Origin of the sequence: Dyadobacter sandarakinus (assembly GCF_016894445.1) — a bacterium.
GTDB lineage: Bacteria > Bacteroidota > Bacteroidia > Cytophagales > Spirosomataceae > Dyadobacter > Dyadobacter sandarakinus.
In genome coordinates this window covers 3,405,996-3,463,666 of record NZ_CP056775.1, presented here as the reverse complement: position 1 = coordinate 3,463,666, position 57,671 = coordinate 3,405,996, and the positions used below count along the sequence as shown (strand labels likewise).

At 49.2% G+C, this 57,671-nt stretch carries 51 protein-coding genes and 1 riboswitch (2 of these 52 cut by a window edge); of the genes, 21 read left to right on the top strand and 30 right to left on the bottom strand.

All coding sequences use genetic code 11. The features are described from left to right. From HWI92_RS13965 to HWI92_RS13950, 4 genes are all read right to left on the bottom strand, one after another. A protein-coding gene (locus HWI92_RS13965; RefSeq protein WP_204656111.1) for a RagB/SusD family nutrient uptake outer membrane protein crosses the window boundary here: on the bottom strand, window positions 1-596 show its beginning. It extends 790 nt beyond the left edge of the window; the window shows 596 of its 1,386 coding nt (coding positions 1-596); its start codon is at window positions 594-596; the stop codon falls past the left edge of the window. Between the two features lie 27 nt (window positions 597-623). Then, on the bottom strand, window positions 624-3,716 hold the full coding sequence (locus HWI92_RS13960) for a SusC/RagA family TonB-linked outer membrane protein (RefSeq protein WP_204656109.1): 3,093 nt from the start codon (window positions 3,714-3,716) through the stop codon (window positions 624-626). Between the two features lie 194 nt (window positions 3,717-3,910). Beyond that, window positions 3,911-4,687, bottom strand: a complete 777-nt coding sequence (locus tag HWI92_RS13955; protein ID WP_204656107.1) for a glycosyltransferase family 2 protein — start codon at window positions 4,685-4,687, stop codon at window positions 3,911-3,913. Further along, on the bottom strand, window positions 4,684-5,931 hold the full coding sequence (locus tag HWI92_RS13950; RefSeq protein ID WP_204656105.1) for a glycosyltransferase family 4 protein: 1,248 nt from the start codon (window positions 5,929-5,931) through the stop codon (window positions 4,684-4,686). Before HWI92_RS13950 ends, HWI92_RS13955 begins: the two co-directional genes overlap by 4 nt. A gap of 104 nt (window positions 5,932-6,035) precedes the next feature. Between HWI92_RS13950 and HWI92_RS13945 the strand changes: the two genes are divergently transcribed. Continuing rightward, on the top strand, window positions 6,036-6,944 hold the full coding sequence (locus HWI92_RS13945) for a class I SAM-dependent methyltransferase (protein ID WP_204656103.1): 909 nt from the start codon (window positions 6,036-6,038) through the stop codon (window positions 6,942-6,944). Between the two features lie 3 nt (window positions 6,945-6,947). Here the strand turns inward: HWI92_RS13945 and HWI92_RS13940 are convergent, their stop codons facing one another. Continuing rightward, window positions 6,948-7,445, bottom strand: coding sequence for an ORF6N domain-containing protein (locus HWI92_RS13940; protein ID WP_204656101.1), 498 nt, complete (start codon window positions 7,443-7,445; stop codon window positions 6,948-6,950). 139 nt (window positions 7,446-7,584) lie between these two features. Here HWI92_RS13940 and HWI92_RS13935 point away from each other — a divergent pair, with 139 nt between their 5' ends. Beyond that, window positions 7,585-8,850, top strand: coding sequence for a nucleotide sugar dehydrogenase (locus tag HWI92_RS13935; RefSeq protein ID WP_204656099.1), 1,266 nt, complete (start codon window positions 7,585-7,587; stop codon window positions 8,848-8,850). Window positions 8,851-8,852: 2 nt separating this feature from the next. Here the strand turns inward: HWI92_RS13935 and HWI92_RS13930 are convergent, their stop codons facing one another. The 4 genes from HWI92_RS13930 to HWI92_RS13915 form a co-directional block, all read right to left on the bottom strand. After that, window positions 8,853-9,659 carry an FkbM family methyltransferase gene (locus tag HWI92_RS13930; protein WP_204656094.1) on the bottom strand — a complete coding sequence of 269 codons (807 nt, stop codon included), beginning with the start codon at window positions 9,657-9,659 and terminating at the stop codon, window positions 8,853-8,855. A 25-nt stretch (window positions 9,660-9,684) separates the two neighbouring features. Then, window positions 9,685-10,608 (bottom strand): glycosyltransferase, encoded by a 924-nt coding sequence (locus HWI92_RS13925; protein ID WP_204656093.1) that lies wholly within the window; start codon window positions 10,606-10,608, stop codon window positions 9,685-9,687. Next, window positions 10,592-11,206 (bottom strand): class I SAM-dependent methyltransferase, encoded by a 615-nt coding sequence (locus HWI92_RS13920; protein WP_204656092.1) that lies wholly within the window; start codon window positions 11,204-11,206, stop codon window positions 10,592-10,594. The genes HWI92_RS13925 and HWI92_RS13920 overlap by 17 nt, the downstream gene beginning before the upstream one ends. A 104-nt stretch (window positions 11,207-11,310) precedes the next feature. Continuing rightward, window positions 11,311-12,831: a lipopolysaccharide biosynthesis protein gene (locus HWI92_RS13915; RefSeq protein WP_204656091.1), complete on the bottom strand. Its 1,521-nt coding sequence runs from the start codon at window positions 12,829-12,831 to the stop codon at window positions 11,311-11,313. 120 nt (window positions 12,832-12,951) lie between these two features. Between HWI92_RS13915 and wecB the strand changes: the two genes are divergently transcribed. Together wecB and HWI92_RS13905 are read left to right on the top strand one after the other, a co-directional pair. Next, entirely contained in the window at window positions 12,952-14,049 is a 1,098-nt protein-coding gene (gene wecB, locus HWI92_RS13910; protein ID WP_204656090.1) for a non-hydrolyzing UDP-N-acetylglucosamine 2-epimerase, read from the top strand. A gap of 23 nt (window positions 14,050-14,072) precedes the next feature. Then, window positions 14,073-14,717 carry a class I SAM-dependent methyltransferase gene (locus tag HWI92_RS13905; protein ID WP_204656089.1) on the top strand — a complete coding sequence of 215 codons (645 nt, stop codon included), beginning with the start codon at window positions 14,073-14,075 and terminating at the stop codon, window positions 14,715-14,717. Here HWI92_RS13905 and HWI92_RS13900 read toward each other — a convergent pair whose 3' ends face one another. Continuing rightward, entirely contained in the window at window positions 14,718-15,707 is a 990-nt protein-coding gene (locus tag HWI92_RS13900) for a GNAT family N-acetyltransferase (RefSeq protein ID WP_204656088.1), read from the bottom strand. A 286-nt stretch (window positions 15,708-15,993) separates the two neighbouring features. Here HWI92_RS13900 and HWI92_RS13895 point away from each other — a divergent pair, with 286 nt between their 5' ends. From HWI92_RS13895 to HWI92_RS13885, 3 genes are all read left to right on the top strand, one after another. Next, window positions 15,994-16,614 carry a response regulator transcription factor gene (locus HWI92_RS13895; protein ID WP_204656087.1) on the top strand — a complete coding sequence of 207 codons (621 nt, stop codon included), beginning with the start codon at window positions 15,994-15,996 and terminating at the stop codon, window positions 16,612-16,614. Between the two features lie 117 nt (window positions 16,615-16,731). Continuing rightward, entirely contained in the window at window positions 16,732-17,262 is a 531-nt protein-coding gene (locus HWI92_RS13890; protein WP_204656086.1) for an RNA methyltransferase, read from the top strand. 114 nt (window positions 17,263-17,376) lie between these two features. Then, a complete protein-coding gene (locus HWI92_RS13885; RefSeq protein WP_204656085.1) occupies window positions 17,377-17,793 on the top strand; it encodes a histone H1/H5 family protein, HCT subfamily in 417 nt (138 codons plus the stop codon). A 49-nt stretch (window positions 17,794-17,842) separates the two neighbouring features. On the opposite strand, the gene pgeF is transcribed toward HWI92_RS13885, so the two are convergent. Further along, window positions 17,843-18,616 carry a peptidoglycan editing factor PgeF gene (pgeF, locus tag HWI92_RS13880; RefSeq protein WP_204656084.1) on the bottom strand — a complete coding sequence of 258 codons (774 nt, stop codon included), beginning with the start codon at window positions 18,614-18,616 and terminating at the stop codon, window positions 17,843-17,845. A gap of 166 nt (window positions 18,617-18,782) precedes the next feature. Here pgeF and HWI92_RS13875 point away from each other — a divergent pair, with 166 nt between their 5' ends. After that, window positions 18,783-19,772, top strand: a complete 990-nt coding sequence (locus HWI92_RS13875) for a glycosyltransferase family 2 protein (protein ID WP_204656083.1) — start codon at window positions 18,783-18,785, stop codon at window positions 19,770-19,772. A 40-nt stretch (window positions 19,773-19,812) separates the two neighbouring features. Here the strand turns inward: HWI92_RS13875 and HWI92_RS13870 are convergent, their stop codons facing one another. After that, window positions 19,813-20,328, bottom strand: a complete 516-nt coding sequence (locus tag HWI92_RS13870; RefSeq protein ID WP_204656082.1) for a DinB family protein — start codon at window positions 20,326-20,328, stop codon at window positions 19,813-19,815. A 148-nt stretch (window positions 20,329-20,476) separates the two neighbouring features. Here HWI92_RS13870 and HWI92_RS13865 point away from each other — a divergent pair, with 148 nt between their 5' ends. After that, window positions 20,477-21,706 (top strand): metallophosphoesterase family protein, encoded by a 1,230-nt coding sequence (locus HWI92_RS13865; RefSeq protein WP_204656081.1) that lies wholly within the window; start codon window positions 20,477-20,479, stop codon window positions 21,704-21,706. A gap of 31 nt (window positions 21,707-21,737) precedes the next feature. Here the strand turns inward: HWI92_RS13865 and HWI92_RS13860 are convergent, their stop codons facing one another. After that, window positions 21,738-21,929, bottom strand: coding sequence for a hypothetical protein (locus tag HWI92_RS13860; protein WP_204656080.1), 192 nt, complete (start codon window positions 21,927-21,929; stop codon window positions 21,738-21,740). 158 nt (window positions 21,930-22,087) lie between these two features. Between HWI92_RS13860 and HWI92_RS13855 the strand changes: the two genes are divergently transcribed. Then, complete coding sequence (locus tag HWI92_RS13855) at window positions 22,088-23,548, top strand: gluconokinase (protein WP_204656078.1); 1,461 nt, start codon at window positions 22,088-22,090, stop codon at window positions 23,546-23,548. A 52-nt stretch (window positions 23,549-23,600) separates the two neighbouring features. Here the strand turns inward: HWI92_RS13855 and HWI92_RS13850 are convergent, their stop codons facing one another. From HWI92_RS13850 to HWI92_RS13830, 5 genes are all read right to left on the bottom strand, one after another. After that, window positions 23,601-25,997, bottom strand: a complete 2,397-nt coding sequence (locus tag HWI92_RS13850; RefSeq protein ID WP_204656076.1) for a TonB-dependent receptor — start codon at window positions 25,995-25,997, stop codon at window positions 23,601-23,603. Window positions 25,998-26,193: 196 nt separating this feature from the next. Further along, the gene (locus HWI92_RS13845; RefSeq protein WP_204656074.1) at window positions 26,194-26,601 is read right to left on the bottom strand and encodes a c-type cytochrome; all 408 of its coding nucleotides are present in this window, start codon (window positions 26,599-26,601) and stop codon (window positions 26,194-26,196) included. Window positions 26,602-26,637: 36 nt separating this feature from the next. Then, window positions 26,638-27,813 (bottom strand): PQQ-dependent sugar dehydrogenase, encoded by a 1,176-nt coding sequence (locus tag HWI92_RS13840; protein WP_204656072.1) that lies wholly within the window; start codon window positions 27,811-27,813, stop codon window positions 26,638-26,640. A gap of 90 nt (window positions 27,814-27,903) precedes the next feature. Beyond that, window positions 27,904-28,917 carry an aldo/keto reductase gene (locus tag HWI92_RS13835; RefSeq protein ID WP_204656070.1) on the bottom strand — a complete coding sequence of 338 codons (1,014 nt, stop codon included), beginning with the start codon at window positions 28,915-28,917 and terminating at the stop codon, window positions 27,904-27,906. A gap of 111 nt (window positions 28,918-29,028) precedes the next feature. Further along, the gene (locus HWI92_RS13830) at window positions 29,029-31,317 is read right to left on the bottom strand and encodes a GH92 family glycosyl hydrolase (protein WP_204656067.1); all 2,289 of its coding nucleotides are present in this window, start codon (window positions 31,315-31,317) and stop codon (window positions 29,029-29,031) included. A 266-nt stretch (window positions 31,318-31,583) separates the two neighbouring features. Here HWI92_RS13830 and hslU point away from each other — a divergent pair, with 266 nt between their 5' ends. Then, the gene (gene hslU, locus HWI92_RS13825) at window positions 31,584-32,978 is read left to right on the top strand and encodes an ATP-dependent protease ATPase subunit HslU (protein WP_204656065.1); all 1,395 of its coding nucleotides are present in this window, start codon (window positions 31,584-31,586) and stop codon (window positions 32,976-32,978) included. A 47-nt stretch (window positions 32,979-33,025) separates the two neighbouring features. On the opposite strand, the gene HWI92_RS13820 is transcribed toward hslU, so the two are convergent. The 3 genes from HWI92_RS13820 to fmt are packed head-to-tail and all read right to left on the bottom strand — an operon-like array spanning window position 33,026 to window position 35,597. Beyond that, window positions 33,026-34,123, bottom strand: a complete 1,098-nt coding sequence (locus HWI92_RS13820) for an alpha/beta hydrolase-fold protein (RefSeq protein WP_204656063.1) — start codon at window positions 34,121-34,123, stop codon at window positions 33,026-33,028. A gap of 46 nt (window positions 34,124-34,169) precedes the next feature. Continuing rightward, entirely contained in the window at window positions 34,170-34,664 is a 495-nt protein-coding gene (locus HWI92_RS13815; protein ID WP_204656061.1) for a dihydrofolate reductase, read from the bottom strand. Window positions 34,665-34,676: 12 nt separating this feature from the next. Beyond that, entirely contained in the window at window positions 34,677-35,597 is a 921-nt protein-coding gene (fmt, locus tag HWI92_RS13810; RefSeq protein ID WP_262897672.1) for a methionyl-tRNA formyltransferase, read from the bottom strand. A 232-nt stretch (window positions 35,598-35,829) separates the two neighbouring features. Between fmt and greA the strand changes: the two genes are divergently transcribed. From greA to HWI92_RS13785, 5 genes are all read left to right on the top strand, one after another. Continuing rightward, on the top strand, window positions 35,830-36,312 hold the full coding sequence (gene greA / locus HWI92_RS13805) for a transcription elongation factor GreA (protein WP_204656057.1): 483 nt from the start codon (window positions 35,830-35,832) through the stop codon (window positions 36,310-36,312). A 67-nt stretch (window positions 36,313-36,379) separates the two neighbouring features. Next, complete coding sequence (locus HWI92_RS13800) at window positions 36,380-36,739, top strand: hypothetical protein (protein ID WP_310589474.1); 360 nt, start codon at window positions 36,380-36,382, stop codon at window positions 36,737-36,739. A gap of 35 nt (window positions 36,740-36,774) precedes the next feature. Continuing rightward, complete coding sequence (locus HWI92_RS13795) at window positions 36,775-37,845, top strand: M42 family metallopeptidase (RefSeq protein WP_204656055.1); 1,071 nt, start codon at window positions 36,775-36,777, stop codon at window positions 37,843-37,845. A gap of 903 nt (window positions 37,846-38,748) precedes the next feature. Further along, window positions 38,749-39,801 carry a PA0069 family radical SAM protein gene (locus HWI92_RS13790; RefSeq protein WP_204656053.1) on the top strand — a complete coding sequence of 351 codons (1,053 nt, stop codon included), beginning with the start codon at window positions 38,749-38,751 and terminating at the stop codon, window positions 39,799-39,801. Between the two features lie 103 nt (window positions 39,802-39,904). Beyond that, complete coding sequence (locus HWI92_RS13785) at window positions 39,905-41,167, top strand: exo-beta-N-acetylmuramidase NamZ family protein (RefSeq protein WP_204656051.1); 1,263 nt, start codon at window positions 39,905-39,907, stop codon at window positions 41,165-41,167. A 402-nt stretch (window positions 41,168-41,569) separates the two neighbouring features. Here the strand turns inward: HWI92_RS13785 and HWI92_RS13780 are convergent, their stop codons facing one another. The 3 genes from HWI92_RS13780 to HWI92_RS13770 form a co-directional block, all read right to left on the bottom strand. Further along, on the bottom strand, window positions 41,570-42,307 hold the full coding sequence (locus HWI92_RS13780) for a LytR/AlgR family response regulator transcription factor (RefSeq protein ID WP_229247938.1): 738 nt from the start codon (window positions 42,305-42,307) through the stop codon (window positions 41,570-41,572). A 338-nt stretch (window positions 42,308-42,645) separates the two neighbouring features. Then, window positions 42,646-43,950, bottom strand: a complete 1,305-nt coding sequence (gene eat, locus HWI92_RS13775; protein ID WP_204656049.1) for an ethanolamine permease — start codon at window positions 43,948-43,950, stop codon at window positions 42,646-42,648. A 105-nt stretch (window positions 43,951-44,055) separates the two neighbouring features. Beyond that, window positions 44,056-44,835 carry a phosphatidylinositol-specific phospholipase C/glycerophosphodiester phosphodiesterase family protein gene (locus HWI92_RS13770; protein WP_204656047.1) on the bottom strand — a complete coding sequence of 260 codons (780 nt, stop codon included), beginning with the start codon at window positions 44,833-44,835 and terminating at the stop codon, window positions 44,056-44,058. A gap of 171 nt (window positions 44,836-45,006) precedes the next feature. Between HWI92_RS13770 and HWI92_RS13765 the strand changes: the two genes are divergently transcribed. Continuing rightward, window positions 45,007-46,689, top strand: a complete 1,683-nt coding sequence (locus HWI92_RS13765; protein WP_204656044.1) for an amino acid permease — start codon at window positions 45,007-45,009, stop codon at window positions 46,687-46,689. 5 nt (window positions 46,690-46,694) lie between these two features. Here the strand turns inward: HWI92_RS13765 and HWI92_RS13760 are convergent, their stop codons facing one another. The 3 genes from HWI92_RS13760 to hxpB all read right to left on the bottom strand — a co-directional run bounded on the left by HWI92_RS13760 (window position 46,695) and on the right by hxpB (window position 49,283). Continuing rightward, a complete protein-coding gene (locus HWI92_RS13760; RefSeq protein WP_204656042.1) occupies window positions 46,695-47,138 on the bottom strand; it encodes a hypothetical protein in 444 nt (147 codons plus the stop codon). A 102-nt stretch (window positions 47,139-47,240) separates the two neighbouring features. Beyond that, window positions 47,241-48,554 (bottom strand): sensor histidine kinase, encoded by a 1,314-nt coding sequence (locus HWI92_RS13755; protein ID WP_229249390.1) that lies wholly within the window; start codon window positions 48,552-48,554, stop codon window positions 47,241-47,243. 54 nt (window positions 48,555-48,608) lie between these two features. Further along, window positions 48,609-49,283, bottom strand: a complete 675-nt coding sequence (hxpB, locus tag HWI92_RS13750) for a hexitol phosphatase HxpB (protein WP_204656038.1) — start codon at window positions 49,281-49,283, stop codon at window positions 48,609-48,611. Window positions 49,284-49,366: 83 nt separating this feature from the next. Next, window positions 49,367-49,459: riboswitch (TPP riboswitch) on the top strand. 91 nt (window positions 49,460-49,550) lie between these two features. Between hxpB and thiM the strand changes: the two genes are divergently transcribed. Genes thiM through tenA form a run of 4 tightly spaced genes read left to right on the top strand, consistent with a single transcriptional unit; the run spans window position 49,551 to window position 52,508 of the window. After that, entirely contained in the window at window positions 49,551-50,369 is an 819-nt protein-coding gene (gene thiM, locus HWI92_RS13745; protein WP_204656023.1) for a hydroxyethylthiazole kinase, read from the top strand. Then, window positions 50,359-51,009 carry a thiamine phosphate synthase gene (gene thiE, locus HWI92_RS13740; protein WP_204656021.1) on the top strand — a complete coding sequence of 217 codons (651 nt, stop codon included), beginning with the start codon at window positions 50,359-50,361 and terminating at the stop codon, window positions 51,007-51,009. Before thiM ends, thiE begins: the two co-directional genes overlap by 11 nt. A 27-nt stretch (window positions 51,010-51,036) precedes the next feature. Next, window positions 51,037-51,861 carry a bifunctional hydroxymethylpyrimidine kinase/phosphomethylpyrimidine kinase gene (gene thiD / locus HWI92_RS13735; RefSeq protein WP_229247936.1) on the top strand — a complete coding sequence of 275 codons (825 nt, stop codon included), beginning with the start codon at window positions 51,037-51,039 and terminating at the stop codon, window positions 51,859-51,861. After that, the gene (gene tenA / locus HWI92_RS13730) at window positions 51,858-52,508 is read left to right on the top strand and encodes a thiaminase II (protein ID WP_204656019.1); all 651 of its coding nucleotides are present in this window, start codon (window positions 51,858-51,860) and stop codon (window positions 52,506-52,508) included. The genes thiD and tenA overlap by 4 nt, the downstream gene beginning before the upstream one ends. Window positions 52,509-52,557: 49 nt before the next feature. Here the strand turns inward: tenA and HWI92_RS13725 are convergent, their stop codons facing one another. From HWI92_RS13725 to HWI92_RS13715, 3 genes are all read right to left on the bottom strand, one after another. Next, entirely contained in the window at window positions 52,558-54,963 is a 2,406-nt protein-coding gene (locus HWI92_RS13725; RefSeq protein ID WP_204656010.1) for an ABC transporter permease, read from the bottom strand. Window positions 54,964-55,145: 182 nt separating this feature from the next. Continuing rightward, entirely contained in the window at window positions 55,146-55,520 is a 375-nt protein-coding gene (locus HWI92_RS13720; protein ID WP_204656008.1) for a hypothetical protein, read from the bottom strand. 151 nt (window positions 55,521-55,671) lie between these two features. Next, on the bottom strand, window positions 55,672-57,671 hold the 3' portion of the coding sequence (locus tag HWI92_RS13715; RefSeq protein ID WP_204656006.1) for an ABC transporter permease. It continues 379 nt past the right edge of the window; only the last 2,000 of its 2,379 coding nucleotides appear in the window; its start codon lies off the right edge, out of view; it ends in the stop codon at window positions 55,672-55,674.

Genomic DNA, 57,671 nt, shown 5'->3' with positions numbered 1-57,671 from the left:
AGTACCTGCGCGTATACCTCTGCCACTGAGTTTCTTGGTACCTTGTCTGCATCCGTGATAATGCGTGTCGGTTTCAGTACCAGCGGAATGCCCGGGTTTGCTGCATTATCACCATCACCCCAGGTTTTGGCGTACAATCTTACCAGATCAAAAAACAGGGAGCCCCGGATAAACTTGGCCTCACCCTCTATGCGCTGGCGTTTGTCTTCATCAACAATATCGAGTGCAGACAATACATTGTTGCACCGGTTAATGGTGATATAGGAGTCCCGCCACGTTGCCAGGGCTGTTACATTGGCAGTGGTGATCTGTTTATTATTCATTTCCAGCAGGTTCTGGAAAGTGCCGCCGAAAAGCAGCTCGTCACTGTTGCCCAGCAGCTCGGACGAGTACTGGAATCCACCACCGTAAACATCGGAATCCTGCAAGCCGTCGTAGCAGCCGATCAGGGTAACCTCCACATCGCGGGAAGTGCTCAATGCAACACTTTCATCTATACTTTGCGTGGGTTTTACGTCAAGTTTACTGTCGCAGGCAGTTGTTAAAAGCAAGGCCGCGAAGAAGGCCGCATAGCTCTTATATATTTTCTTTTTCATAATCTTCAGGTTCAAAACAGGTTATTGTTACAAGCCGACATTAATACCAACCAGGATTGTGCGCGGCTGAGGAGCAGTGTAAAAATCGTTTCCAAGCGCAAACTTCGTATCCCGTTCACCCAGGTCATCGGTATTCACCTCAGGGTCCCATCCTTTGTACTTGGTAAACGTCGCCAGGTTCATCGCAGAAGCGTAAATGCGGATCCGCTCTGTTTTAATGCGTTTGAGCAGGCCGGCTGGCAGGTTATAACCCAGTGTCAGCGTGCGCAGGCGCACATAGGATCCATTATAGATGTACCGGGTAGAAGCCTGGTTGCCATTTCCCTGATAGAAGCGGGCCTCAGGAACATTGGTATTGGGGTTTTCGGATGTCCACGCATTCAGCTGGTCTACCGTCTGGTTGTCCTCATAAATACCGTTGGCAGATGCATACTGGCCTACGCCATAAAAGTTGATCTTGTTTCCTGCAACACCATTAAAAAATACATTCAGGTCGAAGCCTTTGTAAGAAAACGTGTTGGTAATACCGCCTACCAATTTCGGATTCGGGTTTCCGGCTACCACGCGGGTTGCGCTATTATATCCGTCATTGTTGACCGTCGTGCGGTCAGGGCCTTCTGCGCCGGGGGTATTTTTGTAAAACAGGGCATCTCCGTTTGCGGGATCCACACCTGCATATTCAACGGTGTAAAACACCCCGACCGCCTGGCCTTCCATAACCCGGCTCATATTTCTTATTCCTCCCTCGATAATCTGTCCCTGGATATCGGTAACCTTGTTTTTGTTATTCGCCAGGTTCAGAGATGTATTCCATTTAAATGCACCAATAAGGTTCTGTGTGTTCAGAACGAATTCCACACCTTTGTTTTCTAGTTTCCCTACGTTGGCAACCTGTATCGAAAAGCCGGAGGTAGCCGGTACGTTTACTTCCAGCAAAAGACCATTCGTCTTTTTTACGTAGTAGTCAATTTCTCCATTGATCCGGTTGTTGAAAAAACCAAAATCAACGCCAAAATCAGCCTGCCTGGTTGTTTCCCATTTCAGATCAGGGTTGGCAAGCTGTGACGGACGCTGTCCGGCTGCACCTGCATAACCTGCGTCACCCGAAAACAGTCCCAATTGTGGAAAGTCCCCAATCTCAGAGTTTCCGGTTGAACCGTAGCTGGCCCGTAGTTTAAGAAAGCTGAGGGTATTGTTGTTCTTCAGGAAGTTTTCCTCCGATAATACCCAGCCTCCGGAGACAGACGGGAAAAATCCGTATTTTGAATTTACCCCAAACCTGGACGAACCATCAATCCGGGCACTTGCAGATAGCAGGTATTTGTCCGAAAACTTGTAGTTGAGGCGCAGGAAATAGGACAGGAAGCGGAAATTGGTTTCAGTTGAGCTGCCATCCGATTTGGTGGCTGCACTGGCTATTTTAGTATAACTGTCGGAAGGGAACTGGGTACCCTGCACGAAATTAATTTTGGTTTGTGATTGCTGGTACGACATCCCCAGCGTGGCTCCAAGGGAATGAACACCAAAAGTTTTGTCGTAAGAAAAGAAGTTATTGGTGTTATAATTGGTCACAAACGTTCCGTAACTCTCACCCAGTCCGTTGCTGGCTGCGGCGATATTCCTGTTGTTCTGGCTTTGGTAATATCCTTCTTCATTTTGGTTTAACACATCCACACCCAGCTCACTGCGGAATTTGAGCTCAGGGCTGAAATTGATCTGGGCATAGCCGCTGGTCAGGTTCCGGAATGAGGTTGCAGTAAAATGAGCATAGTTGATCGAGATCATCGGGTTGAAATACAATGGCAGGTTCGGATCTCCCGGAGGCGTACCGATAGGCAGTCCTGTTTCGGGATCCGTAAACGGTGTAAGCGGAGTGATTGCGGCCATTTGCAGCGGGTTTGAGAAGGCATTGTCACCCGGCAAACGTTTGTTTACCGTTCTTGAAAGACCCATGGACAATCCCAGCTGAAGCCATTTATAAGCCTGATGATCGAGGTTCATGCGTCCCGATACACGATCCAGCTCGTTTCCGATCAGTGTTCCTTTCTGACCCAGATATTGTCCCGATAAGAAGAACCTGGTTTTGTCATTTCCCCCGTTCATCTGAAAGTCCAGCTGCTGCATGGGCGCCTTCCGGAAAGCCTGATCCTGCCATGCATAGTTCTTTTGATTGGGCGTATTGGCAGTACCCAGACTGTAATAGTCCAGGTTACTCAGCATGTAGGAGGTTGACGATTCCGGATCCGAAGGATCAATACCGTCCAGGCGATCACTGTTGGCAGCCGCCATGGTGTAAAACTTCACATATTGATCAGCATTCAGGAAGTCGACGCGGCGGGTAGCTTCCGCGGATCCCAGCTGGTAGTTGACACTCACATTGGTTTTTCCTGCTTTGCCACGTTTGGTCGTGATCAGTACAACCCCATTGGCAGCGCGTGAGCCGTAAATCGCTCCCGCCGATGCATCTTTCAGGATTTCAATGGATTCAATATCATTGGAGTTGATGTCGTTGAGGGGGTTTGTTCCGCCACCATCACTGTTGCTTTGGTTAGCTGTGGTAATGGGCATTCCGTCCACTACATAGAGGGGCTGGCTGCTTGCACTGATTGATGAGTTCCCGCGGATACGCACATTGATCGCCTGTCCGAGCTTGCCCGTACCGCTGTTTACGTACACCCCGGCTGCACGGCCCTGCAGGGCTGCATCAACACTGGCAACAGGCATATTCTGGATTTCAGTGCCTTTTACCTGAGCGATGTTACCGGTAAGGTCTCGCTTGATCTGTGAGCCGAATCCTGTGACGACCACCTCATTCAGGCTGCGTGTGTCGCTGGTCAGTTTTACATTAATCACCGACTGGTTTCCTACGGTGACCTCTTGCGTGGACATACCGACGAAACTAAAAACCAGTACCGCGCCGGAAGAGGGAACGCTAATGGCGTAATTACCCTCGGCATCCGTTTGCGTGCCCGTCGATGATCCTTTCAGTTGTACCGAAGCACCAGGCAATACAGATACATCATCGTCGGCCGTAACCTTTCCGGAAATTTGTGTTTGCCCATAGACGGACAACCATGTACTTAGCAAGAGAGACAATGCTAAGAGCAGAAATTTTTTCATAAAGTTAGTTTTGGTTATTTCAAGGAAACGTAAAACAAATTTAGCCTTGTTATCACAAATACCAAAGAATGTAAGTCCTTTATGGATTAGTGCCTATTTTGTTAAATAGGATTAATCAGGGAAAAAGCATTTTGAAATGATTAGCTGATGCCATTGTAAATGCCTTGAATGAAGCAAACGGTACTTTACAGTATTTACCAGTATTTTCCATTTTTCCTGGTAAAAATAAAGCCGCGCCAGAAGATCCGGAGATGGTTGAAGAGGGAGGGCACCAGACCGAAATGTTTCGTGAGCACTTTGAACCGGTCTGTAAGCGAGCGGCGGTGATTTTGAATGGAAGCGCCGCCCATCAGGTAGCAGCACAGGGTAAACGGGAGATAGTGCACCGAAGTGGCACGTTTGAGGCATGTAATTTCCCAATCAATGTCTGCACTCAGATTGGTAATGTCGTAAGTAGGAGCCAGGCTGGTTTTTACAATAAATGCCTGATGACACACTTTCATACCCAGGGCAAAGTCCTGCCAGCGCAATTGTTTGGGCAAACTGTGGGGTGTAAACCGGCTTCTCAACCCAAACTCACTGCCATCTTCCCTTACGAGCATGGCATCGCTGTAAAAAATGTCTGCGTCGGTTTCAAAAGCGGCGTAAAGATCAGGGAGAACCATGTCGGCGGCAATTTCGTCTCCTGCATTTAAAAACCAGATGTATTTTCCTTTTGCAGCAGCCAGACCTTTATTCATAGCATCATAAATACCCTTATCAGGCTCGGATAGGATGCCCGAAACGATGTTACGGTACCTGCCGGCAATAGCAAGTGTAGCGTCCCGGGAATTACCATCGATAACCAGGTACTCCGGCCGCAATCCTCCTTCCAGCCGGTTTACGGCCTTGCTGACGCTTTCCAGGGTTCTTTCAATGTATTTTTCAGCGTTGTAGGTAATTGTGACAATGGTAAGCAAGGGCTCTGTCATGGCAGCATGGATTCGTAAAGTTGATGGTACCGGCGTGTCACAACTTCCTCTGCATAGTGGCTTAGTACCTTCTCCCGCGCGTGGTGTGACAGCCTTCCCTGTTCATTGTGTGCCAGTACCCAGCTGATACCTTCGGCCAGTCCGGGAGAACTGCCTGCCTCAGCCACATAACCATTCAGCTGATGGTCGATCATTTCGGGAATGCCGCCGGTCCTGAATCCTATCGCCGGAGTGCCGCAGGCCATTGCTTCCATAATGGTGTTGGGTAAATTGTCTTCCAGCGAAGGGACCGCAATCACATCAGCAGCATTGTAAGCATCAACCATCTGTGCGGTATCCGTAATTTTGCCAAGGTAATGCACCTTCGCGGCCAGGTCGGCAAGTGCTGCATTCTTTGTTTTACCAAACATTATCACTTCAAGGTCGGGGTACTGCATGTGCAGGGGTTCAATCGCTTCCCTAAAAAAAGAAAAGCCTTTTCTCGGGTCCTGGGTGTTGGCACCGGCAAAAAGTATGAGCTTTTTGCCGTCAGGCAGTTGCAGACGCTGTCTGGCACTAGCCTGGTCGCCGGGTTTGAACACTTGCGTATCAATGCAGTTGGGAATGCTTAATGAATGTAAAGGCGCGGTCAGGGCTGCGCTTTTTACCGTATGATCAAGCCAGTTGCTGGGCGACACGAGCGCAATGCGCGGGATGCCGTACAAGCTTTGTTTTTTTTCAAATTGTGTAAATGAAATATCATAGGGCCCCGCAGTGGACAGATAGGGACAATGCCGGCAATGCGTCAGAAAATGGTCACATCCGCGATTATAGTGGCAGCCACCGGTTGCAGCCCACATATCATGCATCGTCCACACGACAGGTTTACCCAGCCTAAACAGCTTTTCCAGTGAGCGCATGGAAAGAAACCCGAAGTTGAACCAATGCAGATGGAGGATATCGGCAGCCTGCACCAGCGGGTGGCTGCTGATGTCCGCACCGATCCGGGCGGGCGAAAATGCAAACCGTACGGACCTGTCTTTTTCATGGGGGAGAAAATGCAGCCGCTCGCCCGCAAAACGTGCAAAAACGAGCTGCTTTTTCCAGGTAGTATCAGCCAGGGCAGTCACACCATTTTCAGGATGCCGGGTGTCCGGCACAAGCATGGCCGACTGCACGCCTGCTTTCAGCAATGCACGGTGCAGCCTGGTGGCTGCGATTCCCGCGCCTCCTTCGAGGTGAAAAGTACTGAGGTGAAGAATCATTGCAAAGGAGATAGTAAAGCCGGCACCGGCAAAATTAAGTACTTAGCCGGTTAAAAATTTGTTCCTTCAAGGTATCTTTATCCCAAAATTATCCCCGGCGTATAATGTCAACAGAGAAGCGCAGCCACGAGGCGCATTCGGAATGGTATGAAATACAGTATGCAACCTCCGAAGCCAAAGACAAGGCGATAGCGCGCTGGGAGTATGACAGGCAGCATCATACCATCAATGACTGGATTCATCAGCGCCAGCTGCAGCTTGCCAATCCGTTTACGCAGGAGCCGAAATCGTGGCTGACCATTGGGGACGGTTATGGTTTCGATGCCAACCATTTTTTCAGAAAAGGACTGGATGTTACTGCCACGGATATATCGGAGACATTCCTTCCGCTGGCTGCCTCACGTGGATTTATTGATAAATATTCTGTTGAAAATGTTGAAAAGCTGAGTTTTCAGGATGATAGCTTCGATTATGTTTTCTGCAAGGAAGCCTACCATCATTTTCCCCGCCCATACCTTGGCGTGTACGAGATGATCCGCGTTGCCAGGGAAGCCATCATACTTGTCGAGCCGCACGATCCGATCTCCAAAATGCCTTTTTTACTTGCATTAAGGAACATTTTCGACCGGATCGATACGGGCCTGTTGCAGAAGTACTGGAAAAACCGCTACTCGTTTGAGGAAGTCGGTAATTACGTTTTTAAGCTTTCCGAGCGTGAAATGGACAAGCTGGCTAACGGAATGGGACTTCCGATGGTTGCCTTTAAAGGGATCAATAACAACTATTACCATCCGGCGTCAAGCCTGGAAAAAGCGGATGACAGTTCTCCCGCATTCCGGAAAATTAAGCGTAAACTTGCTATGCACGATTTTCTGTGTAAAACCTCACTGATGCCTTACCAGGTATTATGTGCGGTTATTTTCAAGAAAGTACCTTCTCCAAGTGTGATCAGGGCTATGCATGAGGCCGGCTTTCAGGTACATGTTTTTCCGCCCAATCCGTATGCGCGTTAACTGCTAGTCATCCGGCTTGAAGCCGATCTGCTTCCGGGCGGGGCGGGGTGGATCAAGCAGGTAGTCCAATGCCTGGTAAATGTCGCTGAACTTGGCATTCATTTCTGTTTCAAGGCCATTGATCCGCTCTTTCAGCTCCGCGTAATCCTGAACATACTGGCGCATCAGCACAAATGCCCGCATGATCATGATGTTGACCTGCAATGCTTTCTGGCTTTTCAGCACACTGGACAGCATGGCTACACCCTGCTCGGTGAATGCAAAGGGTGTTGCGCCACCAAGGAAGCTTTTTGAGGGTATCACATTTTGTGATACCATGCCGGCAATTTCTTCCGCAGTGAGCTCAAACATAAAATCGGGTGGGAAGCGGTCCTGATTACGCCTCACAGCTTGTTTCAGCAGGCGGGTTTCTACTTCGTAAAGCGCGGCAAGTTCAAAGTCCAGCATAACCCGGCACCCTCGTAGTGAAATTACCTTTTTTTGAATGGTCGTCAGTTCCATGTTTAGGGGATTGTGTATGAAAATGGTGTACTTATCCTCAGGACGGGCATTTTTGCAAAAAGTCACACATCTTTTTTACATTTTTTGGAAGTCATAATCTTCCCTAGCTTTATGCCGCATTCAAATTGAACCACGCTATATGCTTCCCGGATCAGAGAAAAACATTGCGGTAATCGGACTAGGTTATGTAGGCCTTCCACTGGCAGTTGCATTTGGTAAAAAGTATCCCGTAACAGGTTTTGACATCAATTCCAGGCGCATTACCGAACTGAAAGCCGGCTTGGACCGGACACGCGAAGTAGGCGAAAAGGATCTCAGGGAGAGCATTCATCTTCGCTTTTGTGACAGTGCGGGTGCGCTGCGCAACTGTAATGTGTTCATTGTGACCGTACCCACTCCAATCGACAGTTACAAAAAGCCTGACCTTACCCAGCTGCTGCATGCCAGCCGGCAGGTCGGTCAGGCATTGAAGCGGGGCGATGTGGTGATATATGAATCCACGGTGTATCCGGGCTGTACTGAGGAGGATTGCGTGCCGGTGCTGGAAAAGGAGAGCGGTTTGCGGTACAATGTGGATTTCTTTTGCGGTTACTCGCCCGAGCGCATTAATCCCGGCGATAAGGTAAATACGCTGACAAAGATCAGGAAGGTTACTTCCGGTTCCACACCTGCGGCTGCTGCCTGGATTGATGACCTTTATGCCGGAATTATTGAAGCAGGCACGCATCGGGCATCGAGTATCAAAGTTGCGGAAGCTTCCAAGGCCATCGAGAATGCCCAGCGGGACCTCAATATTTCATTCGTAAATGAACTTGCCCTGATTTTTGACAGGATGAACATTGATACGACCGAAGTACTGCAGGCAGCCGCGACGAAATGGAACTTTCTGAATTATAAGCCCGGACTGGTGGGCGGGCATTGCATTGGTGTAGACCCATATTACCTGGCTTACAAGGCCGAATCTCTGGGGTATTATTCGCAGGTAATTCTCTCCGGAAGGCGGGTGAATGATACAATGGGCGTGTTTGTAGCCAACAAGCTGGTAAAACTGATGATCCGGAAAGGACATAAAATTGAAGGGAGCCGGGTACTGATCCTCGGATTGACGTTCAAGGAAAACTGTCCTGACATACGCAATACACGGGTGATCGACGTAGTCAAAGAGCTGAAAGATTTTGGCATGCAGGTGGAGGTATACGACCCTTGGGCATCTGCCGAGCTGGTTTTTACCGAGTATGGCATTCAGTTACTGCAAAAGCCCGGAGGTCAGTACGAGGCGATTGTATTAGCGGTAGCCCATGATGTGTTTGGGACGATCGAGTTCCGGGATTTTACCAAGACGAATTCAGTGATCTATGATCTCAAATCCGTCCTGCCGCGGGAGCTGGTGGATGCGCGCCTTTGAGCCTACTCCCGCCAGCAGGAAATGTTGAGTTGCAGGTCCATTACATCATTGTTTTTGTATTGATGATTTACAAAAGGTCTGGTGCGATGCTGGTTTGTATCAATGTAGTAGCGGAAGCCATTTTCTTCGATAATCTGCATGATATTGGCCAGTCCCTGCTGGTTGCCGATGTAGGAGTGAAATTCTACAAACAGATTTTTAACCCTGCCCAGCTCTGTCCTGCAATCTTCCAGTACGTCGGTTTCTGCTCCTTCAATATCGATTTTGAGAAAATCAATGGACGCCTCCCGGGTCAGATAGTCCTTTAAACGAACCGAAGAAATTTTCTTTTTTTCAGCCAATGAAAAAATGGATGAAGAATCTGCCGTCTCGCTCCCGAACCAGACGCCCTCATTATCTTTCCAGACTGCCTTGTCAACAATGCTAACACCCTGTACCTGATTGTTTTTCAGATTGGCAGTCAGCATAGCCGCAATAGCAGGTTCGGCCTCAAAGGCAGTAATGCGAGCATTAGGAAAAAGTTTTTTAAAATAAATAACACTCATGCCGACATTGGCACCGCAGTCGTATATGACCGGAGATGGGGTATCTGCTTTAAAAAAGTAAAATTCGTCTACAAAAATCTCCTTGTACTGCCAGAGAAAAGACATCAGATCCGGAACCGAGATCCGGTATCCGGCAAATTGTACATTCGACCGTACATGCCGCTGCTTGTCGCCATAGCGGGTCAGTAATCTGACAAACTCCCGCGCCTCACGGGTTTTTAATGCATGAAACGGTTCTTTAAGGAGGTATTTCAGCCAGTACATAAGTTCAGGATTGTCACAAAAAGCGTCACAAACCGTATTTGATCCGGTTTTTGATCTTCAAATATAGGGGAAGCCGGTAGTATTTACGGAATTCACGGATTACCGCGCTATCGGGCTGCAGATTAGTTGGCATGATCACAGGTCCAGCATTGAGGTCAGCGTCGTAGTACCCGGTTTTGAAGGTAAAATTAGTACCGCTGCCGTCAGTCCCGATGTTCCGGATTTTGGACCTGACAGGATATAGTCCCAATGCGTGGTTGATGAACTGGCTGTAAGTCCAGCGTATCGCCCAGGAGTCGATAATACCTTTCTGCTGTTTTGCGAGCATCGGCCAGAGATCGTCACCTCCTTCCACAAAACGCGTGCGGAATGCGCGGTCAGTTTTCAGTTTTTCAAATGCCTGCACCGACCAGTCTGCTTTTGCCCAGCGGTCGGCCCAGGTAGCCCAGCCCCACGAGCTTGCACGCGGCGCGAGGTACACATCGTGTGGGTAGCCTGCCGGAATTGCGACCGGCGGTGCATATGCAGTTACCGAGAAAATGTTGCTTCTGCGGGCGTAGATGGATAGTGCCTGATTCATATATTCCAGGAAATCAGGTGTTGTCAGCATATCGTCTTCAAGCACGATCACAGCATTGTGGCAGGCCAGCGTGTCGGTTACACCCTGAATTACGGAGCCCGACAAGCCCAGGTTTTGGCTTGCTGCATGAACCCGGATGCTTTTGAAACCCGTGATAGTAGCCAGGAAATTCCGTACTTTCTGTACATCGGCTTCGTCTGCCTGTGACCGGGTGCCATCACTGAATATGATCAGGTCGGTTTCCGCAGCCAGGTAGTTTGCCCGCAGCGAAAGAATGGTCTGTTGCAGGTGGTGCGGCCGGTTGTAGCAAAATAAAACGACCGGCGCCAAAGTATCTGATGCGGATGCAGGATCAGCTTTTAACGGCATCGATGATTAATGAGGTATAGCCCAGTTCGCCACCGTGGTTGCGGCTGTCGTGGTCAGCAGATCGCCGGACCATTCCATCACTGGCCGACCAGGGGTTTTTATGAAAAATGCCATTTTCATCATAATATTCGAGCAACCTGACGGTAAAGCCAATCTGCTGAAGATTACGGGACATAAGCTGATAGTTGTACAACAACTTGTGGTCGTGCGCACCTTCGCCGGTACCTCCGGGCTTTACATAGTCAATGTAAGCCGGATTGGAGCTGAAACCGTCGGGCACGGCTACACGCAGAAAACCGCCGGGTTTAAGAAAATCATAGCAATTTTTGAATGCAGCCTTCCCTTCATCTTCCGTAAGGTGTTCCCAAACGTGTTCCGCCAGAATCCGGTCGATGGAGTTTACGGTGAAATACCGCTCCCAATCACTGCGTATCAGCAGGTTGAGGGTTTCAATGTCAGAGTGGATCCATCCCTTATAAAGTGAGTACATGGATCCTACCACCATATTCACGGGTTCGGCCGGATTGTAGGTAACCAGCTGATACCGGCTGAAAGGCTCTTTCAGGAGTCCTGCGATGATTTTTTGCTTTAACGACATTTGGAAAGAAAATGAACGCAGCGGCAGATGCTGCGTTTTCTTGTTTGGTCAAAGATAAGAAATCTTGCCATGATAGAGAGTCCGCCCTGAGCTTTCGCCCGCAGCTACCTATTCCGGCGTAATGTGCGCATGACAAGCTGGCGACCACCCTGAAAGCCTGCTGAGATGTCTTCCGATACATTCCATAACAATATCCCACCCAGGAACACAATGGTAATCAGAACGGAACGTACCAGCATTATGGCCATGATTGAAAGCAGATCGCCCTTGCTCCCGGAGGGAACCAGCCAGGCTGCGAGGTAAGCAGCGGCAGCCAGGAGTATTACTTTCAGTGTAGCTGTGGTAAATGGCTGGATGCCCATTTTTTTACGTATAAAAAAAAGCTTGACGACATTATAGGTGACGGTAGACAAAAGTGCAGCAGCGGCAGCTCCATTGTAACCGTACATCGGAATCAGAAGCTGGCTGCTGAGAAGGATCAGGATGGTGAAGAAAAGTATAAAAACGATGTCGTACCTGTAAAAACGCGAGTTGGTCAGGATTTCAGAGTTCAGCCCGGTCATCATATCAACGATCCTGGATACACCGACCATCAGCACCACCCATTTTCCCTGTGAGTAAATTTCCGATTTGGGAATGAGCCCGAAAATTGCGTCGATATTGGCCCATATACCCAGAAAAAGGAAGGTGCCGATGATGAAAAGGTTAAGGGATGATTTTTTATAAATGGAATCAATGCTCGGGATGTCATTGCGGACGTACGCCTCGGAAATAATCGGGGCGCTGATCATGACAATACTGTTTCTGGGAATTGAAATTACCAGTGCAATCCGCGAAGCAATGTCGAAAACGGCGGTACTTCCAAGTCCGCCTTCAAAGGCTGGGAGCAGTACTTTTTCAATGTGCGGAAGCAATGCGGCACTTGCCCCGCCGAGCAGCACCCAGAGTCCGTAGCGGTACATTTCTTTGAATGCAGGATGCCTTATGAATCCGAAATCGAGCCTGCTGTAAAGCCGTCCCTGAAAGTACAGATACACGAGCATGGCGGCAATGGCCAGTACGTAGCTTACTACCGTCAGGTTAACCATGGTGTCAAAAGTTATCACATTGAACCCGAACAGAATTACCAGCAGACTATTGGCCAGCCGCAGGCCCACTTCCCGGATCAGCGATGGTACAGCAATACGCAAATGAATGCGCGAGTACGATTCCAATGCCAGCAAATACACCATGCCGACCGTCAGCGGAATAAATACATAATAGTACCGGACGAGCAGCGGCGAGTGGTCAAGGTAAAATTTGAGATAAAGCGGCTTAAACAGCAGGTACAATGCCACAAATGCAGCCAGACCGACCAGCGGAGTGATGAGAATGAATGTGAAAAGCTGCCGCCGCGACTCATAATCCTGGAACCGGCTGTGGAACCGGACTGCTACCGAAGGTACTCCCAGCAGCGCAAATGACATGTAAATGACCGGGAAAGTAAGGAGGGTAGAGGCGTATAAACCAAGTTGCTCCTGCGTGAGAAATTTATTATAAAGGATCAGAATATTGAAAATCCCAATCACTACGCCGACGTAAGAAACGATCGAACTCTTAAATCCCTGCCGTACAATAATCCCCATCGAGGTGTCACCTTTTACGGGGGCGAAATAAGATAAAAAGGTTTAGATAGCCTAACGGTAATTCTTTTGGGACGTTCCGGTTTGCATTTCATACATTCCGGCGCAACCAACAGGCACACTATGAAGGTAATAAACGTGGTAGGTGCGCGGCCTAACTTTATGAAGGTCGCGCCGCTTCACCGGGCATTTTCCCGCTTTCCCGAAATACATTCAATTGTTGTGCATACCGGGCAGCATTCCGATGCGTGCATGTCTGACGTGTTTCTGGAACAATTGAAAATGCCTCCTCCCGATTATTTGCTCCGGTTAAGCGCGGCATCGGCTACATGCCAGTTTTCAGAAATAATGACGGGTTTTGAGAAAATCCTGCAGAAAGAAAAGCCTGACCTGGTGCTGGTAGCGGGAGATGTAAATTCGACCCTTGCCTGCGCGCTGGCAGCATCCAAGGCGGATATACCGGTAGCCCACGTGGAAGCGGGCCTGCGCAGCGGCGACCGGAGCATGCCTGAGGAAATTAACCGGATCCTGACAGACGCCCTGTCCGCACACCTGTTTGTGACCGAGCCCTCGGCTGTACAAAACCTGCTCCTCGAAAACGTGCCGATGCAGAAAATCCATCTGGTCGGTAATGTGATGATCGATTCGCTGATCGGGATTACAGGGAGCTGGTGCCCTGAAAGTGCAACCAATATTTCAGAGCAAAGCAGGTACATTCTCTGGACCATGCATCGACCCTCCAATGTAGATACCGAGGTGATGCTGACGAAAATGCTGGCAATGATCACGCATCTTGCCAGACGATGGACAGTCCTATTTCCGGTGCATCCCCGCACTATGAAAAATCTCTGCACTTTTGGTCTGGCAGATCAGTTGTGCAGCATCAGGAACGTGCAGGTACTGCCGCCGCAGGGTTATATGGAGTTTCTGAAACTGATGACTGGTGCAATGGTGGTGGTGACAGACTCGGGCGGCGTACAGGAGGAGACCACATTTTTGCAGATTCCCTGCATTACATTAAGAGAATCCACGGAGCGCCCGGTGACGGTAGAACGTGGCAGTAACCTGCTGTTGTACCCTTTTGACGAAAAACGCATTGAAGACAATATCGCGGCTATTCAGCAAGGTTTATGGAAGAAAGGGAGCATCCCGGAGTACTGGGATGGCCGGACTGCTGAAAGGATCGTTTCGATATTGAAGGCACAATACCTTAATTTGTAGCGATAAATGAAACGCACCCGCGGATGATCAAGCAAATTAAGGGCTCACTATGGAGCATTCTGAACAAAGTAGGCGTAGGGGGAAGCCTGCAACTCGTCATGAGCGGAGCGCTCAAACAGTATGGCTGGTTTAAAAGCTACAATCTGAAACAATCTGTGGATGCACAGGGCCAGCCGATTCCCTGGTACACGTATCCTTTCATCCGCTTTCTCGAACCACGGCTCAGTCCTGACCTGAATGTGTTTGAATATGGTTCGGGTAACTCTACACAATGGTATGCTGCTCGCGTAAAGCATATTACGGCAGTTGAGCACGATTCGGCTTGGGTAACGATTGTGAGGAAAAAGCTGCCTTCCAATGCCGAGCTGCGTGAGGAAGTATTGGGTGACTCATATATCCAGGCAGTAGCAGCCGCCGGGAAGAAGTACGATATCATTATCGTAGACGGACGAAAGAGGGTGAAATGCGCTTGCTATGCAGCCGACTTTCTTTCCGAAAAAGGTGTCCTGATTCTGGATAATGCCGAAAGAGAATGGTACCAGCCCGCCAAGGATTACCTGCGGGACAAGGGTTTTCGCCGCCTCGATTTTATTGGCATGACACCCATCGTCGGTATTGAAACCTGCACAAGCGTATTCTACCGTGATCAGAATTGCCTCGGTATATAGTTATAGGTGCAGCGTGTAGGTAAGTTTTTCACTGACTACGCCGCCCAAATGCTCCTTAAATCGTCCCAGGGATGGTTTATACCGTCCGTTTTCGTCCAGTGAAATGCCGAGATCCAGCATGTTAATACCTTGTTTTTTACAAAAGTCGTGTATTGTTTTCGTAAGAAGCACCACCGGGCTGTAATGCCGGAAAGCCGGATCGTAGTCGGAAAGAAAGTTGTACAGAATGTGCTGATCAACCTGCACGGTCAGGGCTGCGGCTGCCAGTTTTCCGTCGTACATTAATCCGAAAGTCATAATGTCCTGCGGAAATTTGCCGGCCAGGTGCTCAACCTGCGCACCCGAGATCGACATCGGATATCCTTTCTGCTGCCGGCAGGCATGTATAAAGTTGTAAACCAGGCTCACAGGCAGGCTGCCCGGGGCAGGTATCTCAAAGCCAGTGACCCGGCATTTGCGCAGCCGTCTTTTTTCCGAGTTATGCAAAAGATCTTCGAAGGGATCTGCAACATTGATATGCCGGTTGCTATGCTGTTGTTCGACAATAAAGCCGGCTGAAAGGTAGGAGGAATGCAGGAGGGAATGTAGACCGGGCTGGTAGCAGGCAGGAGCAGTTTTGACAACCAGTTGCATGCCTTTTTTATGTCTGAGCCAGCATTTTATCGAGTTCAGGAACCAGGTTATTTCCTGGGCGCTGCAATGTTCACTGCATTGCACCCCGCCGAAAGGAGCCCTGCCGGGACTATGTAAAATACCGTTTTCATGTTCAAAGCAATGAAGACATGCACTTGCGGCTTCCTCACTTTCCCGGATCAGGTAAAACGAAATACAGGACTTTTCCGATTGCGTTTGGAGATGATCGGACCTGAGGTAGAGGAAAGGTGTAAATGCCAGCCGCAGAGGCACGTCCGGCGATTCGGAGACAAAAACACGTGCGCCGGGCTCAAACGGACAAAATTCAGGGATAGGTGTGATAATTACCGTTTTCAATATTTTGAAAAATTGCCCGCTTCGCACAGGTAATTGTACCGAAAATATAGCAAATCTTAGACGCTTGGTAATTTACAGGATACTAATTTGATATTTTTTATGTTTAATACAGTGCTGATTAGTACTTTTGTTTATTAATCAAACAGTTCGGGTACTTAGTGCAGAACTTATTCTGGTGGGAATGCGACGGCCACTAATAAAATTGTAAATCCGTAACTGTTAAGCAGATCGTTTAATTAAATTTGACACCGGGATATTTTCGTACTTAAAGGACCAAACCCATTGCATGAAACACATACTTATTGCCGAAGACCACGCTGTGGTGCGTATCGGTACCAAACACCTCCTCAAATCAATGATTCCGGATTCTTATGTATCCGACGTCGAGGATTTCGACAAGGTCCTTCAGGAACTGGACGAACGACCTTATGATTTACTGATTCTTGATATTAACATTCCGGGCGGTAATACTACCAAAATGGTGGAGACTATCCGGTCGAAATCTCCGGGGATCAGAATTCTGATGTTTTCCAGCTACGACGAACAGTTGTATGGCCTGATGTACCTGCAAGCCGGGGCCGATGGGTATCTGTCAAAAGATGCTCCGGAGGAAGAGTTTAAAACTGCGGTTTTAAGCGTCCTGAGCAATAAAAAGTATATGAGCGAAGATATGCAGCAAATGAATATCAACCGCCTCATTAACCCGAAAGAATATCTGCCGGATCCGATTGTGAGCCTGTCTCCGCGGGAAACCGATGTGATGAATCTTTTGAAGGAAGGTTTGGGTACTGCAAAAATTGCCGAAAAGCTGAACTTGCAGCTTTCGACTGTCAGCACTTACAAAGCCCGCATTTTTGAAAAGCTGGGTGTTAAAAACATTGTAGAGCTGATCACAAAGATCAAGTAGCCGGTTTCCGGCCCGACGTGATGCCCCTGTCCACAACCTGGTCAGGGGCTTTTTTGTGTGCTCCACCGAAACATTTGATCGAAAATCGTAGGTTTGGCGGCAGTATCGGTTTTGCGTATGAGAAAATTAGTGATGGAAGAACTTGGCCGTCTTACGGTCGGCGCGTTCAGGGATGCGGCAAAATTCCCGTTTGTAATTGTGTTGGATAACATCAGGAGTTTGAATAATGTAGGTTCATTCTTCAGGACGGCCGATGCTTTCCGGGCTGAAAAGATCGTGCTGTGCGGCTACACGCCGGCACCGCCGCACCGCGACATTTCCAAAAGTGCCCTGGGAGCCGAACTTTCGGTCGCGTGGGAGAAAGAAGCCACCACGCTCGATGCAGTAACTAAGTTGAAAGCCGCGGGCTACCATATCTGGTGTGTGGAGCAGGCGGAGGGAAGTACCTTGCTGCAGCATTTCGACCCGGTACCAGAAGCGAGGTATGCATTTGTATTCGGCAATGAAGTAGAGGGAGTTGCGGACGAAATCATGGAACTGGCCGAAGGAAGCGTCGAAATTCCCCAGTTTGGCACCAAACATTCGTTCAATGTATCCGTGTCAGCAGGGATTGTACTATGGGAATTCGTGAAGAAAAATTTAACATAAATATAACAGTAAAAATTAGGTAATTAAGGGTTAATTAACGGTTATTGCGGATTATCGCCTCAGTGCGGCCCGCGGGAGACCGCTCCATTTTTCATTGTATCTATCATTTACGTTATGAAATCTGCCACTAAAAAATTAACGACAGAAATTGCGGAAACCCTTGCCGGAAAAATCAGTGCGGTTTCTGCCGGTTCAAAAAAGATCAAGAAATCCATTGAAAAAGCTGCCGCAAAGCTGGCTAAGAAAGTTGCCAAGTTTGAAAAAGAGACATTAAAGAAAAAGGAGAAAGACGAGAAAAGCGCTGCTAAAAAGGTGAAGGTTAAGTCGAAAGACAAGAAGATCAAGCCCAGCAAGAAAGTAGCGGCTTTGGTTGAGGCTGCTTCTGCAAAAGTGCCGGTTGCGCCCCCTCTGAAACCAACCGTCGGAAAGCAGGCCAGTACCCGCCGACCGGGTAGAGTGCCCAAGGCTGCTTCCAAAGCATTGGCGCCAGCGGTTGACAATGCAGGATCTGAGCTGGAAAAAGCTGACTAAAAGAGAAATGCATGAACCAAGAAATCAACTCCAAAAGGGTTGGTTTTTTTTATGTACCTGCAATACCTATCGTAGCAAGCATTCTGCCGGTAAGGCCTTTTTCAAGGCGGTGTGAAAAGTAATCTTCATTGTTGAGCACCGTTGAAAATGCCGAAACTTCAACATTTTCCGGTCTTACGCCGGCTTCCAACAGGTCTTCGCGGTTGGCTTTTTTCAGATCAATAAAAAACTTACTGCGTTCGCTGTCCCAGCGCTTAAAGCTGCTATCAAAATGCATCGCCACATCCTCATTCACCTCGAAAGAGCATTCATCAATGCACGTACCTACATAGGCGAGGCAGGTATCAGGTTGTACTCCGTACTCGCTTTCAAACAGCACAAGTGTTTTGCGGACAATGTGCGCCACGGTTCCCCGCCAACCGGCATGAATTGCAGCCACGGTTTTTTTGACAGGATCATAAATCAGGATCGGGGTACAATCAGCTACGGTAACTGCTATTTGCACACCGGGTGTATGCGTAATCAGGGCATCATAGCCTTCGAACCTTCCCGGAGTAGTTACCGGTAATATCCGGTCGCCGTGCACCTGGTGTGACTTTGCAACCTGTTCCGGTTTTACACCCAGAGCAGCAAAAAAACGGCGGTTGTTTTCAGCTACATGAGCCGGGTCGTCCTGTGTGGAGCCCCCAAGGTTCAGTGAATGATAGGGCGCCGGGCTCACGCCTCCGTGCCGGGTGCTTTCTGCTGCAATCAGGCTGGCCTGGCCCTGGAAAATAGCAGGGCAACGATACATGGGCGTTGTCAGGCTGTCGGTTGTTGGCATGCTTTAATCTGTTATTTTTTGCTAAAATGCATCAATGCGCGGTGTAATGCTAAACCGTGCACCGGATTTATTTGCAGAAGGAAGTGGTTATACCTGGGTGAATGGTGCAGCAAAGAGATAATCCGTAATTTTATGCTGCACAACAATTTTACCAATTCCAGTGCTCATGATCAAAGTAAGCGTGTGTGTGGTGACCTACAATCATGAAAAGTTTGTAGGGCAGATGCTCGACTCCATTTTAATGCAGGAAACGACTTTTCCATTTGAGATTATTGTCGGCGATGATTGCTCCCGGGATAATACGCGGGCGGTTCTGAAAAGTTACCAGGAACGTTTTCCCGATAAGATCCGGCTGCTGCTGCATGCTAAAAACCTTGGTTTAAATGGGAAGTTCAATGCACTGGCCACTTTTGCAGCTGCCAGGGGCGAGTACATCGCCCAGTTTGACGGAGATGACTATCTCATCTCACCGCATAAGCTTCAGAAGCAGGTAGCGCTCATGGATGCTCATCCTGAATATTCCGCCTGCTTTCACAATGCAAAGGTGATTTTTGATGACAATGCAGCGCCGCCGTACCTGGTCAATACGCTCACAAAGCGCGAGTATACTGTAGATGATCTGATCGGTGAGGATGAGCTTTGTTTTATAGCGACGTCAAGCCTGATGTTCAGGCGCGAGGATTTTGAGAAACACCCTGATCCGGAGTGGACCAACCTTTCAACCAGCGGGGATATTCCCAGAAATATCATGCTCGCAACCCGCGGCCCGATCGGGTATATTGATGAAGTAATGTCGGTGTACAGGAAAAACCGGGCGGGTGCCAGCTTTGCCGACAATCACTACGGAGCAGATTTCCTGTTTAACCGGATACAGATGTATGCCAACATCAACAAAGAGCTGCAGTACAAGTACGATGACCGGCTGCAAAAAAATATTGCGACTTACTATTATAAATTGCTGTTTTCCAGAGAATATGGAAACTCCTACTGGCCGAGGGTGAAATATGCACTCAAGTACCTGTCCATGGCTGACCCTGCTCCGGAAAAAAAGAAAGAGGTGATCCGTGACTTTGTGCTACCTCCGGTTGTAATGCGGGTTTATAGTTTTTTTGCCCTGGGTTTATATAACCTGAAAGCCCGGGAAAAAGCCTCTTAAAACAATAAAACCGGATCAGCTGACCCGGTTTTATTGTTTTTCAGAACAACTTTTCCTGCGGTGGTTTTACACCTTTTAACCGGAGGTAAACCGTCGCCTGCCCGCGGTGGTGCGTTTGATGCTCAAAGGCTTTTTCGTAGGCAGTGCCCGCTTTCATATCCATATTAAAAACTTTCACGCTCTTCGCCAGATCGGCATCGCCCATACCTTTCAGCGACGCAATCACAAAATCATAGCTGTCGAGTACCGCCTTGGAAACGGCTGCTTTGGACTGGTCAGCCATTTTTTCAGCGGGAGTTGTCATAGGGTTCTGCTTGCCGGACGCAGCTGAAATAAATGCGAAATTGGCATCGGCAATGTGGTCCATCTGCTGGGCAAATGACCTGATTTCCGGCGTGGGCTTAAATGCATAGCCGTCGTCAGGCATTGCATCCAGATATTCTTTGGTGTAGGTTTTTGCTCTTTCCCATTCAGCAACCTGTTTTTCAACCATCGTCTGAGCCAATGCAGCCTGAACACCGATCAGCATCATGCAGAAAATAGACATTTTTTTCATTCGATTTTTTGTTTTGGTGGTTTTTACTTGGATGAAAGGTAGTTGTAACCTGCACGATTGTCAATATCTCCCAACATTTATATGGAAAGATTTATATTGTTTGCAGATATCATCAAAGCCGTTGTTCCATTGATTACAAATTTTAAAAATGGCCGAGTCAGCAGAGGAAAGAAGTAAAAAATACCTGGATCTGGGCCATAGCGAAGCAGAAAATCATGCTAAAACCCAACTTGAACTTTACGAGAAGCATGTAAGGGATACCAGTTCGGTTACGAACGTGATCTCCGAATTTTTTTCTACCAATCTCATCGGCTTTGCCTGGCACTATCTGAAGAGCCGGTTCGGACCGAGGCATCCGTACCAGGCCTATCCTAGAAATGGTGATTTAGGGATTTACCAGTTGCAATCATCCATACCCTCCCGGCAGGAAATTACACTGGCATTGTTGTCGGACTGGGGGAGTGATACTGCAGAGTCTGACGCTGTAGCGCATCTGGTAGCGCGCTATGCACCCGACTACACCGTGCATATGGGTGACATTTATTTTGTAGGAAGCCCGCAGGAGGTCGAAGAAAACTTTACGGCGCCCCATGCGTCCTGGTATTACGGGGCATCGGGCAGCCTGGCGCTATCGGGTAATCATGAGATGTATTCCAATGGAAATGCATTTTTCAAACACCTGCTGCCTGCGATGTATGCGCTCGACGGTACGGTAAAAAAAACGCAGCAGGCCGGATTTTTCTGTCTTGAAAACGAGCATTGGAGGATTATCGGGCTGGACACCGGCTATACCTCGGTAGGAAGGCCTTTTCAGGAAATTCTTTTTCCACCCGATTGTCATTTGCGGAAAGAGCAGGTGGCCTGGCTGCGCGACGTTGTCAAGCTTGGCGATCCGGCAGATACACGCGGATTGCTATTCCTGAGCCACCATCCTTACTTTTCAGCATTCCGGGAAGATTATGCCAAGCCGGGCAGCCAGCTGAAAGAGCTACTCGGAGAGGCCGAAAGGCCGGTAGTATGGCTGTGGGGTCACGATCACCGCATGGTCGTTTACCAGCAAAACAAAAACGGCGACGGCGTGACCGCATTTGGCCGCTGTATCGGACATGGAGGTTTGCCGGTAGAGGTACAAATGCCTGATCCCGGCGAATCCGGCAAGATCGCTTATTACGACCAGCGCGTACGAAAGGTTATCAAAAGACACCAGCTGGGATACAATGGATTTGTGATGGTAAAGCTCAATGGTCCGGAGCTGGTTGCCGAGTACCGCGACCTGGAAGATACCTGCGTGTATGCAGAAAGCTGGTCCGTAGAAAAGAAAAACGGCCGGCTCGATTGGAAGCTGCTGCATGTGCTTCCTGAGCTGGCCGTCAGATAAAGGCAGGCAGGCTGCCCTGGTATGTGTTACATTAGTGATGGTGCCCGTCGCTGTGGCTGCTATCCTTATAGAAACCCGCAAATGCAATGATCAGGCCGATTGTGCCCACTATGAAAGTAAACAGGTCTCCAAAAATGGCCAAAATGAAAAAGAACAGGAGAAAAATCCCGACATAAACCGCAGTGGAAAGCGGCCCTGATTCTGTTGGAGTTGTTTCTGACATATTGTGCTCGTATTAAATCAAAAGTTTGTTTTTGCGAAAATAAATAAAAGCCGCCAAGGTAACAGCCTTTGTACCCAATTTTTAAACCCTGAATCCATACATTTGTTTTTCATGTACATGCAGGTCTGCCAGTCCGCATTCCTTTAAAGCGATGTGAAATGCCCTATATTATTGGTTGTGATATCGGCACAACAAATGCAAAATCCGTAGCCTTTGACTCTGTATCGGGTCAGATCCTGGCTGCTCACAGCGAATCCTATGATATGCAGCATCCGCACCCCGACTGGAGTGAGGAGGACCCCGACCAGATTTTTGAAGCCGCCTGTAAGACGCTCCTGGATGTAACCAATGCTTGCAAAGACAAAGGTGAGCTGCTGGGTATCAGTTTCAGTGCCGCCATGCACGGCGTGATGGCGGTCGATCAGCAGGGCAAAAAGCTTGCTGACCTGGTGATCTGGGCCGACAACCGCAGCTCAGATATTGCAGTCAAGCTGCGGAAATCTGCAGTGGGGAAAAAGATTTACGAAAACAACGGCACTCCGGTACATGCCATGGCACCGGTATGTAAGTTACTGTGGTTCAAAAAGTACGAGCCTCGGATCTATAAAAAAGCAGCCCGCTTTCTGAGCATCAAGGAATATGTAATTTTCAGACTCACGGGAAAATATGTAGTGGACTATTCCATTGCGTCGGCCACGGGCCTTTTCAATATCCGCGAACTGAAATGGGATGAATATACCCTGCAGAAGCTCGGACTTACGCCCGATAAACTTTCGGAGGCTGTATCTCCTTATCACATTGAAAAGGTAAATGCCAAAAATCCGGCCGGACTGCCCGAAGGCACCTCGCTCATTATGGGTGCCAGTGACGGCTGCCTGGCTAACCTTGGTAGCGGCGCAATCAGAAACGGGACAATGGCGGTTACGATCGGTACGAGTGCGGCCGTCCGGATTTCCTCGGCCGAAGCGTATTCGGACCGCCTTATGCAGACATTCTGCTACGTACTGGACGAAAATACCTTTATAGTAGGTGGTCCGTCCAACAATGGTGCTGTGATTTTTGAGTGGCTGATGACCACCTTTTTTCCGGGAGAAGAGTATGATGCAGTCTTTAAAGAGGCAGCGAAGATAGCGCCGGGAGCCGACGGACTTTTGTTTTATCCTTACCTGCTGGGCGAGCGCGCGCCGCTTTGGAGCTCCACGGTTCGCGGCGGATTTTCAGGGCTGGATATCCAGCATACCCGTGCCCATTTTGCGAGAGCTGTCATGGAAGGCATCCTGTTTAATCTTTACAGCATTATTAAAATATTGCAGGACAGGCAGGAGATAGACACGATCTATGCCAATGGTGGTTTTGCAAGAAGCCCCGAGTGGGTGCAGATGCTGGCTGATGTAAGCGGGAAGAAAGTAAGGCTGAATGAGACCGTAGAAACCGGTGCTGTTGGAGCAGCAATGATGGGCCTGCGCGCATTGCAGGTTCATCAGAAGTTTTCCGACATGCAGAACTTCACTACCGTGGGGCAGGAGTTTGACCCGGATGAAAATGCGCATGCTGTTTATAAAAAGCTGAGCGCAAAATTTAATAAAGGTGCTCAGGCCATGGTTGCGCAAGGTATCTGATCAGCATAAAAAAGGTCCCTGTAAATACATTTACAGGGACCTTTTTTTATAATTAAAACTTGTATGAAATACTCAGGCGGTAGTTCCGTGGCGGTTCGGCCTGCCAGTAGTAGGATGTGATCGGGTTTCCTGTATCGGTAACAAAGTTGTATGTTCCGCCGCTGTACAGGTACTTATCCAGAATGTTGAAAACATTGAGGGTCAGGCGGATCTTGTCTTTTTCCCAAAATACACCTCCATCCAGTTTGAAATAGTCGGGCAGGTTGTAAGTATCATCCTTGTCGCTCCATGTAGAGGTAGCGCGATCGCCCAGGTAAGTGAAGCCGCCCGAAATCCCGGCGCCTTTCAAGCCACCCTTCTGCACTTTGTAGCTCAGCCAGCCATTCGCAGTATGCTTTGCAAAACCCGGGATCGGGTCGCCTACGGTAGCCACAGTGACACCTTCGGTTACTTTGGTAACTTCTGAGTTCGTGTAGGCATAATTGGCAGTAAGGTTCAGGCCCGGTAGCAGCGAGCCGCGCACATCAAACTCAACTCCCTGCGCTCTTTTCTGACCCAGTTCCACACTGAATCCCGAGTTTGGCCGGGTTGGATCTCCTGTAAGTTCATTGTTTTTAAGAATGCGGTAAAATGCAAGGGTTGTGTTCCAGCGGCCTTCTGCCCAATCTCTCTTGAAGCCGAATTCGGTATTGTTTCCTGTCACCGGCTGTACTTTCCTGCCGCTGCTCAGACGTCCCGATTGCGGAAGGAATGCCTGGTCGTACAAGGCGTAAACAGAGGTATTTTTGTCAAGGGAGATGCTCAGGCCGAGGCGCGGTGTAAAATGGTCTGCCTTGTCGGGTGCCGCACCCCATTGGGCCTGGCTCAGGTGGGTATAACGTCCTGCGATGGTCAGCCTGATTTTGTTGTCCAGAAAACCAAGCTCATCCTGCACGTACAGACCCGTATACTTCTGATCCATCAAACCTCCGGCACCTACGGCGCGGGCTTCCAGGTTCAGTGACCGGTCAAAAACGGGATAACCATTGTTAGGTACGCCATAAACCGGGTTCTTAGGATTAAAAAGACCACCCAGGGTGTCCAGCGCACGCGATTGAGACCAGTCTGCAAAGTACTCTTTTGTACCCACATCAATACCTCCCAGCAGCCGGTGTACCACGCCTCCCGTGTTTACTTTACCATTCACAAATACCTGACCCAAAGTCATTTCGCTTTTTGCATCCCAAAGTCCCACGCCGCGCTGCATGGTCGCATCGTGGTTAACAAGCCACGGCCACTGGCTGCTGCCAGCCATTTTGTAGTTCAGGTAGGCAAGCTGGGCAGTGATTTTCCAGTCCTGGTTGAGTTCATGCTGAAGATTAACAAAAATGCTGTGGTCTGTGATTTTCGTAGGTTTGAGGCCCGGAGGTGTTGAGGTAAAATTTCTTGGCAAGGTAGCATATCCCTCCGGCGAGAAAACGTAGTACGACCCTACGTCAGTCATTTTTGCATATTGCAAGGCATATTCCGCAGTCAGCTTGGTTTTTTCGTCGATCTGGTAGGTAATCACCGGAGCGATGCTGTAACGGTTATTATATTCGTTTGGCCGGAACGAACCTTTATTCTGGGCTGCAAGGTTCAGGCGATACAGAAACTTGCCATCCTTGCTAAGCTTTCCGTCGAGGTCCAGCGTAGCGCGGTATAAGTCGAAGCTGCCCATGGTAAAGCTGGCTTCTCCTTTGTTTTCGCCGGTAGGCTTTTTGGTAACTACATTATAAAGTCCGCTCGGATCTCCGTTTGCCAGCATAAAACCGGCCGGACCTTTTACAAATTCAATATGGTCCACAAAGCTCATGTCCTCGGTAAGTGGCCCCCAGAAGGAATTTACAACATTGAAACCATTGCGGAATGCCTGGATCTGCGAACCGCGCATGGTAATGTTGGCATACATATCGCCCCAGTGTTCAACCCGCGTGGCACCGCTTACATTACGCACCAGTCCGTCGCTCATGCTGATCACCTGCTGGTCGGCCAGCACCTTGCCCGTAACCACCTGTACATTCTGAGGCGTTTCAAGGATCGGGGTCATTAATTTAAGGCTGGGGGATACCTGGTCGGATTTATATTGATTGGCACCTTTTACAATTACTTCCTGCAGTTCGTTGGCACTTTCGGTCAGTGTAAATGATATTTCCGCCGTTTCTCCGGCCACTACCTCTACTTCACGCTCCTGAGTGGCAACCCCCACGAAGCTCACGAGCAAAATGTGGGAACCTGCTTTTACTTTTTCAATGGAAAACCGGCCACGCTCATCCGAAACCGCACCTTTGGAGCTTCCCTTGATTCCGACAGACACCTGTTCGGCAGGCTGTCCGTCCGAGCTCAGGATCTGACCCGTTATTTTACCCGTTTGCGCAAACGCCGCCGTCACCGAGCACACAAGCAGGAGAAGGATTAAAATTTTTTTCATACAATTTGAAATTGGACTAAATAGTTGAATGGTCGGCAAATATCCTATGCGGACTCATGCTTTACAAATATTTATTTAGATTTATTTCAAATAAGATTAAAGTTGATGTACCACGGAGGTTTTGTTCGAAGATGTTCAACAAAAAAGCAGAACTACCTTTCGGCCAGTCCTGCTTTTTTACGAAATGCGGTAAATCTTATTTCTTCTCCTTAACCTCTTCGACCATTTTTTTGGTGATCATTTTCTTTTCGGAAGAGTTGCCCCAGGAGTTCATAATGTAGTTCAGCACATCAGCAACCTCCGCATCGTCCAGGCCCGGATTGGGCATCATGTTATCGTAATCCACTTTGTTAACCGTGATTTTACCCATGAGCCCGAATTTCACCGCCCGGATCGCGTTTTCCGGCGTCTGCATCAGGTAGTCTGATTTTGCGAGGGGAGGAAAAGTGGCTGTGACGCCTTCACCGGTACCCATGTGGCAGGTAATGCAGTTTTCGGAGTACACCATTTTGCCCCGCTCAATACTCTTGGCAAGCTCATCGTCCTGACGCGGAATGGCAAGTGAGCCAAATGCCAGCATTGAAAATAATGTCAGTAGTTTCATATCATCTGATCAGCTGTAAAGCCAGGTTCCGGTTCCTCAGCTTTTTGGGCTCAGGCGAACCACCTTGCCCGAATTTTCCAGTACTACATACACATTCCCGTCCCAGCCCTGGCGCACATCCCGTACCCGGCCCAGTTTTTCAAAAATGATCTCCCTGGCTATTACTTTATTGCCTTTTACGGTCAGGTGCTGCAGATACATGAATTTCAGTGAGCCTACCAGCAGGTCACCATTCCAGTCCTTGAATTTCGGATTGGAAACAAACGTCATTCCGCAAGGTGCGATAGACGGCCGCCAGTACACCACAGGCTGTTCGAGGCCGGCGCGGGCAGTGTCTTTGGAAATAATACTGTTGTCATAGTCGATACCAAATGTGATCAGCGGCCAGCCATAGTTTTTGCCCGGCTCAATGATGTTCAGCTCATCGCCGCCCTGCGGGCCGTGCTCATGTTCCCAGATCACGCCGGTGGAAGGATTGATCACCATTCCCTGCGGATTACGATGGCCGTATGTCCAGATTTCCGGCCGGGCACCCTCGGTTTTTACAAAAGGATTGTCTTTCGGAATTTTGCCGTCTTCAAACAGGCGCACAACCTTACCCTGGTCGCGGCTCAGGTTCTGCGAGTTTTCTTTCTGGCCGCGCTCGCCCAGTGAAAGGAAAACGTACCCTTTTTTATCAAAAACAATACGTCCGCCAAAGTGTACATTGGCCTTCACATTAGGAATTGCCTTAAATATCTGCTGAATTTCTACCAGTGCATGGTCTTTCAGCTTGGCGCGGATGAGGGCTGTGTTGGCACCATCATCATCCCCTTCTTCACCTGCTGCTTTCGGGGAAGAAAAGCTGATGTAGATCCATCCGTTCTTTTTATAGTCAGGGTGAAGGGCAATGTCGAGCAAGCCTCCCTGTCCTTTGTTATACACCGCGGGAACACCCGAAATTTCCTGGGCATCCAGCTTGCCGTCTTTCACGAGGCGGAGCTTGCCGCCGCGCTCGGTGACGAGCAGGTCACCATTGGGCAGCAGGGCAGAGGCCCAGGGAGTGGTAAGTCCGGTAGCCACGGTATCCACCTGAATGTCTGCGGCCGAAAACTTCTTTTCGTCTTTGGAGCCGGCACCACTGTTGCTCATGAGTGCCGCAGCGGACACCAGCATCATTCCGCCCAGTGCGACAGGAAGGTATTTTTTTAGTAATGGAATGTTTTTGTTCATAGGTTAAAGGTGAATGATTGCTGTATTTAAAGGAATAAAAACCATTTCAAAGGTAACAAAAGAAAGGTAGCCGCCGGGCTACCTTTTCCTTTATTTCACCAGTTCCAGTGCATTCAGATGCTGGGTGATCAGGTCTATTTCACCCTGGTCGAGAACGATGTCCGCAGCTGCGGCGTTTTGCCGCGCCTGCTCCGCATTACGGGCGCCGGCCAGGGCAATGGTAATGCCCGGCTGCTCGATGGTCCATTTCAGCACGAGCTGTCCGAGTGTGACATGCTTGTCATCCGCAATTGGTTTGATCTTGCTGAGAAACTCATTCACCCTTGTCAGATTTTCATCTTTAAAAAAGTACAAAGATGCCCTGTGATCGTCTTCGGCAAACTGGTGCCCGGGCTTCATTTTGCCCGTCAGCAACCCTCTTTCCATCGGACTATATGCCAGGATCGCTTTTTCATGCTCAATGCAATAGGGTACCAGCTCAGCTTCTATATCCCTTTTGACCATGCTGTAAGGTACCTGGTCGGATACCAGGTGAATGTGCTGTGAAGCTTCGCGCATCAATGCAGTGTCGTAATTGCATACCCCTGCATAACGTACCTTTCCTTCCTTAATCAGCTGCGAAACGGCTTCCATCGTTTCCTCAATCGGGGTTGTATGGTCCGGCCAGTGAATCTGGTAAAGATCAATATAGTCGGTGCCGAGGCGTTTAAGGCTGTTTTCACATTCAAGGATCACGCTGTCGCGCCCTGCATATTTATATACATCAATGGGCTCGCCTGCATTGTTCTTGCTATGCATGGCGAGGTCGCCCTTGGCCAGGTCCCAGCGCATACCGTATTTTGTGAGGATCTGAACCTTGTCCCGGGGAAGGTCTTTGATAGCCTCACCCACAATTTCCTCACTCAATCCCTGTCCGTAAATCGGAGCAGTATCAATGGACGTGACGCCTGCGTCATAGGACTCGCGGATCGCTTTCACTGCTTCTGACCTTTCAGTACCTCCCCACATCCAGCCACCTGCTGCCCAGGCTCCGAACGTGATCACTGATAATTTCAGATCCGGTTTTTCAGGATGGTCCGAGCTGCTTACTTTTCTGTATTCCATGATTTATATACTTTATGCTGTGCCTTAATGCATGTGGTTATGATCGCATCGCTTTTAAATAAACATGCCAGTCAATTTTCAAGCAAAAAGGATACAGCTGCTGCATACAGATTACTTACCGTTGCTTAGCGAAAAAGGCGCAGATTCCGGTTTTGTACCCCAGGTTTTGGACGGCTTGCTGCCCAGGTTAAACTGCACGGTTCCGCCTTTTTGAATATCTGCATGTTCCAGGAATGTAAAATCGTAGGGCTTACCATTGAGGGTTGCACCCTGGATATACAGGTTGCTTTCGCTTGCTGCCGGTGCCTGTACCGTAAACTTCTTGCCATCTTCCAGGGTAATGGTCGCTTTTTTGAAAAGGGGCGAGCCGATCACGTACTGAGTAGTGCCCGGCGTAACCGGGTAAAATCCGAGGGAAGAAAACACGTACCAGGCTGAGGTCTGTCCGTTGTCTTCGTCCCCGCAGTATCCGTCGGGAGTAGGCTGGTACATGCGCTGCATTACCTGGCGGGCCCAGTATTGTGCTTTGTAGGGAGCACCTCCATGGTTGTACAGGTAAATCATGTGCTGAATAGGCTGGTTGCCATGCGCATAGTTGCCCATGTTCATAATCTGCATTTCACGTATTTCATGGATAGGGAACCCATAGTAGCTGTCGTCGAAAATAGGAGGGAGTGTGAACACCGTATCGAGTTTTTGTACAAAAGCCTCACGACCGCCCATCAGGCCCATGAGGCCCTTTACGTCCTGGAAAACAGACCAGGTATAATGGATACTGTTTCCTTCGGTAAATGCGTCACCCCATTTGAATGGATTAAATGGTTTTTGAAACTGTCCGTCCTTGTTTTTTCCGCGCATCCATTTGGTTTCAGGGTCAAAAACATTTTTGTAGTTCTGGCTGCGTTTCAGGTAAATGTCAACTTCCGACTGCGGTTTTTTCAAAGCCTTGCCCAGCTGGGAAATACAAAAGTCTGCATATGCGTATTCCAGCGTGCGGGCAGCATTTTCATTCACTTTTACATCATAGGGAACATAGCCCAGCTCATTGTAGTATTCATGACCGAACCGCCCGACCGAGCTTACCGGTCCTGCATTCTCCGTGTTTTTGATCACGGCCTCATACAGCTTGTTGATATCGTACCCGCGAATTCCTTTCACGTAAGAGTCTGCAATGAGCGAGGCCGAGTTGGATCCGATCATACAGTCGCGGTGGCCCGGGCTGGCCCACTCGGGCAGGTAGCCACTCTCGTCGTATGCATTGGCAAGACCTTCCATGATGTGGGCATTCATGGTAGGGTACATGAGGGTGAAAAACGGGAACACCGCGCGGAAAGTATCCCAGAAACCATTGTCCGTAAACATATAGCCTGGCAGCACCTGTCCGTTGTACGGGCTGTAATGCACTACTTTATTGGCTTTGTCAAATTCATAGAACTTGCGAGGGAAGAGCAATACGCGGTACAGGCAGGAGTAGAATGTCCGCACCTGGTCAATGTTGTCGCCTTCCACCTGAATGCGTGAAAGCTCCTGCTCCCAGGTTTTGCGGCCTTTTTCCATGGTTGCATCAAAGGTATCCTTGCCGAGCTCACGGTCAAGGTTGAGCTGTGCCTGCTCCGGGCTGATAAATGAGGATGCCACTTTGATGCCGACCTGCTCACCCCGCCTGGTTTTGAAACCTACGACGGCCCCTACGTGATTGGCCTGAAGTTCAAGCGTATCCTTTGCAAGCTGCTTGCCGCGGAAAGCGGAAGAAAACGTAAATGCCTTGTCGAAAACAAGCACAAAGTAGTTTTTGAAATTGGCAGGCACACCGCCGCTGTTCTTGGTGGTATACCCGATGATCTTGCGCTCGGCCGGGATTACCTTTACATACGAACCTTTGTCAAATGCATCCACGAGAATATAGGAAGTATCCGCTGCCGGAAAGGTGATACGGAACTGGGCGGCACGCTCGGTGGGAGCGATTTCCGTAGTGACGTCGTAATCGGCCAGGTATACTTTGTAGTAATGGGGTTTGGCAGTTTCCGCTTTGTGTGAAAACCAGCTGGCACGGCTCTCCTCGTCAATTTTGAGCTTGCCTGTCATCGGGAAAATAGAAAACTGCCCGTAATCGTTGATCCAGGGGCTGGGCTGGTGGGTTTGTTTGAAGCCGCGTATCTTTTCGGCATCATACATATAGCTCCATCCGTCGCCCATCTTGCCGGTTTGCGGCATCCAGAAATTCATACCCCACGGCATCGCAATCGCCGGATAGGTGTTGCCCGCGGAAAGGCTGAATTTGGACTGGGTACCCATCAATGGGTTGACAAAATCTACGAGGTTCGTTTTTACGGTAGTTTGCGCAAAAAGAAAAACGGGGGAAAGCAGCAGGGTTAAAAGGGTGTACAGGATTTTTTTCATCTGAACAAATCTTTGATATGGATTGCAGGCAGGGTGCCATGCGCGACAAATGTAATGTACAGGCGGTTAACTAGAATTACCGTGCAGGAAAGATTTGCCAGCCTGACAGCTTGTACTGCCAATTTGTATCGGCATGGTTCTTTATCATATCTGAAACCGGCAAAAACCGCTTTAAGAAAAAAGTATTATATTAATTCGTAATCCTGCGCTACAAAGCGGTTTACGTTTGTATGAGTTCTATTAAGCTACGTATCGAATAATTAACAATGACAGAACACCTGAATCGTCTCACCCCACGCCAGATCGTGTTTGAGCTGGACCAGTATATTATCGGCCAGCACGATGCGAAACGCAATGTTGCCATCGCGCTGCGTAACCGGTGGAGGCGAATGAACAGTCCTGAGGATATCCAGCGGGAGATCATTCCCAACAACATACTGATGATCGGGGCGACTGGCGTAGGTAAAACGGAAATTGCGCGCCGGCTGGCCAAAATCGCTGATGCACCCTTTGTGAAAGTGGAAGCCTCCAAGTTTACAGAGGTTGGCTATGTGGGCCGTGACGTGGAAAGCATGGTGCGCGACCTCGTGGAGCAGGCAGTAGGGATGGTGCGGACCCAGAAAAAAGAAGAAGTGAAGATCAAGGCTGAGCAGGCCGTTGAAGATATTATCCTGGATGCACTGATCCCGCCCGTGCATCATGGCGGTACAGCCAAAGTAAAGGCCGACAATGGTGTGACGGACGGAATTCCGGAGGATGATGCCGAGCTCAATCAGAGAACGCGCGAACGCTTCCGTGAAAAGATCAGGAACGGAGAACTGGACGCACGCAAGATCGATATTGAAGTACAGCAAAACCAGGCACCCAGCGTAGGAATGATCGGCGGGACTGTTGATGATGTTTCCATGATGAACATTCAGGAGATGATCGGCAACATGATGCCAAAAAGGGGCAAAAAGCGGAAGGTCACTGTGGAAGAGGCCCGCAAGCTGTTGCTCGACGAAGAAGCTTCCAAGCTGATCGACATGGACGAAGTAAAGCTGGAAGCCATCAAGAAAGCTGAAAATCTGGGGATTATCTTTATTGATGAGATTGATAAAGTAGCATCCAGCAAGTCCAATGCAGGCGGCCCGGATGTAAGCCGGGAGGGTGTACAGCGCGACCTGCTGCCGATCGTGGAGGGCAGTGCTGTGACTACCAAGCATGGCGTAATCCATACCGACCATATTTTGTTTGTAGCGGCAGGCGCATTTCATGTGTCCAAACCCTCTGATCTGATTCCCGAGCTGCAAGGTCGTTTCCCGATCCGGGTGGAGCTGAACAGTCTGACGGAGGGGGATTTTTACCAAATCCTGAAAACACCTAAAAATGCGCTCACCAAGCAGTATGAGGCAATGATGGAGTCGGAGGGAGTTTCCCTGCAGTTTGAAGACGGAGCTTTGCGGGAAATTGCCAAAATTGCATTTGAAGTCAACAGCGAGGTCGAAAACATTGGTGCCCGGCGCCTGCAGACAGTCATGAGCTCACTGCTGAATGACTTCATGTTTGATATTCCCGACATGATCGGAGCCGACTCGCAGATCATCATCACTGCGGATATGGTGATAGAAAAACTATCTTCCCTGGTCAAAAACCGCGATCTGAGTCAGTATATTTTGTAATGTTACAAAGCATGTAAATAAAAAAAGGCGGTAGAACCCGCCTTTTTTTATCCCTCAAAATACAGCCACTTCAATGCTTTTGGAAATTCCTTCTGCCATTGTTCCTCGGTATGTTCTCCGGCCGGATCAATCGACGTGTGGATTTTGACGCGGCTGTAACCGAATCCTTGGTTTTTCAGCGTTTGCTGCAGTTGCTCAAAGTTGGGGAGCATATTAGGCCCTTCTTTTCCGCCGGCATACATATAAATGCGCGTTTCAAAGGGTTCAAAAAAATGAATTGCGTCAAAGTAGACCTTTTGCGAAATCCAGAGCGAAGGTGAAAAAATCATCAGCCTGCCAAATACCTGCGGGAACATCAGCGCGGCATAAATGCTCAGCAAACCACCTGCCGAACTTCCCCCCAAACCGGTATTCAGACGGTCCGGACGTGTGCGGTATTGTAGGTCCACATGCGGTTTGAGTGTTTCGGTAAGAAAACGCAGGAACCGGGAGCCCAGCCCTTTTCCAAGGCGGGGATTGTCATAAGGTGAAAACTCACGGATACGGTCCTCATCTCCATGGTCGATTGCCACGATAATAACACCGGCCTTGTCTTCCCTGGCCAGGTTGGTCAGGCTGCGGTCGATCTTCCAGTTGCCAAATCCGTCACCTTCCCCGAAGAGATTCTGCGCATCCGTCATGTACAGTACCGGATAATGCTTGTCGGGGCACTCGTAGTAATCGTGCGGAAGCAGTACGTGTACGCGCCGCTTTTTGTTGAGCTGGGGTATCTCGAAGGTTTCCGAAAGAACCTCTATAATCGGGGAAAGGTCTTGTTTTTTGGTAAAGTCAATTTGCCAGCGCGTAACATGGTTCTTTACGGTGTCGTGAGGCTGGTAAATGACCCGGTTGGCATAAGGCTGTCCATGTTCATCCAGCTCTACCTGGTCCCAGCCTCCGCGGGTGTACTTGTATTCCAGCGGAAAAGGGAGCTCGGCATCTTCCGGGAACCGGAAAACGTACTCGCCCGGACTGACCTGCGTCATCCGGTATGCTTCGAGATCAGGGAGCCATTTGCAAAAATTACCGGTAATGTACACCGGACGTTTGTCGTATGAGGGGGTGGTCAGTTCTATGGTAAGAACTGCAATTTCAACTTGTATCATGGTTACACTGTCACTGAGGGTTACGTGACACCAAAATTAGCTAATATTATTCTTGCCTAAAATAATCAACGAAATCAAACGGGAAAATATGTCGTTCATCCGTCCCGTGATGCACCCTCTTGTTTTCTGTCCAGGTCGTAGGATCTTCTATCGCGAAACAAGTATCTCCCTCAAAAGCACTGTGAACCTCAGTTACATACAGCCTGTCGGCCAGATACTGGGCTTGGGTGTAAAGCTCTCCGCCGCCGATGATAAATACCTCCAACGCTTCAATTTTCCGGGCTTCGGCCAGGGCGTCTTCCAGGGAATGCACTACCATCACGCCCTCTATTTCAACGCTTGTATTTCGCGTGACAACGATGGAGGTACGGCCGGGCAGCGGCTTGCCGATCGACTCGAACGTTTTGCGGCCCATGATCATCGGATGTCCGAGGGTCAGTTGTTTAAACCGTTTGAGATCATCCGGCAGGCGCCAGAGCAGCTGATTGTCCTTGCCGATCACACCGTTGTCGGACACCGCTACAATAAGGGAAATGAGCATTATGATGTAGGTTTATAGCCTGTAACCACGCAAAAAGTCAGCAATTTTCATTCGTTTTTTTCCTTCCATCTGCAATTCCTCAATCGAGATCCAGCCATCTGCTGTTTTGAATTGAAGGTACGATTTCTGGTCGGTGCGGTACGATCCGGTATCACCGGTACCATCCGAATCTGCAAGAGCTGTTTTATAGATCTTGCAGGAAAGCCCCTGGATGGTGGTCCAGGCAGCAGGGTAGGGCGAAAGCCCGCGTACAAAGTTGTGAATGGCTGCTGCCGGCTGATCCCAGTTGATTTCGCAGGTCTCCCTGAAAATCTTCGGAGCGGCTTTGAGGTCAGCTGTATTTTCCTGCGGCTCCTGGGGATAGTTGCCTGCTTCAATTGCATGCACGGTTTTCAGTACCAGCCGGGCACCAAGCTGCATGAGCCTGTCGTGCACGCTGCCTGCATCATCCCCGGGGTGAATGGGTTCTTTTTCCTGGAAAATGATCTTGCCTGTATCAATGTCTTTCTCGATAAAAAATGTAGTTACGCCTGTTTCGGTATCACCATTGATCACGGCCCAGTTGATCGGCGCTGCGCCGCGGTACTGCGGCAGCAGGGAGCTGTGCAGGTTGAACGTTCCATAGCGCGGCATGTTCCATACCACTTCGGGCAGCATCCGGAAAGCAACCACCACCTGCAGGTCGGCGCGGTACCCGGCAAGCGCTTTCAGGAACTCCGGGCTTTTAAGTTTTTCAGGTTGTAAAACAGGAATTCCTTTTTCTTTTGCGTATATTTTGACAGGTGATTCGGTCTGCTTCTGACCACGTCCGGACGGCTTGTCCGGGACGGTCACCACGGCTACTACATTAGAATTATTCTCAACCAGGCTTTGTAAACTCGGGACAGCAAATTCAGGCGTTCCCATGAAAATTATTCTTAAAGAGTCGGACATAGTTTGTTGCCGCTTTTGGACGAAAAAGGTGTTAACGTTTACAAATATTGTTATTTTTGTCGTTCATAGTTGAAAATCATGAGGAAGTTAAAATCACATATGAGCCGAAAAGACGAGGTTTTCTAACCTTCTACTGCGAGCGTTTTTTCTCTGGTAGAGCGGTCATAGAGCCGTTCTTTTTTTTTATTCATAACTCTACAAATCAAAGGATTACTAAACATCAATTAAGGTCATGGCTAAGATTTCATACTATACGGAAGAAGGACTCAATAAGCTGAAGAACGAGCTGAATGATATGAAAACAAAAGGCCGCACGGAGATTGCACGACAAATTGCAGAGGCGCGTGACAAGGGGGATTTGAGCGAGAATGCAGAATATGATGCTGCCAAGGATGCACAGGGTATGCACGAAATGAAAATCGCCAAACTGGAAGAAATCCTGTCCAATGCACGCGTGATCGACGAGTCATCCATAGACAATTCGCAGGTATCTGTGCTTTCCAAAGTGAAGATCAAAAACCGTAAAAATGGTATGGAAGTAACCTATACGCTGGTTTCTGAGGAAGAAGCCGACCTGAAAGCCGGAAAAATTTCCGTAGGATCACCGATTGGAAAGGGTTTGCTGGGTAAAAAAGTAGGTGAAACAACCGAAATCAAAGTGCCGGCCGGCATGATGGAATTTGAAGTACTTGATATCAGCCGCTTCAGCGAGTAGTTTAAGGATACAATTTTCCAGTGTTGGATTGTTAAATGGCACGCCATTTTGCAATCCAACATTTTTTTTGAACTTACTTTTAAAAAGGCACTTTGCCGGCGGTATGAAGTTCAGGGGGTTTTGTGTGAATGTATCTTTCCTCTGGGTGGAAGGAATGGCCTTGTTTCCATTCATCCTGCTCAGGCACAAGCACGCGGGGCGGTTTTTGCTTAACCATGAGCGCATCCATTTGCGTCAGCAGCTTGAAATGGGGATCATACTCTTTTACATTTGGTATTTTGCAGAGTATCTTGTCCGGCTGGCACAGTACAGAAAGCATTACCTGGCCTACCTGCATATTTCCTTCGAGCGGGAAGCTTACAGCCACCAGGCCGACCTGGAATACCTGGGGCGGCGGCGCTTCTGGGCTTTCTGCAGGTACATATAGTTAAGTATTGACATGTTAATTTTCAGATAAACAAAATGGCAGATCAAAGCACCGAATTTCTTTATAAGTACCTCAACAATGCTTCCCCTACCGGCTTCGAGTCCACAGGGCAGCAAATCTGGCTTGACTATATCCGGCCGTACATTGACGAGCAGATCGTAGACGTGTACGGTACTGCAGTGGGCGTCATCAATGGCGGGCAGGATTACAAGGTCGTCATCGAAGCGCATTCCGACGAGATTTCGTGGTTTGTCAATTATATTTCCGAAGAGGGCTACATTCATGTGCGCCGGAACGGAGGCTCCGACGCAGCCATTGCCCCTTCCATGCGCGTGAACCTGCATACGGCCAAGGGTGTGGTAAAAGGTGTGTTCGGCTGGCCGGCAATCCACGTGCGGGACGTTGCCAAAGACCAGGTTCCGAAAGTGCATGAATTGTTCATTGACGTGGGGGCCACCAAAAAAGACGAGGTTTTTGAAATGGGCATTCATGTGGGCACGGTAGTCACTTTTGCGGACGGCCTTGACGAACTGAACGACCGCTTTTACCTGGGACGCGCGCTGGACAACCGTATGGGCGGATTTATGATCGCCGAAGTGGCACGAATGCTGCATGAAAATGGTGTAAAGCTGCCGTTTACCTTGTATGTGGTCAATGCGGTACAGGAAGAAATCGGCTTGCGGGGTGCCGAAATGATCGCGCGCCGGCTCAGACCGGACCTGGCTATCTGTACGGATGTGACCCACGATACACAGTCGCCGATGTATAACAAAAAAGAGCAGGGTGACCTGAGATGTGGCAACGGGCCGGTAATTTGTTACGGGCCTGCCGTGCAGAACAATGTGCGCGACATGCTGATCCGGGTGGCGGAGGAAAAAAACATTCCTTTCCAGCGCCAGGCTGTGAGCCGTTCAACAGGCACCGATACCGATTCATTTGCATACTCCACCGAAGGTATCGCCTCTGCATTGATCTCACTTCCATTGAAATACATGCACACAACCGTTGAAATGGTGCATAAAGAAGACGTTCAAAACGTAATTCAGCTCATGTACGACGTCCTCCTGTCGCTGAAAGGCGGAGAGGATTATCGGTATATCAGGTGAGAGGTTTTTGAATGACTGAATGATTGAATGATTGAATGAATTTTGAGTTAGTGAGTGAGTGAGGGAGGGAGTGATCTAATTTTGAATGATTGAATGACTGAATGATTGAATGAGTTTTGAGTGAGCGAATGAGTGAGTTAATTTGAATGATTGAGTTTTAAATTATTGAATTACTGAGTTTTGAATGGCTGAATGATTGAATGAATTTTGAGTGAGTGAGTGAGTGAGTGAGCGAATGACTGAGTGAATTTGAATGATTGAGTTTTAAATTATTGAATTACTGAGTTTTGAATGGCTGGATGATTGAATGAATTTTGAGTGAGTGAGTGAGTGAGTGAGCGAATGACTGAGTTAATTTGAATGATTGAGTTTTAAATTATTGAATTACTGAGTTTTGAATGGCTGAATGGATTTTGAGTTATCGAGTGAGCGAATGATTGAGTGAATTTGAATGATTGGAAGAATTTCGAATTAGTGATTTCTGAATGACTAATGAATTTTGGGTGAGTAAATTAGTAAGTGAGTGCATATTTGAAATAATACTGAATAACTTCAACATGCATATCTTAGATTGCTTAGATATTTAAAATTTAATCATTCAAAATTCATTCACTCACTCACACCTTCACTAACTCAAAACTCACTCATTCAATCATTCAGTCATTCAATCATTCAAAATTCATTCACTCACACCCTCGCTAACTCAAAACTTATTCATTCAATCATTCAGTCATTCAATCATTCAAAACTTACTCACTCACACCCTCACTAACTCAAAACTCACTCATTCACTCATTCACTCATTCAATCATTCAAAACTCACTCCCTCACTAACTCACTAACTCAAAACTCCATCATTCAATCATTCAGTCATTCAATCATTCAAAATTAAACCACCTCCCCATGGACAATCGCGTAAAGGGAAGAGGAGCTGCTGTTAATCCTCAGAATAAGTTTACCAGGCATGAGGTGGAGTATATTCTGGAAGATTGGCAGCGATGGGATGATCCCCAAGACAATCCCAAAACGCAGTTTATTGAAGAGGACTCTAAAACGTTGGTGAACGTGTCGAAGAGTCCTGACCTTCCCGATTTTCATTCCATTAATCCTTACCGCGGTTGTGAGCACGGGTGCATTTACTGCTATGCACGCAACTCTCACGAATACTGGGGTTATTCTGCCGGTCTTGATTTTGAGACCAAGATTATTGTCAAAAAGAATGCTCCCCAGTTATTGGAAAAGCTTTTTAACTCCAAAAAATGGGAACCGCACGCGATCCATTTGTCGGGCAACACCGACTGCTACCAGCCCGGAGAGAAGAAGTACCGGATCACGCGCCAGCTGCTCGAAATCTGTCTTAAATACCGCAATCCTGTCAGCATTCTGACCAAAAATGCATTGGTACTCCGTGACAGGGACATTCTTGAAAAAATGGCGAAGCTCAACCTCGTGCATGCGGCTATTTCCATTACAACACTTAATGAGGAGCTGCGCAGTGCGCTCGAACCGCGTACGGTCACTGGCCAGAGAAGGTTACAGGTTGTAAAAACACTGCATGAAGCCGGAGTACCCACCGGAGTTATGACCGCACCGATTATACCTGGATTGAATGACCATGAGATTCCTGCTATCGTCAAAGCGGCTTCGGAAAACGGCGCGGTATGGGCAAGTTATACGGTCGTAAGACTCAACGGAGCCATCAGCACACTTTTTGAAGAATGGATCCATCACCACTTTTCCGACAAGGCCGCCAAAGTACTGAACCAGATCAGAAGTTGTCACCGAGGAATGGTCAATGACTCACGGTTTGGAACAAGAATGACAGGCGAGGGGATTTTTGCCGAAAACATCCGTCAGCTGCATGAGCTGGCCTGCCGTAAATACTTCAAAGATAAATCTCTGCCTGAGCTGGATTGCACGCAATTTGTGCGCGCCGGTCAGATGCGCCTTTTTTAAAATAACAGGCAAATACTTTTAAGTCTCAATGCATTGCCACAGATATACGGATGAACATGTATATTGGTGTCCATTCGTGTATTCGTGGCTAAAAAGAAATCCTATGAAATCCTGCCTTTCTATCCTGAGCCTGCTCCTTTTATTCAGCATAAATGGTAACTGTGCCGGTTCGTTACACCGCAAAAGCACGGTTGCAGCTGATTCCCTGAACATACAGCCTGCGGCTTCCGCGCCCGCCAAAGTACCGCAAACCGGAGCTGAACAAACCGCCTTATACCTGGAATACCTGAAAGGCAAAAAAGCAGGTATACTCGTTAATCAGACATCCGTGATCGGTAAGACGCCGCTGGTGGATAGCCTGGTGGCGATGGGGGTAGACATCAAGCTGATATTCGGGCCGGAGCATGGTTTCAGGGGGAATGCAAGCAATGGTGCCAAAGTAAGTGACAGTGTGGACGAAAAAACCGGTATCCCTGCTATTTCCCTTTACGGAAAACTGAAAAAGCCTACTAAAGAACAGATGGCCGGGCTGGACATCATGATCTTTGATATTCAGGATGTCGGGGCCAGGTTTTATACCTATATCAATACATTGGGCCACATCATGGAAGCCTGCGCCGAAAATGGCAAAGAGCTCATGATCCTCGACCGCCCCAATCCGAACGGTTTTCTGGTAGATGGCCCTTTGCTGGAAGATCACCTGCACTCGGGCATCGGGATGTACCGCATTCCCATTTCCCATGGTATGACCATCGGTGAATTTGCGCAGATGATCAACGGGGAAGGCTGGCTCCCCGGTAAGGCGCAATGCAAACTGAAAATTATCAAAGTGGCAGATTACCGGCACGACATGCCCTATGAGCTGCCTGTAATGCCTTCGCCCAACCTCAATACGCAGCAGTCTATCATGCTGTATCCTCACATTTGCATGTTTGAAGGGACGATCATCAGCCAGGGGCGGGGTACTTATATGCCATTTACAGTATTGGGCGCTCCCCAGCTGAAAGGCAAGTATGCATTTTCTTTCAAACCGCAGAGCATCAAAGGTATGAGTGAAACGCCCCTGCACCAGGATCAGGAATGTTACGGCATTGATCTGCGGAAATATGACATGGCAAAGCTTCGGAAGTCGGGACAGATCAACCTTGCCTGGCTCATCGAGATGTATAAGGCTTATCCCGATCAGGCGCGGTTTTTTGATATGAGCCAGAGCAAGCAGATGGGGAACTTTGATAAGCTGGCAGGTACTGAAAACCTTAAAAAACAGATCATTGCAGGAGCCTCTGAAAAGGAAATCCGGGCAAGCTGGGAACCGGGACTATCTGCCTACAAAACCATGCGTAAAAAATACCTACTTTATCCCTGAGCGGAATATTCTTTTTTTGGAATAGAAAACAAAACATCCCGGGAAGAAGTATCCCGGGATGTTTTCAATATCAGCGATATTATTCGTCGAAAACCTATTTAATAATTTAGTTTAGGTTAATGTTAAAATTAGTGGGTCAATCAAAATCTTCTCTGAAACCAGACAACTAACTTACGTTTCCAGCTTACAATTAGATGCCCGGGTCTCAAAAAACATAAAAACTTTTGAGACCCGGGCAGTCATTCAATAACATTCTTTATCATCGGATCACCGATAGGGGGCTTACGTGATTTGAAATTACTTCGTGGCATAACATTCGACAAACGAATGTGGCGAAGTACAACTTTTTTGTGGCAAGCCGGCAAAATAGATAGGTATAAAGCGGGTTGTTACAGCCAGAAATCAGGAGAAGGTTTTTACCCGGCTCAGCAGCTCATTCCGGTTGTCATTCGTAATCGGTATCTCGATGTCATTGATCATCACGTGAATGTAATTAATGGCCGTAATGGCATTGAGATTGATGATAAACGACTTGTGTACCCGGAAAAAGAAGTTGGCAGGCAATTGCTGGATCATATTCTTCAGCGTCTCCCGGATTGTGTATTTTTTCTTGTCGGTATGTAGTTCGAGGTAGTTGTCGTCGCTGCGGATAAACAGGATGTCGGCCAGCATGATCTTGGTAAACATATGTTTTTCCTTGATAAAGAGGGCATCCTTGATCACCGTGGTATTTTGCTTCTCTTCCGCATCCGTCTCACCCGCGAGCGTTGCCAGCCTGTAATTTTTCAGGGCCAACTTTACGGCAGTATACACCGTAATCTTCTGAAACGGTTTTTGTAAAAACGCATGCGGGGCCGATTGCAGGGCCGCATTCACTACGGCTATATCCTCGTGACTCGACAGAAAAAGGAATGGGATCTTATAATTTTCACGAATATGATCGGCCAGGTCAATGCCCGTCTGGTAGCCGTTCAGATTGATATCCAGAATTGCCAGGTGAAACACTTTGCCGGCAAGCAGGTCCACCGCAGTGTGGTAGTCGGGGGCGACATCGTTGGCCTCATAACCAAACCCGTTCAGCAAAAACTGAAGATGCTTGGCAATAATAAAGTCGTCTTCGACAATCAGTATATTCATCATGAACTTTAAGCATTCAACCTGCCGCCTAAACAAACCCTGAAGGCACCGGCTTTTCTTTTTGTGTGATTTAGATAGGAAAGGTACCTAATATTTACGAATTAATTCTTGCACCTTTCATTTTTGTTGTAATACTAATTTAGTGCCAGCAGATTTTCCTCTACTTTTTAAGCAAACTGTGTAAACGAGGTAACTAACGAACTGAACAACAATACATTAGGTGACCAGCGGTTACGCATCAGGTTTTGGAAACAAAGTAAGGATTTTTTGAACGATACGAAGGCTGTTGAGCAATTTTGAAGTGAACTTAGCCCATATCTACACCTCAAAGGGGTAGAAAACTATTTCGCACTTTCCTGATTTCTGGTAAGTACAAAAATTCCTGCGATGGCAGCAAGCCCTCCGAAAAACCACAGGCTGAGCATCAGGTTGTAGTAAACGATCGCCACCAGGCAAACTGCGGAAAGCAGGAGTGCAATGGCCGGAAACCAGGGATACAATGGTACGGAAAAAGGACGGTCCATGGCCGGTTCTTTCTGACGCAATGCAAACAATGCAGCCATGCTGACCATGTACATGACCACAGCTCCCAAAGCGGCGAGGATAATCACCTGGTCTGTTGTGCCAAGCAGCAGCGCCGCACAGCCTGCAATGCCGCCTGCAACCAGGGCCCAGTGAGGTGTTTGAAAGCGTGCATTGACCTCACCCAGTACCGCAGGCAGGTAACCCGCCCGTGCCAGTGCATAAATTTGCCGCGAGTACCCGATCACCGTGCCGTGGAACGATGCAATAAGTCCGAAAAGGCCCAGGCTCGCAAAAAGCTTTGTCAGGGGGCTGTCGCGGCCGAGTACCATGCCCAGCACAGCCGGTAACGGATAATCGATCTTGCTGAGGAGCTTCCAGTCGGCGGCGCCGCCCGTAAAAATCATGACTGCCAGTGCCAGTACGACCAGTGTCAGTATGCCGTAAATGTAGCCGCGTGAAATGTTGCGGCGGGGATCTTCCACTTCTTCGGCCACCATCGCCACACCCTCGATCGCCAGGTAAAACCAGATCGCAAAAGGCAGCGCGGCAAATACACCCGGCCAGCCAAAAGGCATAGGATCGGTCACGAAAGTTTCCATTGAAAAGCTGGGCATAATGATCCCTACATACACCAGCAGCTCGGCCACGGCAAGAATGGTTACCACAAGCGAAAACATGGCTGACTCCTTGATCCCCAGTAAATTAATAAGGATAAAAATAAAGTAGCACGCAAAAGCCACTTCAAGTACCTGCAAGGAAGGGTACAGAAAATGAGCATAGCTGCCCAGTGCAAATGCAATTGCAGGAGGGGTGATCAGGAACTCAACCAGTGTTGCATAACCCGCAATGAGCCCGCCCCACCAGCCGAATGCTTTGTAGGCATAAGAAAAAGGTCCGCCAGCCTGCGGGATGGATGTGGTAAGCTCGGTGAAGCTGAAAATGAAGGTGACATACAGGACTGTGACCAGCAGCGTGGCAATCAGAAATCCAATTGTGCCCGACACTCCCCAGCCATAATTCCAGCCGAAATATTCTCCGGAAATAACAAGGCCCACGGCGATGGCCCACAGGTGGATTGGCTTAAGAACTTTCTTGAGGGTAGCAGTCTGCTCAGCCGACATAAAGAATGGTTTAGGAGTTAGAACAGTACAATATAGGTTATAACTGCTCTCAAACCATTTCTTCCTGCATAACTTTATATTTACGCCGTATTTAATTCCGTTAATTTACCTTGGCGCAGTTCGCAGGTAATCGCCCATTTCCCTCACCTTATCGGTATTAAGATAGTCTACACCCAGTGTCATCATTGTTTTCCAGGCGTTGATGTTGTCGGGTGTTGCCCAGATCCGCGCTTTTTTGTCGAGCTGGTGAATGTCGCTGATGGTTTTGGACAGGCGTTTTTTGTCACGTTCGGGCAGAGTGCCTTCTCCATTCCAGTTGGAGTATTTTTGAAAAGCCTGGCTGATCAGTCCGATGCGCGCGAGTTGTTCGGGCGTGTAGGTCATTTCGGGACGGCCGTCGAAGTAGATGAACAAAGGATACTTGTCAAACTGTGCTGGGTCAGGCGTATTGCCACTCACCACAATCCTGATCAGTCCCCGGGGCGCCAGGATCTTTTCATGCGGTGCCAGCTCTCTGACCAATGCCGCCAGGGTTTCCTCTCCGCTGGTTTTCAGGTCGATCAGCAGCTGCAATGGTATATCCTGCTGAGGATAAACATTGCCACCATTTTTTTCAATCTTATCAAGAAGTGGTTGCAGATAAAGTTTCCGGAAAGTCCGCTCCGGACGGATTGCTCCCGCAGTATGGGCCACGAAAAGGGTGTCGCGCACCAGGAAAATATCTGCCTCTACCGAGCCGAACTGTTGCTCATAGGCATCTTCCAGCGGTCGCCGGCGCTCGTAATCATTGTGCGAATGCGCCTGGGCAGTGGTATAGGGTTTGATCTGCTGTGCCACAAGCTGCTGCAGCGGAAGCAGCATCATCAGAATAGTAGCAGTTTTCATCGGTTTTTACAGGGGTGAAGGTGCCGTCAGGGAGTAAATATAAGGCAATTTTCATCCTGTGAATCCGCGAGCTTGCGAACAAATTGTAAGCTGGCAGAGCGGACAAGCACGGATTATCTTTATTTTAGCCAGACATAATCACGAACCGGCACCAAGCCAGCCAAGTATTGCATGGGAAAAAATTCTTCTCTTTTCAGGAAAAAAACGGTAGATCAGATATTAAGGGATGCAAATGCTTCGGACGGAGGCCTGGCCAAGATACTCGGCGTGAGGGACCTAGTGTCGCTGGGAATTGCTGCCATTGTGGGCGCGGGGATATTCAGTACAATTGGTCTGGCCAGCTATAATGGCGGACCGGCGGTTTCGCTCCTGTTTGTATTTACCGCGATTGCCTGCGTTTTTACGGCCTTGTCCTACGCACAGTTTGCGAGTACAGTTCCGGTGTCGGGTAGTGCATATACGTATGCATATGTGGCATTTGGCGAGCTGTTTGCCTGGATCATCGGCTGGGCGCTCATCCTGGAATATGCAGTTTCCAATATGGTGGTTGCTATTTCGTGGTCGGAGTACTTTGTGAGTATGCTCAAAGGATTTGGCATTACGCTGCCTGGCTGGCTCACCATGAACCAGGAGTCTGCGCATGAAGCATTTGAAAAACTGCAGCAGTCGGGAGCCGGCGCACTTTCTTCCTATGAACTCTTTGCCGCGCAAACCTATCAGTCGGCCCCGCGCATCGGCGACCTGGCCGTCATCCTCAACCTGCCGGCGGGACTGATCACCCTTCTGATCACTGCGCTGGTGTATATTGGTATTCGTGAGTCGCGTACGGCCAGCAACATCATGGTTGTCCTGAAAATCACCGTAGTGTTACTGGTGATCTTTGCAGGGGCATTTTATGTAAAACCGGAAAACTGGTCACCCTTTGCACCCAATGGTGTACCGGGCGTACTGAGTGGGGTAGCCGCCGTATTCTTTGCATTTATCGGTTTTGACTCCATCTCCACCACCGCCGAAGAGTGCCGCGATCCCCAGCGTGACATGCCCAAAGCAATGATTTACTGCCTGGTAATCTGCACCATCCTGTACGTGCTGATTACCCTCGTACTAACCGGAATGGTCAATTACAAGGAACTCAATGTAAGCGATCCGCTGGCCTTTGTTTTTCAAAAAAACGGGCTTGACTTTATGGCAGGCGTTATTTCCGTCAGCTCGGTGATTGCCATTACCAGCGCCCTGCTTGTGTATCAGCTGGGCCAGCCGAGGATCTGGATGACCATGAGCCGCGACGGATTGTTATGGAAACGTTTTGCAAAAATCCACCCCAAATACCATACACCCTCTTTCGCAACAATCGTCACCGGCTTTGTGGTCGGCATACCGGCCTTGTTTTTCAAAATGGATTTTTTTGTGGACCTCACCAGCGTGGGGACATTTTTTGCATTCATACTCGTTTGCGGCGGAGTGCTCTATCTGGATCACAAGGGTATTTCTGCCAACTCCAAGTTCAAGGTGCCTTATATCAATGGAAAATACCTTGTAGGACTGCTGTTTGTACTTTCCATAGCCGGTATCATTTTGTATGGCCAGGACACGATTGCTGAGTGGCGCGCGCTTTCGCTGGCTGAGATCATGGAGCACAAGCTGCTCACCATTGTTTTCTGGATTACCTGGGCCGTGCTCACGGTATTGAGCTACCGACACAACTTTTCATCGCTGCCCGTAGCCGGCATCCTTACCAATTTGTACCTCATGACAGAGCTCGGGGCATCCAACTGGCTTATTTTTGTGATCTGGCTGGCCATCGGGCTTGTGATTTATTTCAGCTACGGGTACCGCAGAAGCAAGCTGGCCTGAGCCAGCTATTGCTTTTCAATTTTAAGCAGAATGGAACGTTTTTCCTTGTTCCCGGTACTATCGACCTTTGCGGCAGGGTTAACTGCGGTCAGGATCAGTCGGTAATTTTCATCGGCAAAACGCTTCGTCAGGGTATCCGCCATTTTGAAGGAGCTCATTTTGTAAAGTGTCCTGCAATCGCCTAGGCACATTTTTACATGTTCGTTCACGCCACCTTCCGCAGTTACACCCGAAAGCAGGAGGTCCACGGTTGCATTGCCCGCCCAGAAGCATTGTACACCCTGCGGGCACCGACTGTCCTGAACGTCAAAAAATGTAAGTGTAGCTTTGGGGACATCATTGAGGAGAACCGACTGTTTGTACATAATCTCCTCATCCTTCCTGTCCACCGTCGTGTTTTTGCATGATGTACAAACAAGCATCAATGCAGCTAAGACGTAGTTTTTCATACCGGTCAAGTTTTTGGCTTTTTTATCATGACAGTCCTGCTTTTACGAAGGTTGGAACGTACTGCGGCATTTCATTCCGGTACGGTTGCCTTGCGCTGACTGCTAGATAATTAACGTAAAAACTGTACCTTTTCCTACGTCGGATGCAACATTCAGCTGACCATTATGCTGCTGCAGAATCTGCCTCGAAAGACTGAGCCCGATGCCTGAGCCTGTTTTTTTGGTAGTGTAAAAGGGGATGAAAATATTTTCCATAGCTTCCGGCTCAATGCCATCGCCATTGTCGGCCACCTCAATCATAACAACATTATCTACCTGGTAGGCCGACAGACTGATGGTACGGTTGGTTTGGGTGGAAAATGCCTCCGACGCATTCTTGATAAGATTAATCAATACCTGCTGAATCTGGCTCGCGTCGGCCTTTACGGTCAGGTCCTCGGGCTTTACCGACAGCTTCCAGAGCACACCCGACCGGGTCAGGTCTGTCTGAAGCAACTGGATCACTTCCTGCAGTAACTCTTCCACACTGATACTGGCAAATACCGGTTTAGGCAGGGTGGTAAAATCCCGGTAGGCATTCACAAACTGCATCATGCCCTTACTACGCTTTTCGAGCGTCGAAAGTGCTTCCTTTAGGTCATTTACGGCTTCCTGATCATTGGTCGAGCGTTCAATGTCTTCGTTCACAATCAGGCGCATGGTGCCTACCAGCGATACAATGGGTGTCATGGAATTCATGATCTCATGCCGCAGCACCCGGGTCAGGTTTTGCCACGACTCGATTTCCTGCTGCTGAAGTTCGGTCTGTATGTTTTGTAAAACAACAATACGTACCCAGGTTCCCCTCAGCTGGATGGCTGCTCCCTGCAGGGCCAGTGGCTGGTCGGATGGGGTACGGTAAAGCTCCCGCACGCCGCTGTCGAGGGTTGAGAGCAGCTCGTACAGCCGCGGGTGGCGGTCGCGGAGCTCGTTGAGGTGGTGCAGCCGGTAAATGCCCAGCATCCGCAATGCCGCATTGTTGATCAGGTTAACCTGCCCGGTACTGTCAAATGTGATCAGGCCCGTACCGATATGTTGCACAATGGTATTCAGGTATTGCAGATTGGCCTCTTTTTCGGCCCGCGCCTGTCTGAAAGCATGCAGTACTTCGTTAAACTGCTGGTTCAGTTCCTTGAACGTCCGCCCCATCTTGTTGTCTGCCCGGAAATTGATCGTAAAATCCGAGTAGCGGACAGATTCCAGGAAGTACGTCAGTTTCCGGTTTACATTGGTCACATACTGGTACAGAAGCGAAGCCTGGGCAAAAATGAAAATCGTCCCGATGACATACACCAGCGTACTATTGGTATGGACCGAAGCCAGCCACGCAAGTCCGATCACACTAAGTACGATCAGGGTGATCCTGATCATAATCATGATACTGAAATGCCGTAATCCGATCATGGGATAGTGTAGGTGGACGAAGGCAGGTTAGGATTCCAGGACATTTTGCGGTACTCCGGACATTTCGCTTAATACGAATTTTTCCAGTGACCTTATTTTATAATGCGCCATATTGAACTTGGCATCTTCAAAAACTTCCCTGGCCGGAACCGAGATCGTGATCATGCCTGCCGCATGTGCCGACCGCAGCCCGGCATGCGAATCTTCAAACGCAATGCATTCAGCGGGTAGTACGCCCAGCTTGGCAGCAGTGGTGAGGTATACGGCCGGATGCGGCTTGGTAAACTCTTCCAGCTCGCCCGAGTGCCATACATCGAAGTACTGAAGAATGTCTAGTCTTTCCAGCACGTCCTCGATCAGTTCCATATGCGATGCCGACGCTACGCCCAGTTTAAGTCCCGTGGCTTTCAGGTCTTTGATCAGCGCAATGGCACCCGGCATGGGTTCGGCATTTTCAAGAATTTTGCGGTGCGCAATGGTCAGGATTTCTGCTTCCAGTTCCTCGAAAGTGGGTGTATTCCAGGGTTGCAGCTGGTGGCAGAAGTCAAGAAATAGTTTAACCGAGAGTCCTGTGGTTTGGAGTTTCAATGCATCGGTAAGCTCAAAGTTTACCTTGCGCATCACTTCGCGGGCAGCCTCTGTCCAGAAATGTTCTGAATCAATCAGCAACCCATCCATATCAAATATTGCAGCTTTGATCATTTCAAAAATTTAAAAAAGAAAATAAGTACCGGTTGATGCAAGTGTTTTTCATAAACAACCAAAACTACTACATTCGCAGCTAAGAATGGCTTTAGGGGTGTCCAAAAGGACTGAGATTCATACCCTTCGAACCTGAAACAGCTGGCACTGTCGTAGGAAAAAGCAATCAGAGGTACTTGGGTGCCTGTAATTTCTTTATGCGGAAATCACCGCACAACCTGCCTGTCTCGGGTTCCGTTCTTTTTCTTTTTGCAAAACATCAGAAAAATGGAAATCAATATCAGGGAAAATCTCGTGCTGCTCCGTGAAAATGTGCCTCTCGTGCATAATATCACAAATTATGTGGTTATGAACTTCACTGCAAATGCATTGCTGGCGCTGGGTGCATCGCCGGTGATGGCGCATGCGGTGGAAGAAGTGGAGGAAATGGTGAGCATTGCCGGCGCGCTCGTGGTCAACATTGGTACACTGTCTGCATCCTGGGCAGAAGGCATGAAGCTGGCCATGAGCCGTGCGGCTGCCCTCGGCAAGCCCATTGTCCTGGATCCGGTAGGAGCGGGTGCCACTTCGTACCGCAATCAGGTACTGACACAGCTCCTGGAAACCGCCCCGCCCGCCATTATCCGGGGCAATGCCTCTGAGATCATGGCACTGGCCGGTGCAAACATCACTACCAAAGGAGTGGACAGTACCGCCTCCTCCGACCAGAGCCTGGATGCCGCGCTGGCATTGAACCGCCGCTTCGGATCGGTTGTCAGTGTGAGCGGGGTTACCGACCTGATTGTTGGGAATGGAAAGGTGTATTACATCTCAAATGGTGTGCCGCTGATGACACGTATTACCGGAATGGGGTGCTCAGCTTCGGCAATTGCCGGCGCCTATGCTGCGGTATGTAGCGACCCGCTGGCGGCAGCCGTATCTGCGGCAGCGACCATGGGCGTATGCGGCGAGCTCGCCTATCGTCATGCCCAGCTCCCGGGGTCTTTCCAGGTTGCATTCCTGGATGCACTGGCCGTATCGCCGGACCACCTTGCTGAACTTACCCGTATCAGCGTTTCACCGGATCGTTCTGCTGATGTCCGCTAGCACACTTCCTCTGGATCTGTACCTTGTCACCGACGAGGCCGCCTGCCTTGGTCGTGATCTGTTTTGGATTGTGGAAGAGGCTGTAAAAGGAGGCGTATCCCTGGTACAGCTTCGAGAAAAAAACCTGGACACCCGGGATTTTATTGATAAAGCCTCCAAAATGAAAGAGCTGCTGGCTCCATACAATGTTCCGCTCATCATTAACGACCGTGTGGACGTTGCGCTGGCAGCCGGCGCCGATGGTGTTCACGTCGGGCAAAGCGACATGCATTATCACCAGCTCCGCCAGGTACTTCCGGGCCAAAGCATCGTGGGTATTTCTGCGGAGAATATGGCAAATGTTGAGGAGGCAAATGATTGGGAAATCAGCTACCTGGCCATCAGCCCTCTTTTTGATACACCTACTAAACCGGATACCGGGACCGCCTGGGGCATGGCCGGGTTGCAGCAGGCAGCGAAAGTGAGCCGTCACCCGCTGGTGGTCATCGGAGGCATTAACACCGAAAACGTGACGCAGGCTATACAACATGGTGCAAGCGGCATAGCGGTGGTATCGGCCATTTGCAGCGCGGCTTTCCCCGGGTATGCCGCGGAGCAGCTTCGGAAGGCTGTTATTTCAGGTAAAAAAAACAGGCTCTGATAAAAGGACCTTATTCCCATTTCCACCATGATTAAACGATATCCTACTGTACTTACCATAGCCGGCTCTGACAGCGGCGGGGGAGCGGGCATTCAGGCTGACCTCAAAACCGTGGCTGCACTGGGAGCTTATGGTACGTCAGCCATCACGGCGCTCACTGCCCAGAACACTACCGGCGTCCGCGCCATTCATGCGGTGCCACCCGAATTTTTACGTCAGCAGCTGGAAGCTGTATTTGAAGATTTTACCATTGACGCAGTCAAAATCGGGATGGTCAATACGGCCGAAACAGCGCAGGTAATCGCGGGTGCACTGGCAGATTACCAGCCTCGCTTTGTTGTTTTCGATCCCGTCATGGTGTCTACAAGCGGCAGCAGGCTGATCCGGGAGGATGCAGTGGATGCATTGTGGCAGGAGCTGCTTACCCGCGCCGACCTCATTACGCCCAATATTGACGAGGCAGAAATCCTGGTTTCTGAAAAAATAACCGATTTGAAAAGCATGCAGCATGCGGCCGGTATCCTGCTTGAAAAAGGCTGCAAGGCAGTGCTACTCAAAGGCGGGCACCTTGCAGGACCGGTGATCCGGGATGTACTGGCCCTCCAAAATACCGGCAGCCTGGTACTGGAAAGCGACTATATCCGCAGCCCGAATGTACACGGAACAGGCTGCACACTATCTTCTGCCATCGCCACGTATGTGGCCCTCGGGCATTCCCTTACTGACGCCGTGGTACTAGCACATCAGTATGTTGCGGGAGCGATCGGCCACGGCAGGGATGTTATTACCGGCCACGGTCCCGGTCCTTTAAATCATTCTTTTTCACCTTTGCCAATGCAGGTTATTTCATGAGCTTCACAACATATCTCTGGGAAGAAGCACTTCCCATTTACAGGCAGATCAGCCAGCATCCGTTTAATCAGGAGCTGAAAACCGGAACTTTGCCCGTAGAAAAGTTTAAATTCTACATTGCGCAGGATTCCCTTTACCTGGCCGACTTCGCGCGGGCGCTGGCCGCAGCAGGGTCCAGGGCCGGAAACAGCCATGATGCGCTGGATTTTTTTCAGTTTGCACAAAATGCAATCCTGGTAGAGCGTGCTCTGCATCTGAGCTATTTTAAAAACTATGAGATTGACAATGCCGGCACCAAAGGTCCCGGATGCTTTGCCTATACCAGCTACCTGCTCAGTGTCAGTGCATTCGAATCTTTCGAAGTTGCTGTGGCTGCGTTGCTGCCTTGTTTCTGGATTTACAAGAAAGTAGGTGATGACATGTATGCCAGTCAATCTTCCGGTAATCCTTACCAAAGCTGGATTGATGCCTATGGCGGTGAGGAATTCGGACATTCGGTCCGGAAAGCACTTGATATCTGCGACCGCCTGGCTGAGCAGGCAAGTGCAGGTACCTGCACAAAAATGCGCGAAGCATACCTGACCGCTTCCCGGCTGGAATACATCTTCTGGGACGATGCTTATCACCTTCGGACCTGGCCATGCTGAGGAGGCTTTCGACGGCCGAAAGCCGATAGCTGACCGCCGAAGTTCCCCCTCACTCGCTCCGCAATGCCCTGACGGGGTTCCTCAATGCTGCCTTAATACTCTGGAAGCTAATGGTCAGCAATGCGATCAGGATGGAGATGGCAGCTGCGGAAACGAAAAACCACCACTTGATTTCGGTATGGTAGGCAAAATCCTGCAACCACTTGCTCATGGCGTAAAACGCGATGGGGGAGGCAATGAGGATCGCGATGATAACCGGTTTAAGAAAATCACCCGAAAGCATCATGATCAGGCTGCCGAGTGAAGCTCCCAATACTTTGCGCACCCCGATTTCCTTCGTACGTATTTCAGCCATGAAAATAGACAGTCCAAGCAGGCCGAGGCATGAGATAAAGATGGCGATACCGGAGAAAATGGTGAAAAGGGTTTGCTGGCTCTGCTCACTTGCATACAAATTGCCGAACCGCTGATCCAGGAACTCATAGGAAAAAGGAACATCCGGGAACCTGGTACGCCACACCGACTCGATATGGGCAAGTGCATTTCCAATGTTTTTACCCGAAATATGCACCGACATCCAGCCTAGGCGATCATCCTGCCGGAACAAAACCAGCGGCGCCACCTTCTGGTGCAGCGATTCGAAATGATAATCTTTGGTCACCCCAATGATTTCGCCCCGTACCTGTCCATAGCCAAAACGCCCACCCACAGCTTCGGCGGGATTCTTCCAGCCAAGCATTCTTGCGGCGGTCTCATTCAGGATAAATGCATTGGTGCGATCGGAAGGATAGTTGCGTGAAAAATTTCTCCCGGCGGCCATGCTGATCTGGTAGGCAGGAATAAAGTCCTCGTCTACCGAAAGGGATTTTACATTGACATCCGACATTGCAAAGGTGTCGCCCTTGGTAACATAAGCCTCCCAGGAATCAAGCAGGCGCCCCGAGGGAATGCGCGACGAGCGCCCGGCTTCCCGTATGTTGCTGTTGGCTTTCAGCTCCTGCCTGAAACTTTCCAGCCGGCCGAGGGTATCATTGGAGCCGGTACGAAGCAGCACGATCTGGTCTTTGGAGTAGCCCAGCTTGTAATTCTGCACATAGCGCATCTGGTTGTATACGACTGTTGTACTGATGATCAGCACAACTGCAATGGCAAACTGCGTAACCACCAGGAACTGCCGGAGCTTACCATTTTTCAATGCCGACGACACCTTTCCCCTGAATACGCTGATGGGCTGAAAGCCTGTCAGGAAAAATGCGGGGTAACTGCCTGCTGCAAGCGCCGTGAGCAGGGTCACCACAGCCAGTATTAGCAGAAAGCCGGGATCAAGGAGCGCCTCCGTGGTGAGTTGTTTATGCGTAAAATTATTCATGAATGGCAGGCATAAGGCAACGATCACAAGCGCCAGGACCAGCGATACTGCTACCAAGAGTACCGACTCGCTCAGGAACTGGGCGATCAGCTGCTGCCGCAATGCACCGATTACTTTCCGCATGCCTACCTCTTTGGCCCGTGTTGCCGAGCGGGCCGTGGCGAGGTTCATGTAGTTAATGCATGCAATGGCAAGGATAAACAATCCGATTGCCGAGAAAAGGTATACGTACTGTATGTCACTGTTGGCCTCAATCTCTGAATCAAGATGCGAATGCAGGTGAATGTCGGTCATCTTCATGAGCCCGAGTACTGAATACCTGGATGCCTTGGGTTCGATATGCCGGTTCTGGAATGCGGGGAATGCTTTGACAAGCTTTTGTGGATCATAGTTTTCCGGCAGGAGCAGGTAGGTGGAAAAAGCATTGTTACCCCAGTTGGTCCGCAGCTGCTCTGCACCATAAACCCGGTCGTCGTTCATGGTTGAAAACGAAACCAGAAACTGCGGATGGAAATGTGACTGTGCCGGCAGCGGTTCGAACACCCCTGTCACGGTATAATCCAGCTGATTGTCGAGCCGGACGACCTTACCGACCGGATTTTCATTCCCGAAATACTTTTCCGCCATCGGACGTGAAAACATGATCGAAAATGGGTTTTCAAGGGCCTGGGCCGGATTACCCCCGATTACATTGAAACTGAAAACCTTGAAAATGTTGGGCTCGGCAGCAAACATCTGCTCTTCCACAAATACTTTTTCTTTGTAGCGCACAGTTCCCCCGGTTTCGAGCATACGCAGCACCTGCTCCACCTCCGGAAAATCCTGGCGGAGGAGTGGTCCGAAAGGAGGAGCGAGGTGGCCGAGTTTCAGGGATTCTGTGCCGTCATTGGACAAAAATGTTCGTGAAACACGGTAAATGCGGTCTGCATGGGTGTGAAACTTGTCATAGCTCAGTTCATCCCTTACGTACAAAGCCAGCAGCAGAAAGCAGGCCAGTCCCATGGCGACGCCTGTCACGTTGATTACGCTGAATGCCTTGTGTTTAACCAGGTTCCGGAGCGCTATTTTGAAGTAGTTTTTAAGCATGGCATAAATAGATGGCAGTGAACAATGCGGCTGCGGCCGAAAACAAAATTACCCCGCGAGCACTTGCCAGCAGGGTAACATTTTTGTGCCAACATTATAAGGCTTTCTATTTTAAGCAGTTACATGTAAATGCTGCGTTCAGAAACGGACATTGACAACCGCTTGTCCGGCATTATCATGCACTAGCCTCTTCGATAGCTGCGGCCTTTTTCAGGGCGCTGGGATCTTTCATAGGCATATAAACGCTGACGCTGGGCAGGAGTAAGCACATCAAGCAATGCGTTTTGCTTGTCGGCTTCCAGCCGGCGTACATGCTGGTAAGTTTGGTAACGCTTGTTGCCCGATATCAGCCGGTCGTACCGGATTTCGATTTTTTGCATTTCCTTCTCCTGCTTGCGGCTCAGATGCACAATGGCATCAAGCTTTCCGACGCTGTAATTTTGTGGTCCAGCCTCTACGCGGGCAGCCGAAACTTCATGTCCCACGCGGTACTGGGCAGATGCATTTCCAAGGGTCAATGTTACAATTGCTGCGATGGCTAAGATGGTCTTTTTCATGGTTTCCAACATTAAATTGTTTGTTTATGTTGGTTAGAAGCCCATTTTCTATTTTAGTTTAAACAGCACATCCCCGCAATCTGCCAGCCGCTGCTACGGACAGACAGGCTGCTGATTTTTACCGACGAACTGCCTGTTCAGAAAGATATCCCTACTCGCTGCGCAAGGACTTGACGGGGTTCATTAACGCTGCTTTGACTGCCTGGAAACTGACCGTCAGCAAGGTGATGAGTACGGCCAGGATGGCAGAAACTGCGAATACTACCCAGCTCAGCTGGATGTGGTACTCGTATTTATTGAGCCAGTCGTTCAGGAAAAACAAGGCAATGGGCGAGGCGATGACACACGACAGCACAACCAGGTACACAAATTCTTTGGAAAGCATTGCCCACATTTGCGCCACACTGGCTCCGAGTGCCTTGCGGATCCCGATCTCCTTGGTACGCTGCTCGGCTGTATAAGCCGCCAGCCCGAACAAACCCAGACACGAGATAAATACCGCCAGCACCGCAAATACCCTCGCCAGCTTACCAATCCGCTCTTCGGCCCGGAACTTGGCTTCATATTCCTCATCGGCAAACTTGAATTCGAAAGGCGAGTCGGGATCATGTTTCCGGAAAATGGCTTCCACTTTTTTGAGAGCCTGGTCCACCGGCTTGCCGGGCATCAGCTTTACATTGATCAGGTTGGCCCACTCGTAGTTCATCAGGAAAATCGTAGGTACTGCAGGTTCGTAGGGCGACTGCATGACCATGTCCTTGATCACGCCCACGACCTGCCGCGGGCTGCCATTGTAGCGGATGGTTTTACCGATAATATTTTTAATTCCGGTAAGCTTCACCGCGGATTCGTTCAGGATAAATCCGGCGGTATCCGTTGAAAACTCTCGCGAAAAGTCCCGGCCCTGCACGATTTTCCAGCCGATCGTCTTGCCAAAATCATGCGTACAGGCGATCGTTCCGAAAAGGGGCAAAGAGCCCGGTTCCATTCCTTCCCATTCAAAACCGATCTGATTGGAGTAGATACCAGTGGTCGGACTGGACGATTCGCTCATTTCGTATACTACGCCCGTTTTCAGCAGGTCGTCGCGCAGCGGGTAGTATTTTCCAAACATGTTGGGCGAAATGTTGATCTGCAGCAATCCCTGCCGGTCGTAGCCCACGGGCCTGTTTTTGGCATGCTGAATCTGCTGAAAAACGATGATTGTACCGATGATGAGCGTGATGGATACGGTAAACTGCATGACCACCATCACCTTGCGCGGTACAGCCGACCATTTACCCACCTTAAAAGTACCTTTCAGCACTGCAAGAGGATTGAATGAAGACAGGTAAAATGCCGGATAGCTGCCCGAAATAAGCCCTGTAAACAAGGCAAATACGACCAGCGCAAGCCAGAACTGGGGATAGTTATAGGGGAAGTGGACCTTTTTACCTGCCAGTTCATTGAAGGCAGGAAGCGTGAGCAGCACAATGATCAGAGCCAGCAGCAATGCAAAGCACACCACCAGAAAAGACTCACTCAAAAACTGGAAAACGAGCTGGCTGCGCAAAGAACCAATCGATTTGCGGATACCGACCTCCTTGGCGCGCTTTTCAGACCGGGCGGTGCTCAGGTTCATGAAGTTGATGCATGCCAGGAGCAGGACGAATATGCCAATGATCGTGAACAGCCATACAAACTGGATTGCGCCGCCTACATTCTTGCCATTTTTGAAATCGGAATATAAATGCCAGCGACTCATGGGGTGCAGCATGTATTGCGGCTTGTCGGTTTTTGAAAAGGCATGCGGCATTTCTACGTCGCGGATTTTCAATGACACTTTTTCAACATCGGCATGATCAGCCACCTGCGCAAAAAACTGGAAAGAGTGGTTTCCCCATTGCGTCTGTGCTTCCTTGACCCAGTTTTCGGCCGACAGGTAGTCGGCCCAGGGAAGGATCAGCATGAGCTCGTTGAAGTTGGAGTTAAATGGAATATCCTCATACACACCGGTCACCTTCACGTCACGCTTGATGTCCAGCTTCAATGGTTTGTTCAGCGGGTCTTCATTGCCGAACAAGGCCCTGGCCACCGACTCCGCGATCACGATGGAACCCGGGTTTGTCAAAGCAGTTGCATAGTCGCCCCGGATCATTTTCAGCGAAAGCA

Bases quoted from the DNA above. Each gene is read 5' to 3' on its own strand.
- HWI92_RS13835 (WP_204656070.1), bottom strand. From the start codon at position 28,917: ATGGAATACAGAAAAGTAAGCAGCTCGGACCATCCTGAAAAACCGGAT.
- HWI92_RS13855 (WP_204656078.1), top strand. From the start codon at position 22,088: ATGCCCTATATTATTGGTTGTGATATCGGCACAACAAATGCAAAATCC.
- HWI92_RS13760 (WP_204656042.1), bottom strand. From the start codon at position 47,138: ATGAAAAACTACGTCTTAGCTGCATTGATGCTTGTTTGTACATCATGC.
- HWI92_RS13830 (WP_204656067.1), bottom strand. From the start codon at position 31,317: ATGAAAAAAATCCTGTACACCCTTTTAACCCTGCTGCTTTCCCCCGTT.
- HWI92_RS13860 (WP_204656080.1), bottom strand. From the start codon at position 21,929: ATGTCAGAAACAACTCCAACAGAATCAGGGCCGCTTTCCACTGCGGTT.
- HWI92_RS13815 (WP_204656061.1), bottom strand. From the start codon at position 34,664: ATGCTCATTTCCCTTATTGTAGCGGTGTCCGACAACGGTGTGATCGGC.
- wecB (WP_204656090.1), top strand. From the start codon at position 12,952: ATGAAGGTAATAAACGTGGTAGGTGCGCGGCCTAACTTTATGAAGGTC.
- HWI92_RS13755 (WP_229249390.1), bottom strand. From the start codon at position 48,554: ATGATTATGATCAGGATCACCCTGATCGTACTTAGTGTGATCGGACTT.
- HWI92_RS13875 (WP_204656083.1), top strand. From the start codon at position 18,783: ATGATCAAAGTAAGCGTGTGTGTGGTGACCTACAATCATGAAAAGTTT.
- HWI92_RS13870 (WP_204656082.1), bottom strand. From the start codon at position 20,328: ATGAAAAAAATGTCTATTTTCTGCATGATGCTGATCGGTGTTCAGGCT.
- pgeF (WP_204656084.1), bottom strand. From the start codon at position 18,616: ATGCCAACAACCGACAGCCTGACAACGCCCATGTATCGTTGCCCTGCT.
- HWI92_RS13725 (WP_204656010.1), bottom strand. From the start codon at position 54,963: ATGCTTAAAAACTACTTCAAAATAGCGCTCCGGAACCTGGTTAAACAC.
- HWI92_RS13915 (WP_204656091.1), bottom strand. From the start codon at position 12,831: ATGGGGATTATTGTACGGCAGGGATTTAAGAGTTCGATCGTTTCTTAC.
- HWI92_RS13925 (WP_204656093.1), bottom strand. From the start codon at position 10,608: ATGCCGTTAAAAGCTGATCCTGCATCCGCATCAGATACTTTGGCGCCG.
- eat (WP_204656049.1), bottom strand. From the start codon at position 43,950: ATGTCGGCTGAGCAGACTGCTACCCTCAAGAAAGTTCTTAAGCCAATC.
- HWI92_RS13890 (WP_204656086.1), top strand. From the start codon at position 16,732: ATGAGAAAATTAGTGATGGAAGAACTTGGCCGTCTTACGGTCGGCGCG.
- HWI92_RS13840 (WP_204656072.1), bottom strand. From the start codon at position 27,813: ATGAACAAAAACATTCCATTACTAAAAAAATACCTTCCTGTCGCACTG.
- hslU (WP_204656065.1), top strand. From the start codon at position 31,584: ATGACAGAACACCTGAATCGTCTCACCCCACGCCAGATCGTGTTTGAG.
- tenA (WP_204656019.1), top strand. From the start codon at position 51,858: ATGAGCTTCACAACATATCTCTGGGAAGAAGCACTTCCCATTTACAGG.
- HWI92_RS13780 (WP_229247938.1), bottom strand. From the start codon at position 42,307: ATGATGAATATACTGATTGTCGAAGACGACTTTATTATTGCCAAGCAT.
- HWI92_RS13935 (WP_204656099.1), top strand. From the start codon at position 7,585: ATGCTTCCCGGATCAGAGAAAAACATTGCGGTAATCGGACTAGGTTAT.
- HWI92_RS13885 (WP_204656085.1), top strand. From the start codon at position 17,377: ATGAAATCTGCCACTAAAAAATTAACGACAGAAATTGCGGAAACCCTT.
- HWI92_RS13955 (WP_204656107.1), bottom strand. From the start codon at position 4,687: ATGACAGAGCCCTTGCTTACCATTGTCACAATTACCTACAACGCTGAA.
- HWI92_RS13895 (WP_204656087.1), top strand. From the start codon at position 15,994: ATGAAACACATACTTATTGCCGAAGACCACGCTGTGGTGCGTATCGGT.
- HWI92_RS13940 (WP_204656101.1), bottom strand. From the start codon at position 7,445: ATGGAACTGACGACCATTCAAAAAAAGGTAATTTCACTACGAGGGTGC.
- fmt (WP_262897672.1), bottom strand. From the start codon at position 35,597: ATGTCCGACTCTTTAAGAATAATTTTCATGGGAACGCCTGAATTTGCT.
- HWI92_RS13795 (WP_204656055.1), top strand. From the start codon at position 36,775: ATGGCAGATCAAAGCACCGAATTTCTTTATAAGTACCTCAACAATGCT.
- HWI92_RS13785 (WP_204656051.1), top strand. From the start codon at position 39,905: ATGAAATCCTGCCTTTCTATCCTGAGCCTGCTCCTTTTATTCAGCATA.
- HWI92_RS13930 (WP_204656094.1), bottom strand. From the start codon at position 9,659: ATGTACTGGCTGAAATACCTCCTTAAAGAACCGTTTCATGCATTAAAA.
- thiD (WP_229247936.1), top strand. From the start codon at position 51,037: ATGATTAAACGATATCCTACTGTACTTACCATAGCCGGCTCTGACAGC.
- HWI92_RS13905 (WP_204656089.1), top strand. From the start codon at position 14,073: ATGATCAAGCAAATTAAGGGCTCACTATGGAGCATTCTGAACAAAGTA.
- greA (WP_204656057.1), top strand. From the start codon at position 35,830: ATGGCTAAGATTTCATACTATACGGAAGAAGGACTCAATAAGCTGAAG.
- HWI92_RS13950 (WP_204656105.1), bottom strand. From the start codon at position 5,931: ATGATTCTTCACCTCAGTACTTTTCACCTCGAAGGAGGCGCGGGAATC.
- HWI92_RS13850 (WP_204656076.1), bottom strand. From the start codon at position 25,997: ATGAAAAAAATTTTAATCCTTCTCCTGCTTGTGTGCTCGGTGACGGCG.
- HWI92_RS13920 (WP_204656092.1), bottom strand. From the start codon at position 11,206: ATGTCGTTAAAGCAAAAAATCATCGCAGGACTCCTGAAAGAGCCTTTC.
- HWI92_RS13770 (WP_204656047.1), bottom strand. From the start codon at position 44,835: ATGAAAACTGCTACTATTCTGATGATGCTGCTTCCGCTGCAGCAGCTT.
- HWI92_RS13865 (WP_204656081.1), top strand. From the start codon at position 20,477: ATGGCCGAGTCAGCAGAGGAAAGAAGTAAAAAATACCTGGATCTGGGC.
- HWI92_RS13765 (WP_204656044.1), top strand. From the start codon at position 45,007: ATGGGAAAAAATTCTTCTCTTTTCAGGAAAAAAACGGTAGATCAGATA.
- hxpB (WP_204656038.1), bottom strand. From the start codon at position 49,283: ATGATCAAAGCTGCAATATTTGATATGGATGGGTTGCTGATTGATTCA.
- HWI92_RS13845 (WP_204656074.1), bottom strand. From the start codon at position 26,601: ATGAAACTACTGACATTATTTTCAATGCTGGCATTTGGCTCACTTGCC.
- thiM (WP_204656023.1), top strand. From the start codon at position 49,551: ATGGAAATCAATATCAGGGAAAATCTCGTGCTGCTCCGTGAAAATGTG.
- HWI92_RS13820 (WP_204656063.1), bottom strand. From the start codon at position 34,123: ATGATACAAGTTGAAATTGCAGTTCTTACCATAGAACTGACCACCCCC.
- HWI92_RS13720 (WP_204656008.1), bottom strand. From the start codon at position 55,520: ATGAAAAAGACCATCTTAGCCATCGCAGCAATTGTAACATTGACCCTT.
- HWI92_RS13790 (WP_204656053.1), top strand. From the start codon at position 38,749: ATGGACAATCGCGTAAAGGGAAGAGGAGCTGCTGTTAATCCTCAGAAT.
- thiE (WP_204656021.1), top strand. From the start codon at position 50,359: ATGTCCGCTAGCACACTTCCTCTGGATCTGTACCTTGTCACCGACGAG.
- HWI92_RS13945 (WP_204656103.1), top strand. From the start codon at position 6,036: ATGTCAACAGAGAAGCGCAGCCACGAGGCGCATTCGGAATGGTATGAA.
- HWI92_RS13960 (WP_204656109.1), bottom strand. From the start codon at position 3,716: ATGAAAAAATTTCTGCTCTTAGCATTGTCTCTCTTGCTAAGTACATGG.